This is a genomic window from Hydrogenophaga sp. 2FB (assembly GCF_005503365.1).
Taxonomy (GTDB): Bacteria; Pseudomonadota; Gammaproteobacteria; order Burkholderiales; family Burkholderiaceae_C; genus Hydrogenophaga.
The window spans coordinates 1-43,110 of the sequence record NZ_SCML01000053.1; the positions used below are offsets into that span (position 1 = coordinate 1).

47 protein-coding genes and 1 riboswitch are annotated in these 43,110 nt (G+C 64.7%); of the genes, 34 read left to right on the forward strand and 13 right to left on the reverse strand.

Annotated features, from left to right (window positions below; genetic code table 11):
* The first annotated feature begins 150 nt into the window (after window positions 1-150).
* The 3 genes from FFS09_RS24170 (at window position 151) to FFS09_RS24180 (ending at window position 2,389) form a co-directional block, all read left to right on the forward strand.
* Window positions 151-1,059 (forward strand): RNA polymerase sigma-70 factor, encoded by a 909-nt coding sequence (locus FFS09_RS24170; protein WP_137921494.1) that lies wholly within the window; start codon window positions 151-153, stop codon window positions 1,057-1,059.
* A gap of 83 nt (window positions 1,060-1,142) precedes the next feature.
* Complete coding sequence (locus FFS09_RS24175; protein ID WP_137921495.1) at window positions 1,143-1,604, forward strand: carboxymuconolactone decarboxylase family protein; 462 nt, start codon at window positions 1,143-1,145, stop codon at window positions 1,602-1,604.
* 32 nt (window positions 1,605-1,636) lie between these two features.
* Window positions 1,637-2,389 carry an SDR family oxidoreductase gene (locus FFS09_RS24180; RefSeq protein WP_137921496.1) on the forward strand — a complete coding sequence of 251 codons (753 nt, stop codon included), beginning with the start codon at window positions 1,637-1,639 and terminating at the stop codon, window positions 2,387-2,389.
* A gap of 16 nt (window positions 2,390-2,405) precedes the next feature.
* On the opposite strand, the gene FFS09_RS24185 is transcribed toward FFS09_RS24180, so the two are convergent.
* Entirely contained in the window at window positions 2,406-3,419 is a 1,014-nt protein-coding gene (locus FFS09_RS24185; RefSeq protein WP_137921497.1) for a bestrophin family protein, read from the reverse strand.
* A 99-nt stretch (window positions 3,420-3,518) separates the two neighbouring features.
* On the opposite strand from FFS09_RS24185, the gene FFS09_RS24190 reads away from it, so the two are divergent.
* The gene (locus FFS09_RS24190; RefSeq protein ID WP_137921498.1) at window positions 3,519-4,211 is read left to right on the forward strand and encodes an enoyl-CoA hydratase/isomerase family protein; all 693 of its coding nucleotides are present in this window, start codon (window positions 3,519-3,521) and stop codon (window positions 4,209-4,211) included.
* Here the strand turns inward: FFS09_RS24190 and FFS09_RS24195 are convergent.
* Window positions 4,205-4,441 (reverse strand): SlyX family protein, encoded by a 237-nt coding sequence (locus FFS09_RS24195; protein WP_137921499.1) that lies wholly within the window; start codon window positions 4,439-4,441, stop codon window positions 4,205-4,207. The two genes, FFS09_RS24190 and FFS09_RS24195, sit on opposite strands and share 7 nt — an antisense overlap.
* Before the next feature lie 167 nt (window positions 4,442-4,608).
* Between FFS09_RS24195 and FFS09_RS24200 the strand changes: the two genes are divergently transcribed.
* Window positions 4,609-5,088 carry a hypothetical protein gene (locus FFS09_RS24200; protein WP_137921500.1) on the forward strand — a complete coding sequence of 160 codons (480 nt, stop codon included), beginning with the start codon at window positions 4,609-4,611 and terminating at the stop codon, window positions 5,086-5,088.
* 6 nt (window positions 5,089-5,094) lie between these two features.
* Here FFS09_RS24200 and FFS09_RS24205 read toward each other — a convergent pair whose 3' ends face one another.
* Window positions 5,095-5,679: a glycine zipper 2TM domain-containing protein gene (locus tag FFS09_RS24205; RefSeq protein WP_252374501.1), complete on the reverse strand. Its 585-nt coding sequence runs from the start codon at window positions 5,677-5,679 to the stop codon at window positions 5,095-5,097.
* A 153-nt stretch (window positions 5,680-5,832) separates the two neighbouring features.
* On the opposite strand from FFS09_RS24205, the gene FFS09_RS24210 reads away from it, so the two are divergent.
* Window positions 5,833-7,911, forward strand: coding sequence for a catalase (locus FFS09_RS24210; protein WP_137921501.1), 2,079 nt, complete (start codon window positions 5,833-5,835; stop codon window positions 7,909-7,911).
* A gap of 3 nt (window positions 7,912-7,914) precedes the next feature.
* Here FFS09_RS24210 and FFS09_RS24215 read toward each other — a convergent pair whose 3' ends face one another.
* The 4 genes from FFS09_RS24215 to FFS09_RS24230 are packed head-to-tail and all read right to left on the reverse strand — an operon-like array spanning window position 7,915 to window position 10,946.
* A complete protein-coding gene (locus tag FFS09_RS24215) occupies window positions 7,915-8,832 on the reverse strand; it encodes a thiamine phosphate synthase (RefSeq protein WP_137921502.1) in 918 nt (305 codons plus the stop codon).
* Window positions 8,829-9,638 carry a thiazole synthase gene (locus tag FFS09_RS24220; RefSeq protein ID WP_137921537.1) on the reverse strand — a complete coding sequence of 270 codons (810 nt, stop codon included), beginning with the start codon at window positions 9,636-9,638 and terminating at the stop codon, window positions 8,829-8,831. Before FFS09_RS24220 ends, FFS09_RS24215 begins: the two co-directional genes overlap by 4 nt.
* A 13-nt stretch (window positions 9,639-9,651) precedes the next feature.
* Window positions 9,652-9,849, reverse strand: a complete 198-nt coding sequence (gene thiS / locus FFS09_RS24225) for a sulfur carrier protein ThiS (RefSeq protein WP_137921503.1) — start codon at window positions 9,847-9,849, stop codon at window positions 9,652-9,654.
* Window positions 9,850-9,866: 17 nt separating this feature from the next.
* The gene (locus FFS09_RS24230; protein ID WP_137921504.1) at window positions 9,867-10,946 is read right to left on the reverse strand and encodes an FAD-dependent oxidoreductase; all 1,080 of its coding nucleotides are present in this window, start codon (window positions 10,944-10,946) and stop codon (window positions 9,867-9,869) included.
* A 35-nt stretch (window positions 10,947-10,981) separates the two neighbouring features.
* On the opposite strand from FFS09_RS24230, the gene thiD reads away from it, so the two are divergent.
* Window positions 10,982-11,821, forward strand: coding sequence for a bifunctional hydroxymethylpyrimidine kinase/phosphomethylpyrimidine kinase (gene thiD, locus FFS09_RS24235; protein ID WP_137921538.1), 840 nt, complete (start codon window positions 10,982-10,984; stop codon window positions 11,819-11,821).
* 110 nt (window positions 11,822-11,931) lie between these two features.
* Here thiD and FFS09_RS24240 read toward each other — a convergent pair whose 3' ends face one another.
* The 3 genes from FFS09_RS24240 to FFS09_RS24250 all read right to left on the reverse strand — a co-directional run bounded on the left by FFS09_RS24240 (window position 11,932) and on the right by FFS09_RS24250 (window position 15,123).
* A complete protein-coding gene (locus tag FFS09_RS24240) occupies window positions 11,932-13,248 on the reverse strand; it encodes a purine-cytosine permease family protein (RefSeq protein WP_137921505.1) in 1,317 nt (438 codons plus the stop codon).
* 72 nt (window positions 13,249-13,320) lie between these two features.
* A riboswitch (TPP riboswitch) is annotated at window positions 13,321-13,421 on the reverse strand.
* 104 nt (window positions 13,422-13,525) lie between these two features.
* Window positions 13,526-14,806 (reverse strand): NAD(P)/FAD-dependent oxidoreductase, encoded by a 1,281-nt coding sequence (locus FFS09_RS24245; protein ID WP_137921506.1) that lies wholly within the window; start codon window positions 14,804-14,806, stop codon window positions 13,526-13,528.
* A 14-nt stretch (window positions 14,807-14,820) separates the two neighbouring features.
* A complete protein-coding gene (locus FFS09_RS24250; protein WP_137921507.1) occupies window positions 14,821-15,123 on the reverse strand; it encodes a c-type cytochrome in 303 nt (100 codons plus the stop codon).
* Window positions 15,124-15,289: 166 nt separating this feature from the next.
* Here FFS09_RS24250 and FFS09_RS24255 point away from each other — a divergent pair, with 166 nt between their 5' ends.
* Window positions 15,290-16,618, forward strand: coding sequence for an MFS transporter (locus tag FFS09_RS24255; RefSeq protein WP_137921508.1), 1,329 nt, complete (start codon window positions 15,290-15,292; stop codon window positions 16,616-16,618).
* Here the strand turns inward: FFS09_RS24255 and hmpA are convergent.
* Window positions 16,573-17,766 carry an NO-inducible flavohemoprotein gene (gene hmpA, locus FFS09_RS24260; RefSeq protein WP_137921509.1) on the reverse strand — a complete coding sequence of 398 codons (1,194 nt, stop codon included), beginning with the start codon at window positions 17,764-17,766 and terminating at the stop codon, window positions 16,573-16,575. The two genes, FFS09_RS24255 and hmpA, sit on opposite strands and share 46 nt — an antisense overlap.
* Before the next feature lie 154 nt (window positions 17,767-17,920).
* Between hmpA and norR the strand changes: the two genes are divergently transcribed.
* The 9 genes from norR (at window position 17,921) to soxB (ending at window position 26,735) form a co-directional block, all read left to right on the forward strand.
* Window positions 17,921-19,426 (forward strand): nitric oxide reductase transcriptional regulator NorR, encoded by a 1,506-nt coding sequence (norR, locus tag FFS09_RS24265; RefSeq protein WP_137921510.1) that lies wholly within the window; start codon window positions 17,921-17,923, stop codon window positions 19,424-19,426.
* Window positions 19,427-19,547: 121 nt separating this feature from the next.
* Window positions 19,548-20,891: a sulfite dehydrogenase gene (gene soxC, locus FFS09_RS24270; RefSeq protein WP_502703759.1), complete on the forward strand. Its 1,344-nt coding sequence runs from the start codon at window positions 19,548-19,550 to the stop codon at window positions 20,889-20,891.
* Window positions 20,891-21,967 (forward strand): c-type cytochrome, encoded by a 1,077-nt coding sequence (locus FFS09_RS24275; protein ID WP_137921511.1) that lies wholly within the window; start codon window positions 20,891-20,893, stop codon window positions 21,965-21,967. The genes soxC and FFS09_RS24275 overlap by 1 nt, the downstream gene beginning before the upstream one ends.
* A gap of 130 nt (window positions 21,968-22,097) precedes the next feature.
* Window positions 22,098-22,430, forward strand: coding sequence for a c-type cytochrome (locus FFS09_RS24280; protein ID WP_137921512.1), 333 nt, complete (start codon window positions 22,098-22,100; stop codon window positions 22,428-22,430).
* 42 nt (window positions 22,431-22,472) lie between these two features.
* Window positions 22,473-22,928 (forward strand): thiosulfate oxidation carrier protein SoxY, encoded by a 456-nt coding sequence (soxY, locus tag FFS09_RS24285; RefSeq protein WP_137921513.1) that lies wholly within the window; start codon window positions 22,473-22,475, stop codon window positions 22,926-22,928.
* A gap of 60 nt (window positions 22,929-22,988) precedes the next feature.
* Entirely contained in the window at window positions 22,989-23,300 is a 312-nt protein-coding gene (gene soxZ, locus FFS09_RS24290; protein ID WP_171020162.1) for a thiosulfate oxidation carrier complex protein SoxZ, read from the forward strand.
* 141 nt (window positions 23,301-23,441) lie between these two features.
* Entirely contained in the window at window positions 23,442-24,245 is an 804-nt protein-coding gene (gene soxA, locus FFS09_RS24295) for a sulfur oxidation c-type cytochrome SoxA (RefSeq protein ID WP_137921514.1), read from the forward strand.
* Between the two features lie 16 nt (window positions 24,246-24,261).
* Entirely contained in the window at window positions 24,262-24,912 is a 651-nt protein-coding gene (gene soxX / locus FFS09_RS24300; RefSeq protein ID WP_137921515.1) for a sulfur oxidation c-type cytochrome SoxX, read from the forward strand.
* 101 nt (window positions 24,913-25,013) lie between these two features.
* On the forward strand, window positions 25,014-26,735 hold the full coding sequence (soxB, locus tag FFS09_RS24305; RefSeq protein ID WP_137921516.1) for a thiosulfohydrolase SoxB: 1,722 nt from the start codon (window positions 25,014-25,016) through the stop codon (window positions 26,733-26,735).
* Window positions 26,736-26,982: 247 nt separating this feature from the next.
* Here the strand turns inward: soxB and FFS09_RS24310 are convergent, their stop codons facing one another.
* A complete protein-coding gene (locus tag FFS09_RS24310; protein ID WP_137921517.1) occupies window positions 26,983-27,969 on the reverse strand; it encodes a porin in 987 nt (328 codons plus the stop codon).
* 243 nt (window positions 27,970-28,212) lie between these two features.
* On the opposite strand from FFS09_RS24310, the gene FFS09_RS24315 reads away from it, so the two are divergent.
* On the forward strand, window positions 28,213-29,460 hold the full coding sequence (locus FFS09_RS24315; RefSeq protein WP_137921518.1) for an NAD(P)/FAD-dependent oxidoreductase: 1,248 nt from the start codon (window positions 28,213-28,215) through the stop codon (window positions 29,458-29,460).
* 15 nt (window positions 29,461-29,475) lie between these two features.
* On the opposite strand, the gene FFS09_RS24320 is transcribed toward FFS09_RS24315, so the two are convergent.
* Entirely contained in the window at window positions 29,476-30,453 is a 978-nt protein-coding gene (locus tag FFS09_RS24320; protein WP_137921519.1) for a LysR substrate-binding domain-containing protein, read from the reverse strand.
* Between the two features lie 139 nt (window positions 30,454-30,592).
* Here FFS09_RS24320 and FFS09_RS24325 point away from each other — a divergent pair, with 139 nt between their 5' ends.
* The 16 genes from FFS09_RS24325 to FFS09_RS24400 all read left to right on the forward strand — a co-directional run bounded on the left by FFS09_RS24325 (window position 30,593) and on the right by FFS09_RS24400 (window position 43,090).
* The gene (locus FFS09_RS24325) at window positions 30,593-31,462 is read left to right on the forward strand and encodes an amidohydrolase family protein (protein ID WP_137921520.1); all 870 of its coding nucleotides are present in this window, start codon (window positions 30,593-30,595) and stop codon (window positions 31,460-31,462) included.
* A 19-nt stretch (window positions 31,463-31,481) separates the two neighbouring features.
* Window positions 31,482-32,405 (forward strand): substrate-binding domain-containing protein, encoded by a 924-nt coding sequence (locus tag FFS09_RS24330; protein ID WP_137921521.1) that lies wholly within the window; start codon window positions 31,482-31,484, stop codon window positions 32,403-32,405.
* Complete coding sequence (locus FFS09_RS24335; RefSeq protein ID WP_137921522.1) at window positions 32,402-33,364, forward strand: tripartite tricarboxylate transporter substrate-binding protein; 963 nt, start codon at window positions 32,402-32,404, stop codon at window positions 33,362-33,364. The genes FFS09_RS24330 and FFS09_RS24335 overlap by 4 nt, the downstream gene beginning before the upstream one ends.
* A 48-nt stretch (window positions 33,365-33,412) precedes the next feature.
* Window positions 33,413-33,775 carry a hypothetical protein gene (locus tag FFS09_RS24340; RefSeq protein WP_137921523.1) on the forward strand — a complete coding sequence of 121 codons (363 nt, stop codon included), beginning with the start codon at window positions 33,413-33,415 and terminating at the stop codon, window positions 33,773-33,775.
* Window positions 33,776-34,008: 233 nt separating this feature from the next.
* On the forward strand, window positions 34,009-34,296 hold the full coding sequence (locus FFS09_RS24345; protein WP_171020163.1) for a hypothetical protein: 288 nt from the start codon (window positions 34,009-34,011) through the stop codon (window positions 34,294-34,296).
* 31 nt (window positions 34,297-34,327) lie between these two features.
* Window positions 34,328-34,666 carry an H-NS histone family protein gene (locus FFS09_RS24350; protein ID WP_137921525.1) on the forward strand — a complete coding sequence of 113 codons (339 nt, stop codon included), beginning with the start codon at window positions 34,328-34,330 and terminating at the stop codon, window positions 34,664-34,666.
* A gap of 77 nt (window positions 34,667-34,743) precedes the next feature.
* Window positions 34,744-35,694: a hypothetical protein gene (locus FFS09_RS24355; protein WP_137921526.1), complete on the forward strand. Its 951-nt coding sequence runs from the start codon at window positions 34,744-34,746 to the stop codon at window positions 35,692-35,694.
* 12 nt (window positions 35,695-35,706) lie between these two features.
* Window positions 35,707-36,399: a hypothetical protein gene (locus tag FFS09_RS24360; protein ID WP_137921527.1), complete on the forward strand. Its 693-nt coding sequence runs from the start codon at window positions 35,707-35,709 to the stop codon at window positions 36,397-36,399.
* Between the two features lie 16 nt (window positions 36,400-36,415).
* Window positions 36,416-36,760, forward strand: a complete 345-nt coding sequence (locus FFS09_RS24365) for a hypothetical protein (RefSeq protein WP_137921528.1) — start codon at window positions 36,416-36,418, stop codon at window positions 36,758-36,760.
* A 288-nt stretch (window positions 36,761-37,048) separates the two neighbouring features.
* On the forward strand, window positions 37,049-37,798 hold the full coding sequence (locus FFS09_RS24370) for a hypothetical protein (RefSeq protein ID WP_137921529.1): 750 nt from the start codon (window positions 37,049-37,051) through the stop codon (window positions 37,796-37,798).
* 732 nt (window positions 37,799-38,530) lie between these two features.
* Window positions 38,531-39,157, forward strand: a complete 627-nt coding sequence (locus FFS09_RS24375; protein WP_137921530.1) for a hypothetical protein — start codon at window positions 38,531-38,533, stop codon at window positions 39,155-39,157.
* Between the two features lie 49 nt (window positions 39,158-39,206).
* The gene (locus FFS09_RS24380; RefSeq protein WP_171020164.1) at window positions 39,207-39,998 is read left to right on the forward strand and encodes a trypsin-like serine peptidase; all 792 of its coding nucleotides are present in this window, start codon (window positions 39,207-39,209) and stop codon (window positions 39,996-39,998) included.
* A 35-nt stretch (window positions 39,999-40,033) separates the two neighbouring features.
* Window positions 40,034-41,074: a hypothetical protein gene (locus tag FFS09_RS24385; RefSeq protein ID WP_137921532.1), complete on the forward strand. Its 1,041-nt coding sequence runs from the start codon at window positions 40,034-40,036 to the stop codon at window positions 41,072-41,074.
* 306 nt (window positions 41,075-41,380) lie between these two features.
* Window positions 41,381-41,992, forward strand: a complete 612-nt coding sequence (locus FFS09_RS24390; protein ID WP_137921533.1) for a recombinase family protein — start codon at window positions 41,381-41,383, stop codon at window positions 41,990-41,992.
* Window positions 41,993-42,596: 604 nt separating this feature from the next.
* Entirely contained in the window at window positions 42,597-42,902 is a 306-nt protein-coding gene (locus FFS09_RS24395) for a hypothetical protein (protein ID WP_137921534.1), read from the forward strand.
* Window positions 42,899-43,090, forward strand: coding sequence for a hypothetical protein (locus FFS09_RS24400; protein ID WP_137921535.1), 192 nt, complete (start codon window positions 42,899-42,901; stop codon window positions 43,088-43,090). The genes FFS09_RS24395 and FFS09_RS24400 overlap by 4 nt, the downstream gene beginning before the upstream one ends.
* Window positions 43,091-43,110: the final 20 nt, after the last annotated feature.

A 43,110-nucleotide genomic window follows, 5' to 3' on the forward strand; every position in this document is an offset into this window, starting at 1 on the left:
CGCGGTGTTGAGGGGACGGGGAGTTTTATAGGAGGACCGGGGCGGGACAGTGGCGAAGCATTTCAGTGTAGGGCCTCGGTCCCGATGGCAGTAGAGTGGACGGTTGCCACCCCGGTGTCACAACGCCGATGCGCTATCCGTCTAACCGCCATGAACGACACCACCCTCGACACCTTTCGCCGCCTGCGCCCGCGTCTGCACGGCATCGCCTACCGCATGCTCGGCTCGTCCGCCGAAGCCGAAGAGGTGGTGCAGGACGCCTGGCTGCGCTGGCACGAGAGCGCCCACGACGGGCTGGACAGCGCCGAGGCCTGGCTGGTCACCATCACCACGCGGCTGGCCATCGATCGGCTGCGCAGCGCCAAGGTGCAGCGCGAGCACTACGTGGGCACCTGGTTGCCCGAGCCGCTGATGTCCGAGGCCATGTCGCCCTCGCCCGAAGACATGCTGGAGCGCGCGGACGACGTGTCGGTGGCCTTTCTCACGTTGCTGGAACGCCTGTCGCCCGAGGCGCGCGCAGCGTTCCTGATGCGCGAGGTGTTCGACGCCGACTACGGCGAGGTGGCCGAAGCGCTGGGCAAGAGCGAAAGCGCGTGCCGTCAGATCGTGCACCGTGCCAAGGCGCAATTGCAGGACGAGCGGCCACGCCACGTGGTGCCGCGCGAGGCGCAGCTGCGTTTGCTGCGTGGCTTTGCCGATGCGGCCGCGCGCGGCCAGTTCACCGTCCTCAAGAACTTGCTGGCAGAAGATGCCCAGCTGATCGGTGACGGCGGCGGCATCGTGCCCAGCTTCGGCGTGCCACTCGTGGGCGACCGGCGCATCGCACAGCTCTTCTACGCCACGCACCGGCGCTTTGGCGATGCGGTGCGTTACGAGGTGGTGGTGCTCAATGGCCGGTGGGGTTTGCTGCGTTTCATCGGCAACACGCTGGAAGCGGCACAGTCGTTCGAAACCGATGGGGAGCGCATTCTCACGCTGCATGTGCAGCGCAACCCCGACAAGCTCGCCCGCATCGCCGCCGCGCTCGGTCGCGACACGGGACCTGTGCCGAAGCCCTGAAAAAAAATACGGGGCGCTGTCACAAACCGGAGAGCTGTGCCGTCTTGAGTGTGTATCCCAACCACTCTCATCAAGACAACACCATGCACAACGCTCCCCGACTCCCCTGGATCCAGATTTCCCCCAAGGCCTACCAGGCCATGGCCGCCGTCGGCGCCACCACCGCCACCTCCTCGCTCGGCCCCATCTTGATGGAGCTCGTGAAAACGCGCGTGTCGCAGCTCAACGGCTGTGCCTTCTGCGTCGACATGCACGTGCGCGACCTGCGCAAGCACGGCGAAACCTGGCAGCGCATCAACAGCCTGTGCACCTGGCGCGAAGTGGGCCTGTACAGCGCACGCGAACGCGCCGCCTTCGACTGGGCCGAGAGCATGACGCGGCTGGTGGAACACCACGGTGCGCGCGACGCCGAGTTCGACGCGCTCAAGGGCCAGTTCAGCGATCAGGAGATCGTCGAACTGAACTGGGTGATCGCCCAGATCAACGCCTGGAACCGCATGGCCATCGGCATGTGCGCGCCCGTGGTGGAAAAAGACATCGCCTGAAAGAACCCACATCCCGTCAAGGAGCACACACCATGCACATCGTCATCCTCGGAGGCAGTGGCCTCATCGGCAAACAAGTCGCCGCGCAATTGCGGCAGGCGGGCCACCGCGTCACGCCCGCATCACCGTCCACCGGCGTCAACGCCGTCACCGGCGAGGGCCTGAGCCAGGTTCTCGGTGACGCGGACGTGGTCGTGGACGTGACCAACTCGCCTTCGTTCGAGGACGAGGCCGTGATGCACTTCTTCCGCGCCTCGACGCAGAACCTGCTGGCGGCCGGCGCCCGCGCGGGCGTGCGCCACCTGGTGGCACTGTCGGTGGTGGGGTCGGAGCGCGTGCCCGACAGCGGCTACTTCCGTGCCAAGATCGCGCAGGAGGCGCTGATCAAGGCCGGGCCGGTGCCCTACACCATCGTGCGCGCCACGCAGTTCTTCGAGTTTCTGATGTCGGTGGCGCACGTCAACACCGAAGGCCAGACGGTGCGCCTGCCGTCTGCACTGCTGCAGCCCATCGCCTCGGCCGACGTGGCCGCCGCGCTCGCCGACGTGGTGACGCAACCGCCGCTCAACGGCACCCGCGAAGTGGCGGGTCCCGAGGCCATCCCGCTCGACGAGCTGGTGCGCCGCGTGCTGGTGGCGCAGCACGACGAGCGGGTGGTGGTGACCGATCCCGACGCGCGCTATTTCGGCAGCCGCCTGGACGACCGCTCGCTGGTGCCTCAGCAAGCGGCCACGTTGGGTGCCACCTCGCTCGCCCAATGGCTGGCGAGAACCGCCGTCGCGTGAGCGCGGCGGTTCAGGTTCAGAGCAGGATCTGCTGCTGAGGGGCAGGCGCGGGCACCTGGCCGGCGTCCTCGCCCAGCATCTCCCTGAACTCGTGTTCGATGACGCGGCACAGGTGGGTGATGGGCACGTCGTTGGCGCCGCCTTCGAATGGGTTCTCGGTGCTTTCGCCCACCTGGTCCAGCGACATGTACATCCACGACACCAGCACGCTGAACGGCACCGAGAGCCACACCATGTGGCCCGCCAGCAGGCCCGTCACGCTCTCGTTGAGGCGGTCGAATTCGCGCACCAGGCAAAACGGCAGCAGCAAGGCAAAGCACCAGACGAACAGCGTGTTGATGGTGGCGTACTGGCGCGGATAGGGAAAGTTCTTGATGCGCTCCACGCGGCTGTGGTGGTCCAGAAGCTCCTTGATGGTTTTCTGCAGCTCGGCGTGGTACAGCGCCGCGATTTCCTGTCGGGCAGACAAAGCCCGCAAGTCCTCGCTTTGCAACGCGAGCAACAAGCCGCCCTTGTTCGCGGCGCCCAGGACCTGTTGCAAGTCCGCTTCGCTCAGCAGACCTTGCAATTCGGCGTCGAGCGAGACGCTGTGCTCGTGCACGGTGAAGTACTTCTGGCGGTACTCCGCGTTGGCGCGGCTGTTCGCGGATTCCCACACGCGCGGCAGGCGCAACTGGTGGCGCAACACCGCCAGCCAGGCCAGGTGGCGGTGGAGGAGCACGGGAAACATGGCGGCGTTGGTGGGAAGCATGCGGCAGGTGAGACCCCAGTACCGGCTCGCGCCCACGATCGATGACCACACCTGCTGGGCCTCGACGGTGCGCTGGTAGGTCTGTGCGTTCTTGAAGCCCACGATGAACGAGGTGGCCGTGCCCAGCAACACCGCCACCGACCAGGGCGCGGCGATCCAGGTGAGGCCGAACACCTGGTACAGCGTGGCCGGGATGGCGGCCAGCACCAGGAGGATGTAGGTCTTGCGCCGTGTCCAGTCGAGAAACTCGGCGAGGGTGTAGGACTTGGTGATTTTCATGGGGATGTTGGGACGTGGCGTGGCAGGGGTTGACGCCCACAAGACGGTTGAGCGCTGCGTTTTGTGACAGCGCCGGGCGCGGGCGTGTACGCTCCCGGCATGCACCTGATCCAGACCTTTGATGCCGGCGTGCTCGAACTCTGCCTGAACCGGCCCGAACGCCTCAATGCGCTCACGCTCGCCCTCGCGCGCGACCTGCTCCTGGCGGTGCAGGCCGGCGTGGCCGATCCGGCGGTGCGCGTGATCCTGATCCGCGGCGAAGGCCGTGCGTTCTGCGCCGGCAAGGACCGCGACGACCCGCCCACGCCCGCCTTCGTTGACACCCTGCAGGCGCTCGCCGCGGCACTGGTGCACGCGCCGCAGCCGGTGGTAACGGCGGTGCACGGCTGGGTCGTGGGCGCGGGCCTGGAGCTCATGCTCAACGGCGACCTGGCGGTGGCCGCGCGCGGCACGCGCTGCGTGTTGCCCGAGGTGAACGTGGGCCTGTTCGGCACCGGCGGCGTGGCCGCGTTGCTGCCGCGCCTGGTGGGTTTGCAGAAAGCCAAGGGCCTGCTGATGCTGGGACAGGAGATCGGCGCGGCCGACGCCGAGCGCTGGGGCCTGGTGTGGCAGGTGGTGGACGACGAGGCGCTGGCGTCGCACGCGCGGGGCCTGGCGCAGCAGCTCGCGCGCAGCAGCCCGCGTTTGCTGGCCGAGGTGAAGCAGCTCGTGCACCGCGAACAGCTCGGTGATTTCGATGCCACGCTCGCGCGCGAAACGCAGGTGCATGCGCGCCTGACGCCTGCTCAGTAGTGCGGCGGTAGCTCGTCGCGCGGGTCGCGCACCCCACCGGCCGCGGGCTCGGGCTCGCCGCGTTGGCGCAGGCGGCTCACTTCGCGCAGCAACAGGTCGATCTGCTCCTGTTGGCGCGCCACCAACTGGTTGAGGCTGTCCAGCAAGTCTTCGGCGTAGCTGGCCTTGATTTCGACGTCCATGAGGCGCTGCTCGGTGTGTTCACCGTGGGAATGGGGAGTGGCTGTCATGCCCCTATTGGACGACATCCGGGGACATCCCCGGGATGTGTGATGCAGCGCACAGACAGGGCCATGAACTTGGACCATTCTGCGCCTCGATCCGCACATGGTGTGCGGGCTATGCCTTGCAGGGGAAACGCATGCCTCATGTTGAAACGGTCATTGAATCAACGCCCGTGTCCTGGTTTCCTGAAACGGTGCTCGAACCGCGCCCTTTGCCGGGGTACCCGAGCGATGCCGTGTCGCCGTGTCAATGGTTGTCGACCGAAGCGGCCTTTGCCGACACGGGTGGGCTGGTCAGCGGCAACGAATTGGCCGAACTCATCCGCAGTCGATGTCGGCTCAGGCAGGCGTCTGAACCCGTAGCGTTGGTGGCGCGCTGGATTTCCTTCAAGAATGTGGTGTCGCTCGACAGTCCCTGGGGGCTCATGCTGCCTGTGTTTCAGTTCGATCTGCCGCGCGCAGCGATCCACCCCGGTGTGCTATTGGTGTTGTCCGAATTGAAGGGCGTGCTCGACGACGCCGAACTCGCGCTCTGGTTCGTCACACCCAACGAATGGCTCCAGGAGGCAAGGCCGGTCGAGGGCTTGAACAGCCACCTCTCGGCCGTACGGCAAGCCGCCCGCACCGACCGTTTCGTGGCGCTGGGCGGCTGAGCGCGCTCAGATGCGCGGCTCGCCGTTGCCGTTGACGAGGATGGTGCGTCCCGGCGGCGAGGTCATCTGCACCGAGTGCTGCACGCCCCGGAAGGTGTAGGTCACGTCCCAGTACTCCGGCGCGTTGCTGCCCACGTTCGTGCAGCGCTGCACCTCGCGCGTCTGCGGGCTGCCGCGGCCCACGTTGGAGCCCACCGCCGCGCCCGCCACCGCTCCGCCTACCGTGGCAATGTCGCGACCGGTGCCACCACCGATCTGGTGGCCGAGGATGCCGCCCACGACGCCGCCGATGATCGCGCCCGGCACACTGCGCCGCCGCTCCACTTCTTCGCGCTCCATCCAGCACTGTTGTCCGCCGCTGGGGCCGACCACGGCGCGGGCCGACGTCACCGGGGCTTCGTACAGGGTTTCGTTGTCGCGACGGCGGTAGTCGCCCATCGGGGCCTGTTGGACCGGGCCTTGGTACACGGTGGATGGGGGGTACCGGTGCGGCGGCTCGGACGTGCCGCAGCCCGCCAGGCCTGCGGCGGCGAATACCGCCAGCAGGGCATAACGGTGGCGGGCGATGAACGGGGTCTGTCGGGTTTTCATGGTGGCTCCTTGAATGTGTGTGACAACGGATTCGTGCATGCCAATCTGCGCCTCGCCGCGTCGCCGGTCTGTGCGTTGCAGCACCGACGTGTGGCGCGCCGGGTTCAATACTTTGTTTTTGTGCCCATCCACGATCGCCCGAGGAGCAACCCCATGAAAAAGCGGAAACAAGATGACACCGGTCCTGACGCCCACCTGGGCACGGGCGGTGAATTGCACCAGCACGCCCATGCCGAGCACCCGCCGCTGACCACGCAGCAAGGCATACCGATCTCGGACAACCAGAACTCGCTGCGCGCCCACCCGCGTGGCCCCACGCTGCTGGAAGACTTCGTGCTGCGCGAGAAGATCACGCACTTCGACCACGAACGCATTCCCGAGCGCATCGTGCATGCGCGCGGTTCGGCTGCGCACGGCTTCTTCGAACTCACCGATTCGTTGAGCGATGTCACCACCGCCAAGGTGTTGACCGAAGTGGGCGTGCAGACGCCGGTGTTCACCCGCTTCTCCACCGTGGCCGGTGGCGCGGGCTCCGTCGACACGCCACGCGACGTGCGCGGCTTCGCGGTCAAGCTTTACACGAAGGAAGGCAACTGGGATCTCGTGGGCAACAACGTGCCGGTGTTCTTCATCCAGGACGCGATGAAATTTCCCGACGTCGTCCACTCGGTGAAGATGGAGCCGGACCGCGGGTTTCCGCAATCGGCTTCCGCGCACGACACGTTCTGGGACTTCATCTCGCTCACACCGGAGTCGATGCACACGGTGATGTGGATCATGTCCGACCGCACCATCCCGCGCTCCCTGCGCATGATCGAAGGCTTCGGCGTGCACAGCTTTCGCCTGCTCAACGCGGCGGGCGAGTCGACCTTCGTGAAATTCCACTGGCGGCCCAGGCTGGGCATGCAGTCCACGGTGTGGGACGAAGCGGTGAAGCTGGCCGGCGCCGACCCCGACTTCCACCGGCGCGATCTGTTCGACACGCTGGACGCGGGCGGCGTGGCCGAATGGGACTTCGCGGTGCAGCTGTTCACGCAGGAAGAAGCCGATGGATTTCCCTTCGACCACCTGGACCCCACCAAGCTCATTCCCGAGGAGCTGGTGCCGCTGCGCGTGATCGGCCGCATGGTGCTGGACCGTTGGCCCGACAACTTCTTTGCCGAGACCGAGCAGGTTGCCTTCTGCCCCGCCAACCTCGTGCCCGGCATCGACTTCTCCAACGACCCGCTGCTGCAAGGGCGGCTCTTTTCTTACCTCGACACGCAGCTCTCGCGCCTCGGTTCGCCCAACTTCACGCAGATTCCCGTCAACGCGCCCAAGTGCCCGTTCGCCCACCACCAGCGCGATGGCCACATGCAGACCGAGCAGCCCAAAGGCCGCGTCAACTACGAACCCAGTTCGCTCGCACCCGACTCGCCGCGCGCCGACCCGAACGCCGGCTTCAAGAGCGCGGCGGTGGACGAAGGTGGTGTGCGCGGCCGCGTACGCGCCGAGAGCTTTGCCGACCACTACAGCCAGGCGCGCCAGTTCTTCATCAGCCAGACCGAGATCGAGCAGTCGCACATCGCGTCCGCCCTGGTGTTCGAACTCTCCAAAGTCGAACACGTGCACGTGCAGCAGACCATCGTGGGCCACTTGCGCGTGATCGATGAAAGGCTGGGCCAACGCGTGGCCGATGGCCTAGGGATGGACAAGCTGCCACCGGCCGCCCATCCCGCGAAACCGGTGCAGAAGCTGCCGCCGTCGGCCGCGCTGAGCCTCATCGGCAACGCCAAGGACACGCTCGAAGGCCGCTGTATCGGCATTCTGATGGCCGACGGTTCGGACGGCGCGGTCATCTCGGCGCTGAAGAAGGCCGCGCAGGCCCAAGGCGCGCGCGTGAAGCTGGTGGCGCCCCGCGTCGGCGGTGTCACGCTGGCCGACGGCAAGCACCAGGCGGCCGACGGGCAACTGGCCGGCACACCGTCGGTGGTGTTCGATGCGGTGGCGCTGGTGCTCTCCGAAGACGCGGGCCGCAAGCTGTGCCGCGAAGCCGCGGCGGTGGACTTCGTGCGCGATGCCTTCGGTCACCTGAAAGCCATCGCTACCGATGCGGGCGCGCAGGCGCTGCTGCAAGCCGCAGGCATTGAACCCGATGCGGGCGTCGTCCGCGCGGACGACGTGAAGGCCTTTTTGAAGGCGGCCACCACGCGCCAGTGGGTGCGCGAGCCGAAGGTGCGCACCTTGGCGTGACGCTCAGGCGCCGAGCGCCGCCTTCCACTCGGCCACGGCCGCGTCCAGATCGTCCGCCGCCATCAGCGCGCGCACGACACCCATGTTGCGCACGCCAGTGGCCACCACCGACGCCACGTTGTTCAGGTCGATGCCGCCAATCGCCATGTGTTCCACGTCGCGCAGCAGCGGGGCGTACATGCGCAGCCGTCCCGTGCCCTGTGGCGCGGTGGCCATCTGCTTGAGCGTGGTGGGGAACACCGCGCCCATGGCGATGTAGCTCGGGCTGTGGCGCTCGGCGATGAGCATCTCGGCGTAGCCGTGCGTGCTCAGGCCCAGGCGCAGGCCGGCTTTGCGGATGGCGTCCAGGCTTTCGGTGCTCATGGCCTCCAGGTCTTCCTGGCCCAGGTGCACGCCATGCGCGCCGGCATCAATGGCTTCCCGCCAGTGGTCGTTGATGTACAGGCAGGCGTCCGTGCCCTTCACGCCCTCGACGGCGGCGCGCACCTCCTGGCGAATGGCCTGCGCGTCGCCCGACTTGAAGCGCAATTGCACCGTGGGCACACCCGCGCGCGCCATGCGGATGGTCCATGCCGCGTCGGGCATGACCGCATAGAGCCCGATGGGGCGGGGGACGCGCGCGTAGGCGTTGTCGCGCGGGTAGGGCGCGATGTCGAAATCGGCGGGCTCGTCGGGCCAGTGCGCGGGGTCGAACTGGCCGGTGCGCCGCGAGCGCTTGGACCAGGCGCGCGCCACGCTCAGCGCGTCGGCATCAATGAAGCCGAGTTCGTGGCAGGCCTGCAGCGCGGCGGTGAACACCGGGTCGTCGGACGCGGACGCTGGGGCCACCGCGTTGGCGGGCACAGGCAAGGCCAGCGTGGCGCGGTGGGCATCCACGATGGCCTGCGCCATCGCCTCGGTCGATGTGATGGTGGTGGTCATTCGTGGTGCCAGAAAGGGGTGCCCATCACGGGCGTGCTGGGCTGTGCGCTGTCTTGCGGTTGCATCGCTCCCGAGCGGAAGGCGGCGCGGCCGGCGCGCACCGCATCGGCGAACGCGCCGGCCATGTCCACGGGCGATTGCGCGAGCGCCACCGCGGTGTTGAGCAGCACGGCGTCGAAGCCCCATTCCATCACGGTGCAAGCGTGCGAGGGCAGGCCCAGGCCAGCGTCGACGATCAGCGGCACGTTCAGGCGTTCGCGCAGCAGGCGCATGGCGTACGGGTTCACGGGGCCACGGCCGGTGCCGATGGGCGCGGCCCAGGGCATCACCGCCTGGCAACCCACGTCCACCAGGCGCTGGCATAGCACCAGGTCTTCGGTGCAATACGGCAGCACCTTGAAACCGTCGTTGATGAGCTGGCGCGCGCAGTCCACGAGGTTGAGCGTGTCGGGCTGCAGGCTGTAGTCGTCGCCGATGAGTTCGAGCTTGATCCACGGCGTGTTGAACACCTCACGCGCCATCTGCGCGGTGGTGATCACCTCTTGTGCGGTGTGGCAGCCAGCGGTATTGGGCAGCACCGGCACGGCCAGCTCCTGCAGCAGCTTCCAGAACGCCGCGCCGGCCTCGGGCTGCGCCGCACCCTGGCGCCGCAGCGAGGCGGTGAGCATCGCGGGCTGCGAGCGTTTCACGGCGGCTTCCAGCGTGGCGGGCGAGGGGTAGCGCGAGGTGCCCAGCAGCAGGCGGCTGGCGAAGGTTTCGCCGTAGAGCAGCAACGGGTCTTCGTGCGCGAGCGGGGTGGTGTTCATGTCCATGGCAGTCTCAACCTCCTGTGATGGGGGCAATGATTTCGATGCGGTCGCCGTCGTTCAGCTGGTGCTGCGCGTACGCGGTGCGCGGCACGAACTGCAGGTTGACGGCGGCGGCGAACACGGCCGGCGGCTCCCACACGCGCAGTGCGTCGGCCAGCGTGGCGTTGTCGGGGAGTTCGCGCGGCTCCTGGTTGATGAGCACGTTCATGTGAGAGTTCCGTTCCTTCATCGGATGATGGCCAGACCGAGCGTCTGCGCCAAGGGCGAGTGGCCTTGGTCCATGAGTTCGAGCGCGGCGTCCAGGACGGCGGGCGCGATCATGAAGCCGTGGCGGTACAGGCCGTTGATGGACATTCTGCGCGGTGCGGTCATGCGCAGCGCGGGCAGGTTGTCGGGCAGGGTGGGGCGCAGCTGCACGCCCAGTTCGACGATGCGCGCTTCGCCAAAGCCCGGGTGCACGGTGTAGGCCGCGCTGAGCAACTCCAGCGTGGAGCGCACGCTGACGGGGGAGAGGTCGTCGGACTCGATCTCGGTGGCGCCGATGACGAACAGGCCGTTCTGCTTCGGCGCGATGTAGAGCGGGTAGCGCGGGTGCACGAGGCGCGTGGGGCGCGAGAGGCTCACGCCCGGTGCGAGCACACGCGCCACTTCGCCGCGCACGCCGCGCAGCGCGCTCCATTGCGGCTGCGCGCCCAGGCCGCGGCAATCGAACAACCAGGCGTCGGGGCCGGGGTCGACCTCGTCGGGGGTGCGCGCCGTGTGCCAGCGCACGTCCACGCCCAGCACCTGCATCTGGTGCGCAAGCGCGGCGAGCAATTCGCGGTTGTCGAGCTGGCCTTCATCGGGCAGGTACAGGCCTTGTGCGAAGCGGTGGGCCAGTGCGGGTTCGAGCGCGGTGAGCGCGTTGGCTTCCAGGCGTTGCGCTTTCGGCAGTGAAGGCAGGGCGGCGCTGGTGCGCGCGAGCTGGCCGGCGAAGCGCTCGGCCTCGGCCGCGTCCTGGCGGTGCCAGAGCACCAGCGTGCCTTGTTGCTGGAAGAACACGGGGCGTTCGAGCGTGGCCAGCAGTTGGGGCCAGCGCGTGAGTGCGTGCTGGCCCATGCGCACCACGTTGAGTTCGGTCACGGCCGATTCGGCCAGGGGCGCGAGCATGGCCGCGGCGACGTGGGCGGCTGCGTGGTGGGCTTCGGGGCCACCAGCGTCGTAGACCTCGACCTTGTGGCCGCGTTGCGCCAGCGCGCAGGCGAGCAAACGGCCCATGAGGCCGGCGCCCAGGACGATCGCATCGGGTTGGCTGGAAAGATTCATGCGAGGCCTTCGGCGCTGCCACAATGCGCGCCATGATGAGCAAAGAACCGCAACGCTACACCCGTGTCCTGTCCATCGCCGGTTCCGACAGCGGCGGCGGTGCGGGCATCCAGGCCGACCTGAAAACCTTCGCGGCGCTGGGCTGCTACGGCATGACCGCCATCACCGCGCTCACCGCGCAGAACACGTTGGGCGTGAGCGGTATCCACGGCGTGCCACCCGAGATGCTCAAGGCACAGCTGAGCGCGGTGCTTGACGACATCGGCGTGGACGCGGTGAAGATCGGCATGTTGCACGCCCCCGAGATCGTGCACACGGTGGCCTGGGCGCTGAAGCACTACGCGGTCAAGCAGGTGGTGCTCGACCCGGTGATGGTGGCCACCAGCGGTGACCGCCTGATCGCGTCCGAGACGGTGCAGGTGCTGGTGGACGAGTTGTTCCCGCTGGCCACGGTGGTCACGCCCAACCTGGACGAGGCCGCGCTGTTGTTGGGCCGGCCCATCACCGGTGCGCACGAACTCGACGCCGCCGCGCGCGACCTGCTGGCCATGGGCACGCAGGCCGTGTTGCTCAAGGGCGGTCATTTGCCCGGCGACGAGGTGACCGATCTGCTGGTGACCAGCGCGGGCGTGTCGCAACGCCTGAGTTCGCCGCGCATCGCGAGCCGCAACACGCATGGCACGGGCTGCACCTTGTCTTCCGCGATCGCGGCCTACCTGGCGCTCGGCGAACCGCTCGATCAGGCCGTGGCGAAGGCGCGCAGCTACATCCTGCAGGCCATCGCGCAAGGGGCCGACGTGTACACCGGCGCTGGCCACGGTCCCCTCAACCATGGGCACGCGCCTGTGGCACAGCACAAGCGCAAACGGAACTGACACCCCCCGCGTCGCCTTCGGCGCTACCCCGCTGGAAGGGGGGCGACACCTGAGGCCCGGCAAAGCCGGTGCCTCGGTGTCTCTGGGCTGTGCTGTCTCGTTCATGCGGGTCAGGCGTTGGCCGGGGTGAACCCGGTGGCATTGCGCGGCCGCGACAGCGCGGCCAGCACGAAGGTCAGTGCCAGCGTGGGCAGCGCCGAACCCCACTCGGGCGCATAGACCCGCAGCACGTGGTACGTGGCGATGCCCAGCACCCACAGTGCGGCCGCACTCCAGTCCACCGAACGCTGCGCGCTCGTCGCCTGCGCCCCCGTGCCCAAGCGGCCGAGGATCACGCCGTACAGCGGCACGAACACGGAGCTGAGCAACAGCAGGAAGGGTTCGAGCGTGTGGATCGGCAGCACCAGCGCGAGCGCGGTGCAGACCGCGGCAAAGCCCAGGCCTGCGGCGCGGATGCTCCAGCGCGGGCGCAGGCTGTGCAACGAGACCGCACCGGAGTGCGCGTCGCCGTACGCGTTGTCCATTTCGTCGAGCAGGATCAGGCCCAGCGCGATCAGGCCACCCTGTGCGAGCAACAACGCGCCCACGAGGTTCGTGCCCGGCTCGACGGTGCTGACCACCATCACGCCCAGCGCGTAGCACCAGATGTTGGCCAGCGCATAGCCCAGCCAGGTGCCACCCAAGGTGGTGGCGGCGCGCTTGCCGTGGCGCGCGTAGTCGGCCACCAGCGGCAGCCAGGACACGGGCATGGCGATCACCAGGTCCATGGCCGAGAACAGGCCCATGCCGCCCGCGCCGGGGCGGTTCCAGAAGGCGTCGAAGCCTTGTGCCTGCAGGCGCATGCCGAACTGCCAGGTGAGCCAGACCAGCGAGGCGATCACCAGGGGCAGCGCGAAGCGGCTCACGAAACGGCGCACCAGCGTGAGCATGGAGCCGGCCATGAGCGCGGTGAGCACACCGCCCCACAACAGCGTGGCCAGCAGCTTGCCGCTGGTGCCGTCGAGCAGGCCACCGGGTTCAGCGCCCAGCGCCTGCCGGAGGATGGCGACCGTGCCCTCCTGCATGATCACGAGTTCGAAGGTGGTCCATCCCAGCAGCTGCGCGATGTTGAGCAGCACCGGCAGGCGCGCGAAGGCGCTGCCGTAGGTGGTGTGCATCAGGCCCGCGCTGGACAGGCCGGTCTGGCAACCCAGGCGCGCGGTCCAGGCCAGCAGGCCCGCGCCGATCAGCGAGCCCAGCACGATGGCGATGAGCGCGTCGCGCGTGCCCACGGCCGGCACCAGGTAGGCGCCGATCTGCATGACCAGCAGGCCCGTGCCCAGGCTGAACCAGAGCGCGGCGTGTTCATGGAAGTGGAAAACCCGGTTGCCTTGTGGCACGGGGGTGAGGGCCTGGTTGGCCGGGGCGGTGGAATGGTCGGATGCCATCAATTTGCTCCATGCAAAGTTGAGGCAGGTGGGCTGGGCCAAAACCCCCTGCTACGCGCGTCGGCGATGAGGGAAGGAATCGGCCTGCTTCCCTGCGCGAGGATTACCTCAGTCAGGTTCAAAGGGACTTTCTCAGTCGCGGCTTGTCAGTCGCAACACCCCTAGCGGATATGCCTTGCGGCACGGTGGGAAGTATACGTTTGCGCGTGTGCGGCCGCACCCGGAAACGACAACGCCCCGGGATCACCGGGGCGTTGGGCCGTGAGCGCGAGGCCGATCAGGCCAGCGAATCGGCCCAGATGTTGCGCGCCCAGGCCATCGCGTACTCGCCTTCGAGCGCGCTGGCCGCGGTGGACAGGCCACCCGAGCCCGGCACCGCCAGCATGGTCTTCTGTGCCGCGTCGTACTTGTGCACGCTGGCCACGTGCACCACGTCGGATGCGGTGACGAAGCTGTAGCAGGTGTTGGCGTAGATCGGCAACGCAGGCGCTTCCTTGCCCTGCAGCAGCGACACCACGGCGGCCGCGCAGGTCTTGCCGTGCTGGTTGGCCATGTGGCCCGACTTGGGCATGCCTGGCGCGATCTGGATCGCGTCGCCGAGCACGTGGATGTTCTTCGCGGCCTTCGATTCGAAGGTCAGAAAGTCCACCTCGCACCAGCGCGCATTGGCCGTGGCCAGGCCGGTCTTCACGGCGATTTCACCCGCGCGCTGCGTCGGGATCACGTTGAGCACGCCGGCCTTGAAGTCGTCGTTGAACTCGAACTTCAGCGTGTTGGTGGCGGCGTCCACGTCCACCACCTTGTGCTTGGGGCGGTACTCGATGAGGCCCTTGTAGTGCTCGTCCCAGGCCTTCATGAACAGGCCCTTCTTGGACGTGATGTCGTCGTTGGCGTCGAAGACGATGACCTTGCTTTTCGGCTTGGCCTTCTTGAAGTAGCTCGCCACCATGCAGGCGCGCTCGTAGGGGCCGGGCGGGCAGCGGTAGGGCGCGAGCGGAATCGACATCGCGTACACGCCGCCGTCGGGCAGGGCTTCGAGCTGCTGGCGCAGCGCCAGCGTCTGCGGGCCGGCCTTCCAGGCGTGCAGCACCTTGTCGGTCGCGCCGGGCTTGGCCATGCCGGGCAGCGTGTCCCACATGAAGTCGATGCCGGGCGAGAGGATCAGGCGGTCGTACGGCAGTTCGCCGCCGCTGGCGAGCTTCACGGTGCGCTTGTTCGGGTCGATGCTGGCGACCATGTCGCGCACCACCTTCACGCCGTGGCGCTTGCTCAGGTTGTCGTACGGCGTGGTGATGTCGGCCATGGTCTTGTGGCCACCGAGCACGAGGTTGGAAATCGGGCAGGAGACGAAGGCCGCGTTGGGTTCGACCAGGGTGACCTCGATGTTGTGGTCGGAGAACAGGCGCACGTACTTGGCCGCCGTGGCGCCACCGTAGCCGCCACCGACGACCACGACCTTCGCACCGCGACCGGCCGAGGTGGCGCAGCCGCTCATGAGACCCAGGCCCGCGACGGCCGAGCCAGCGCCCAGCGTTTGAACGAATTGACGACGTTGCATGGTGTGGGCTCCTCTTATTTCTTCTGGGCGGCGAAATAGCCGGCGATGTCGGCCAGCTGCTCGTCGGTGTAGCCCTTGGCGAGCTGGTGCATGATGGTCGCGGGCCGCTTGCCGGCCTTGAAGTCCATCAGCTTTTGCAGCAGGTCGTTCTTGCTCTGGCCGGCCAGGGCGATGGCACCCGGTTCGGCACGGCCGTCGGTGCCGTGGCAGTTGGCGCAGGCGGCGGCCCATACCTTGATCTGGTTGACCTGAGCCTGCGCCCCGGCAGCGGCGGCGCAGAGCACACCTGCGGCCAGCCATTTGTTCGTGTTCACCATCGTGGTCTCTCCAGTGGGTTTTGTTGGACAAGCTCTGCAAAAACTGTAGCAGATGAGCCTTGACGGCCTTGATCATGGCCGGTGCGAATGCCGGCGGCGTCCATCCTAGCAACCGGGTTGGGGCACCTCGTGCGTGAAAACCCTAGGCCGGGCACAATCCCCGGCGATGACTTCTACTGGCCCAACGGCGGCACACGCGCCGTCCGATCTTTCCGCGCTTTTCCGCACCGTCCCCTTCCGCCAGCTCCTGAGCGCGCGCGTGGCCTGGACGCTGGGCATCCAGATGGTGCTGGTGGCCATTGGCTGGCAGATGTACGAGATCACGCGCGACCCCTGGGCGCTGGCGCTCGTGGGCCTCTACCAGTTCGTCCCGGTGCTGATCCTGACCCTGCCGGCCGGCCATGCCGCCGACCACTGGAGCCGCACGCGCATCATGGTGGTGTGCCTGGTGCTGCAAGCGACGGTGGCCGCGATCCTGGCCTGGGATTCCTGGCACGGCTCGGTGACCCGCGAACACCTGTTGATCGCCTCGGTGGTGTTGGGCGCCGCGCGCGCCTTCCAGATGCCGGCGGTGCAGGCCACCACGCCGAACACCGTGCCGCCGCAGATGCTGAGCCGGGCCATGGCGGCCTCGTCCACGGCCACGCAAGGCAGTGTGATAGCGGGCCCCGCCGCGGGCGGGATGCTGCTGGTGCTGGGCAACGACGTGCTCTACGCGGTGGCGACCGTGCTGCTCATCGTCGCCATGGTCCTGGCGGGCCGGCTGCGCATCGCGCGGCACAACACCACCGGGCGCGGAACGTCGGCCGAAGACGTGTTCGCGGGCCTGCGCTACGTGGCGCGCCGCCCCGTCATTCTGGGCGCCGTGCTGCTCGATCTGTTTGCCGTGCTGTTCGGCGGCGCGATCGCGCTGCTGCCGATCTTCGCCAGCGAAATACTGACCGGTGGCCCGAGCATGCTGGGCTGGCTGCGCGCCGCGCCCGCCATGGGCGCGCTGGTGATGTCGCTCTACCTGATGCGCCACCCGCCGTCCACGCGCGTGGGCTTCAAGCTGTTGCTGTCGGTTGCGGTGTTCGGGCTGGCCACGATCACCTTTGGTCTGTCCACAAGCTTCTGGCTCTCCATGCTGGCGTTGTTCGTCAACGGCGCGGCCGACATGGTCAGCGTCGTGATCCGGCAGACGCTGGTGCAACTGGAAACGCCCGACGAGATGCGAGGGCGGGTGAGCGCGGTGAACTCGGTGTTCATCGGCGCGAGCAACCAGCTCGGTGAGTTCCAGTCGGGCTCGGTGGCGTCGCTGATCGGGCCAGTGGCCGCCGTGGTGGTGGGGGGCTCCGCCACCTGCCTGATCGCCGCGGTCTGGCCCAGGCTTTTCCCGGACCTGGCCAAGCGGCGCAGCCTGTATTCGGACCAGACCAGCGACGTGACGCGCGGCCACAGGCTTGGGGATCAGCCCGCCACGCTCAGCGACTCCAGCGGACCGAAGAACTCGTAGCGCAACTGCGCTTCGGGAATCCCCAGTGCGCGGCCGCTGGCGTAGACCGATTTCATGAAGGGCTTGGGGCCGAGAAAGTACAGGTCCACATCGCGGTCGGCCGGCAGCTGTTCGGCCAGCAGTTCTTCGGTCACGAAGCCCTGTGCATGCGGCGCGTCGGCCTCGCGCGGTGCGTCGTACACATAGAACGGTTGAACGTTGCTGTGCGCCGCCGCGAGCCGCTCGACACGTTCGCGGAAGGCGTGAACGCCACCGTGCCGTGCCGCGTGAATGAACTGGATGGGGCGCCCGCTCGCGGCGCTTGCTTCCAGCATGCTCATGGCCGGCGTGATGCCCACGCCCCCCGTCACCAGCACCAGCGGCCGACGCGCTTGCGTGTCCAGCAGGAAGTCGCCGCACGGTGCCTGGGCCTGCAATTCCATGCCCACCTGCAGATGGTCGTGCAGCCAGCTGGAGGCGTGGCCGCCCGCCTCGCGCTTGACGCTGATGCGGTACCAGGGCTTGCCCGGCGCATCCGACAGCGAGTAGTTGCGCCGCACGGTCTGGCCGTCGATCTCGAGCACGAGCGTGAGGTACTGCCCTGGCGTGAACGCGAGCAGGGCCTGGCCGTCCACGGGCTCCAGGTAGAACGAGGTGATCAGCTCACTCTCCACCACCTTGCGCGCCAGGCGCAGCGTGCGCGTGCCGCGCCACCCGCCTTCGCGCGCCGCGTTGGTGGCGTACACCTGTTCCTCGGCGTCGATCAGCAACTGCGCCAGCGCGCCGTAGGCTTCGCCCCAGGCGGCGAGGATCTCGTCGCTGGCCACCTCGCCCAGCACCTCGCGGATCGCCTTCAGCAGGCAGGCGCCCACGATGGGGTAGTGCTCGGGCAGCACGCCCAGGGCGGCGTGCTTCTGCACGATGCGCGGCAGGGCTGGCGCGATCGCCTCGAGGTTGTCGATGTGCGTGGCGTAGGCCAGCACCGCACCCGCGAGTGCGCGCGCCTGGCTGCCTTGGGCCTGATGGGCTTCGTTGAAGAAGGCCTTGACCTCGGGGTGGTCGCGAAACATCAGCGCATAGAAGTGCTTTGTGATGGCCTCGCCCTGCTGTTGGAGCAGCGGCACGGTGGCTTTGACGAGGGCAATGGTCTGGGCGGAGAACTGGGGCATGAAGGCGCAAGGGTTGAATGAAGAGGCCTATGGCTATTCAACAAACGTGCCATCGTTGCGCCGCCCGCAAGTACTTGATTCACAAGGCGGTTTTTCAGAAGGTGGTTAAATTGACCACTGTTCAAAGTTGTCTTTATGACCAATCGTTGTCTGTATGACCACATCAGCCGCCGCCGACGACAGACACTTCAAATCGCTGCTGGCCGCGGTGCGCGGCCTGGTGGCGTGCGACGCGGCGGTGCTGCTGCGCCTGCATGACGACGCCTTGATGCCGGTCGCGGTGGACGGCCTCACCGACGAGGCCATGGGCCGCCGCTTCCCCGTCGCGGCCCATCCGCGCCTCGCGCAGTTGCTGGGCAGCTCGCAGAGCCTGCGCTTCGCCGCGGACTGCGGCTTGCCCGATCCCTACGACGGCCTGGTGGCCGGCCAGCGCGAACTGCTGGCCGTGCACGACTGCATGGGCGCACCGCTGCGCCACGCCGGCAAGCGGTGGGGCCTGGTGACGCTGGATGCGCTGAATGCACACGCCTTCGACGCGGTGGGCCCGCCGCACATGCAGGCGGTGGTGGCGCTGCTGGAAGCCGGCATCGAAGCCAGCGAGGCCTTGCACGCGGCCCACGCGCGCGCCGCGCACGAGCAGGCGCTGGCACGCGAGCGCCGCGCTGGCGTGGCCGCGCCGCGCGAACTCCTGGGCAAGAGCGCCGCGATGCAGCAGCTCAAGCGCGAGATCGACACCGTGGCCGCATCCGACCTCACGGTGCTGATCCTCGGCGAGACCGGCGTGGGCAAGGAACTGGTGGCGCAGCGGCTGCACCTGCGTTCCGCGCGCGCCGAGCAGGCGCTGGTGCAGATCAATTGCGCCGCGCTGCCCGAGGGCCTGGCCGACAGCGAACTGTTCGGCCACAAGAAAGGCGCGTTCACCAGCGCGGTGCAGGACCGCGTGGGCAAGTTCGAACTGGCCGATGGCGGCACGCTGTTCCTGGACGAGGTGGGTGAACTCTCGCTCCCGGTGCAGGCCAAGCTGCTGCGCGTGCTGCAAAGCGGCGAGCTGCAGCGCCCGGGCAGCGACAAGCAGTTGCGCGTGGACGTGCGCGTGCTGGCGGCCACCAACCGCGACCTGCGCGGTGAAGTGGCGGCCGGGCGCTTTCGCGCCGACTTGTACCACCGCCTCTCGGTCTATCCGCTGCAGGTGCCGCCGCTGCGCGAGCGGGGCCGCGATGTGTTGACCCTGGCGGGCGGGTTCCTGGAAGAGAACCAGCACCGCCTGGGCGCGCGCAACCTGCGCCTGACACCCGAAGCCAACGCGGCGCTGCTCGCGCACGGCTGGCCGGGCAACGTGCGCGAGCTGGAGCACCTGCTCAGCCGCGCGGCGCTGCGGGCCTTGTCGGAGCAGGGGCGTGCCGGGCGCTGGATCGGAATCGAGCCGCGGCATCTGGCGTTGCAGGCGGTGGGGACATCGGCCGAGCCCGCAGGGCTGGCGGACGGTTTGATCGGCGCCCCTGGCGGCCTGCGCGCGGCCACCGAGGCGTTTCAGCGCCGCTGGGTGGAGGCCGCGATCGCGCGCCACGAAGGCTCCCTGGCGCGCGCGGCCGAGGAGGCCGGCATGGACCGCAGCAACTTCCACCGCCTGGCGCGGCGCATGGGGCTGATCTCGCGATAGGGAAGGGCGTCCGAGGGGGGCTGCGGTACGGGTTTATACTAATCCGAATATCAGCAATAACTAATATATTGCCGAGAAACAACGCCAAAAGCGTTCCGTCCCCCTCGAAGGAAGCCTCCCTGTGTCCAAAGAATTGAGCGACGTCATCGGGCGCGTTCTGCCCGCCCCCGAAAACCATTTGAGCGCCGAGAAACTGGAGCAGGCCCGCAAGGCGCGGCGCAGCTTCATGGGCAAGGCCCTGGCCATGGGCGCTGGCGCCGTGACCAGCGCCGCCGCCACCACGCGCGCGCTCGCGGCCGATGGCGAAGACGCCATTCTCAAACTGCCCGCGCACACCACCGGCCTGGGCCAGGCCGTGGCCACGCTCGGCTACGGCATGCCCAGCCAATGGGAAGCCAACCTGCAGCGCCGCCAGAGCCCGGGGCTCACGCGCGTGCCGCAGGCTTCGGTGAGCTTCACGCCGCTGCAGGGCCTGTTCGGCATCATCACGCCCAACGGCCTGCACTTCGAGCGGCACCACCAGGGCTGGTGGGACATCGATCCGTCGAAACACCGCCTGATGGTCAATGGCCTCGTGAAGCGCGAACGCGTCTTCACCATGGACGACCTGATGCGCCTGCCCAGCGTCTCGCGCATCCATTTCATCGAATGCGGCGCCAACTCCGCGCCCGAGTGGGGCAACGTGGCCCTGCCGTCGGTGCAGTACACGCACGGCATGGTGAGCTGCTGCGAGTACACCGGCGTGCTGCTCTCCACGCTGCTGGAGATGTGCGGCTATGACAAGAAGAACGGCAAGTACGTGCTGGCCGAAGGCGCCGATGGTTCGTCGATGACGCGCACCATCGACATCGATCGCGCCATGGACGACTGCCTCGTCGCCTGGGCCATGAACGGTGAAATGCTGCGCCCGGAAAACGGCTACCCGCTGCGCCTGGTGGTGCCGGGCGTGCAGGGCGTGAGCTGGGTGAAGTACCTGCGCCGCCTGGAAGTGGGCGACCAGAAGTGGGCCACCAAGGACGAGTCGATCCACTACATCGACCACATGCCCGATGGCACGCACCGCCAGTACACCGGCATCCAGGAATGCAAGAGTGTGATCACCACGCCCTCGGGCAGCCAGACCTTGCTGGACAAGGGCTACTACAACATCACCGGCCTGGCCTGGTCGGGCCGTGGCGCGATCAAGCGCGTGGACGTGAGCGTGGATGGTGGGCGCAACTGGCGCACCGCGCGGCTCGAAGGCCCGGTGCTGCCCAAGGCGCTCACGCGCTTCAACATCGACTGGGTGTGGGACGGCAAGCCCGCCGTGCTGCAAAGCCGTGCGATCGACAGCACCGGCTACGTGCAGCCCAAGATCAACCAGCTGCGTGCCGTGCGCGGCACGCGCTCGATCTACCACCAGAACGCCATCCAGTCGTGGCGGGTTGCTGAAAACGGCGAAGTCTCCAACGTGCAGGTGTTCTGATGAAGCCGTTCCTGAAAACCAGTCTCTTTCTGGCCGCCGCGTTCAGCGTCGGCGCCGTTTTTGCCCAGGCCAAGCCCTGGAACGACCTCGGCCGCGACGCCACCAAAGCCGAGGTGAAAGCCTGGGACATCGACGTGCGCCCCGACTTCAAGGGCCTGCCCAAGGGCTCGGGCACGGTGTCGCAGGGCGAGCAGGTGTGGGAGGCGCAGTGTGCGTCCTGCCACGGCAGCTTCGGTGAATCGAACGAGGTGTTCACGCCCATCGTCGGCGGCACCACCAAGGCCGACATCGAGCGCGGCCGGGTGAAGAACCTCGAGCCGGGCAGCATCTTCCCGCAGAAGACCACCATGATGAAAGTGGCCACGCTCTCGACGCTGTGGGACTACATCAACCGCGCCATGCCGTGGAACGCGCCCAAGTCGCTGACGGCCGACGAGGTCTACAGCGTGACGGCGTACATCCTGAGCCTGGCCGAGGTGGTGCCGGCCGACTTCACGCTGAGCGACAAGAACATCGCCGAGGTGCAAAAGCGCATGCCCAACCGCAACGGCATGGTGTTCCACGAGCCGCTGTGGAAGCTCGACGGCAAGGGCGACGTGAAGAACGTGGCCTGCATGAAGGACTGCCCGGTGGAGCCCACCATCCGCTCCTCGCTGCCCGATTTCGCGCGCGATGCGCACGGCAACATCCAGACGCAGAACCGCGTGATCGGCCCGGTGCGCGGTGCCGACACCACCAAGCCGCCACCCACCGCGCCGGTGGGCAGCGCGCCGCCACCCGCGCCCGTGGTGGTCGCCGCGGCCAAGCCGTCGGCCGCCGTGAAGGACACCAAAGCCCTGCTGGCCGCCAACAGCTGCACCGCCTGCCACGGCATGACGAACAAGATCGTCGGCCCCGGCTTCAACGAGATCGCGGCCAAGCACAAGGGCAAGGCCGACCTGCAGGCCTATCTGGTCGGCCGCATCCGCGAAGGCGGGTCGGGCGTGTACGGCGCGGTGCCGATGCCGCCCCAGCCGCAGCTCAGCGAAGCCGATGCGGGTTCGATCGCCCAGTGGATCGCCAGCGGCGCGAAGTGACCTTTCGATGCGTGACGCGAGCCGCCTTCCCGGGCGGCGTTCGCGTCATGCTCTTTGGCATACTTCTAAATATTCGCATTTACTCGTAAACCCCATTTCCCCCACGACAAGGAGCCCGTACGCTATGTCCATGAAACCGATCCTGCTGAGCCTGGCCGCTGCTGGCGCGCTGTTGAGCGCGGGTGCCCATGCCCAGGACGCCGCCGCCGCCAAGGCCCTGGCCTCCAAGAGCGCTTGCCTGGCCTGCCACGCCGTGGACAAGAAGCTGGTGGGCCCGTCCTTCAAGGACGTGGCGGCCAAGCACAAAGGCCAGGCCGGCGCGCAAGCCGCCGTGGCCGCGCGCATCAAGTCCGGTGGTTCGGGAACGTACGGCCCGGTGCCCATGCCCCCACAGGCTCAGCTGAAAGACGATGAGCTCACACTGTTGGCCGGCTGGATCCTTGCCGGTGCACCCGACAAGTAAACGTAAACTTCGCCCATTTTTATTCCCTCCAGGAGCACCCCCATGAACAACTCACGCCGAGTCGCCCTCAAGACCACCGGAGCGTTCGCCACGCTGGTGTCGCTGGGCCTCATCACCCAAAGCCAGGCGCAGGCCGCCGTGGACCGCGCCGGCTTCGAAGTGAAGACGCTGGCCGAAGCGCTCAAGGCCGTGGGCGGCACGCCCGCCAACAGCGACCAGGTGACCGTGGTCGCGCCCGACATCGCCGAGAACGGCGCCGTCGTGCCCGTGGGCGCTTCCAGCAAGCTGCCCAACACGACCGAGATCTACCTGATCGTCGAGAAGAACCCGATGCCGCTGTCGGCCGGTTTCGTCATCCCCGCCGGCACCGCCGCCGACGTGCAGACGCGCCTGAAGATGGGCCAGAGCAGCAACGTGATGGCCGTGGTCAAGGCCGACGGCAAGCTGTATTCGGCCACCAAGGAAACCAAGGTCACGCTGGGTGGTTGCGGCGGCTGATCGCCCCCGAGCCCGACGTCTTCCCTCGCCCCCTCATTCACAGAAATTCAGGAGTCCATCATGGCCGATCCGATGCGCATCCGCGCCGCTCTCGCCGGTGACGAAACCACCGTCCGCATTCTCATGTCCCACGTCATGGAACCCGGCACGCGCCGCGACGCCGCTGGCGCGCTCATTCCCGCGCACTTCATCAAGGAAGTGCAAGCCACGCACAACGGCAAGGTCGTGCTGCAGTCGCTGTTCACCGGCTCGGTGGCGCAGAACCCCTTCCTGTCGTTCAAGTTCAAGGGCGGCGCCAAGGGCGACAAGATCGTCGTGAAGTGGGTCGACACCAAGGACGACTCGCGCACCGACGAAGCCGTGATCGCCTGAGGCTTGACCCACCCCCGCCGCGCTGCGCGCGACCCCCTCAAGGGGGCGTCGCTGGCGGCCCGGCAAAGCCGGTTCCGCGGCGACTCTGGATCGAGACACGTCGCGCCGGCAGAATGATTGATAACAACGAGGAGATCCCCCATGAAGCTTCCCCTTTCCCTGGCTGCGTTTGCGTTGGCCGCCATGTCGCTGGGTTCGGCCCACGCCCAGGACGCGACCGCCGAAGGCATCGCGAAGTACCGCGAGATGCTGCAGGACGGCAACCCTGCCGAACTGTTCGAGATGAAGGGGGAAGAACTCTGGAAACAGAAACGGGGTCCGAAGAACGCGTCGCTGGAGCAGTGCGACCTGGGCAAGGGCCCGGGCGTCATCAAGGGCGCGTTTGTTGAAATGCCGCGCTTCTTCAAGGACACCGGCCGCGTGCAGGACCTGGAGACGCGCCTCATCACCTGCATGGAAACCTTGCAGGGCTTCAACGCCGCCGAGATCGCCAAGACGCCTTTTGGCCGTGGCGAAATGGCCAATGTGACGGCGCTGGCCACCTACGTGGCCACGGCCTCCAAGGGCATGCGCTTCAACCTGCCGCAATCGAACGCGCAGGAAAAAATGATGTACGAAGCCGGCAAGCGCATTTTCTTCACGCGCGGCGGCACGCACGACTTCTCGTGCGCCTCGTGCCACGGCGAGAGCGACAAGCGCATCCGCCTGCAAGACCTGCCCAACCTCACGAAGAACCCGGGCGACGGCATTGGCTTTGCCGCCTGGCCCGCGTACCGCGTGTCCAACGCGCAGATGTGGGGCATGCAACTGCGCCTGAACGACTGTTTCCGACAGCAGCGCTTTCCCGAGCCCAAGTTCGGCAGCGAAGCGACCATTGCACTCGGTGTCTACATGGGCGTGAACGCCAAGACCGCCGAGTCCATCGTGCCCGCCATCAAGCGCTGAACCGGAGACACCGAACATGAACAAGAAAATCGCTTTCGTCCTGCTGCCCCTGGCTGCGCTCGCGCTCTCCGCGTGCACCGTGTCGCCCTCGGCCGCCGACGCCGACAAGGCCACCGCGGACATTCTCAAGAACTCCTTCCAGGACCGCGGCATCGCCACGGTGGACCGCTTGGTGCAGGACGACGCCAACCGCGAATGCGCGGCCGCCGACGTCGCGGCCAAGCCGATCGATCCCACCGTGGCCAAGGCCATCGAAGCGGCCAACATGAAGACCGTGAAGTGGCCGAGCGACGGCAAGTTCATCGGCGACTGGAAAGCCGGCGAGGCGATCGCGCAAAGCGGCCGCGGCATGACCTGGACCGACAAGGCCGGCGACGCCAACGGCGGCAACTGCTACAACTGCCACCAGATCAGCAAGGAAGAAATCTCCTTCGGCACGCTCGGCCCCAGCCTCTACAACTACGGCAAGCTGCGCGGCGTGACCGACCCGAACAGCGCCGGTGGCAAGGCCATCGTCGAATACACCTGGGGCAAGCTGTGGAACTCGCGCGCCTACAACGCGTGCTCGCAAATGCCGCGCGTGGGCCACAAGGGCATCCTCAACGAGAAGCAGCTCAAGGACGTGATGGCCCTGCTGCTCGACCCGGCTTCACCGGTCAACAAGTAAAGTTGCGGGCCCCGGTCGCCGTCAGCGGCGGCCGGGGCTTTTTTGTCAAAAAAATTTCGCGTAAATATCAGCGATCAGTTATTGAAGGACAGGGACACACAATGAGCTTCAGCCGCCGTGAATTCATGCAGGTGCTCGCCGTGGCGAGCGCCACCGGCATGGCCCTGAACCACCGCGACCTGTTGGCCGCCACACCCGGCGCGGGCGAGCGGCTGTACGAAGTGCCGACCTTCGGCAACGTCAGCTTCCTGCACTTCACCGACAGCCACGCGCAGCTGCAGCCGATCTACTTCCGCGAGCCCAACGTGAACCTGGGCGTGGCCGATGCCGTGGGCCGCCCGCCGCACATCGTGGGCGAGACCCTGCTCAAGCACTTCGGCATCAAGCCCGGCACCGCGCAGGCGCACGCCTTCTCGTACCTCAACTTCAGCCAGGCCGCGAAGACCTACGGCAAGGTGGGCGGCTTCGCGCACATGGCCACGCTGGTCAAGCAACTCAAGGCCAGCCGCCCGCACGCGCTGCTGCTCGACGGTGGCGACACCTGGCAGGGTTCGGCCACCTCGTTGTGGACCAACGGCCAGGACATGGTCGACGCCTGCAAGCTGCTGGGCGTGAACATGATGACCTCGCACTGGGAGCACACCTTCGGCGCCAAGCGCGTGCAGGAGATCGTGGAAAAAGATCTCAAGGGGAACATGGAATTCCTCGCGCAGAACATCAAGACCACCGACTTCGAGGACATGGTCTTCAAGCCGTACGCGATGCGCGAAATGAACGGCGTGCAGGTCGCGGTGATCGGGCAGGCTTTCCCCTACACCCCCATCGCCAACCCGCGCTACATGGTGCCCGACTGGACCTTCGGCATCCAGGACGAGCACATGCAGAAGATGGTCGACGAGGCGCGCGGCAAGGGCGCGCAGGTCGTCGTCGTGCTCTCGCACAACGGCATGGACGTGGACATCAAGATGGCCTCGCGCGTGCGCGGCATCGACGCCATCCTCGGCGGCCACACGCACGACGGCATGCCCGCGCCCACCATCGTGAAGAACGGTGGTGGCCAGACGCTGGTGACCAACGCCGGCTCCAACAGCAAGTTCCTCGGCGTGCTCGACTTCGACGTGCACGGCGGCAAGGTGCAGGACTTCCGCTACAAGCTGCTGCCCATCTTCTCCAACCTGCTGCCGGCCGACGCGGCGATGCAGGCGCACATCGACAAAGTGCGCGCGCCGTACAAGGACAAGCTGGACGAAAAGCTCGCGGTCACCGAAGACCTGCTGTACCGCCGTGGCAACTTCAATGGCTCGTGGGACCAGGTCATCTGCGACGCGCTGATGCAGAACAAGGGCGCCGACATGGCGTTTTCGCCGGGCGTGCGCTGGGGCACCTCGCTGCTGCCGGGCGACACCATCACCTACGAACGCATGATGGACCAGATGGCCATGACCTACCCGGCCAGCACGCTCAACACGTTCACCGGCGAACAGATCAAGACCATCCTCGAAGACGTGGCCGACAACATCTTCAACCCCGACCCGTACTACCAGCAGGGCGGCGACATGGTGCGCGTGGGCGGCATGCAGTACACCGTCTCGCCCAAGGCCGCGATGGGCCAGCGCATCAACAACATGACGCTCAAAGGCAAGCCCATCGAAGCCAGCAAGACCTACAAGGTCGCGGGCTGGGCGTCGGTGCAGGAAGGCGCGCAGGGCGAGCCGATCTGGGACGTGGTGGCGGGCTACCTGCGCGAGAAGAAGGTGATCAAGGGCGTGAAGATCAACACGCCACGCATCATCGGCATGGGTGGAAATCCGGGCATCGCTTGATGGCTTGACGATCCCCGCGTCACTCCCTCCCCGCTGGGGGAGGGCAGGGGTGGGGGGTCGTTTGAGGTGATGTGGTCGGCGCGCGTGCCCCCATCCCGGCTTTCCCCCAGAGGGGGAAGGGGCGAATCACATCCGCTCACGAAAAAAGCCCTCCACCCGCAACCGGGTGGAGGGCATCAAACCCTTGAAGAGCAGGAAGTAACGCGAGACGGCGATCGCGTGTCAGGACGATCGCCGGATCCGAAGATCAGAAGTCGTGGCGCACGCCGAAGGAGTACATGCGGCGATCGGTGACCGTCACGCCAGCGCCGTTCTCCACGTCGCCGTCCAGATACGCGCCGTACAGGCGGGTGCGCTTGGACAGGGCGTAGGTCGCGCCCAGACCGAAGGCCGAGCCCTTGGCCGTGGTCACGCCCGCGGCTTCGGACTTGCTGCGCGCATAACCGACCGAGACTTCAAACGCGCCCAGCGGCACGTTCACGCCCACGGACAGCTCGTTGTCGCGCAGGTTGGCGCCGTTCTCGGCACGGTTGAAGCCGGCGGAGAGGCGGGCCACGCCGAAGTTGTAGGCGCCGGAGATCGCGGTGTACTCGCGGTCTGTGCCCGGCACGGATTCGTGCTTCTGTTCCTGGCGGCCAACGCCCACGTCCAGGTTGCCGGCGCGGTAGCGCAGGTTGTAGGAGAGCACGTCGCGCTTGACCGGATCGGCCGCCTCGTCCAGGCCATAGCCCACGCCGAAGGTGAAGCCGCCGAAGGAGGGCGATTCGTAGCGGATCTGGTTGCTGGCGCGGCTGGAGTAGTCGGCCACACCGGCGGTGTACGCGATCTTGGTGGGCGTGAATTCCGAGTCCCACAGGTTGCTGCTGACCGCGATGTCGCGGATGTCATCGAACGAGGTGTCGTGGCGGCCGAGCTTGACCGTGCCGAAGCCGCCGCTCAGGCCGACGATGGACTGGCGGTCGAACGCGCTGCCGGCGGCTTGCGTGCCGTCGCTGCTGTCAAAGCCTTGCTCCAGACCGAAGATGGCCTTGAGACCGCCGCCCAGGTCTTCGCTGCCGCGCAGGCCCCAGCGGGTGGAGGACAGGTTGCCGCTGAACATCTGCGTGCTGCTCACGCCGTTGACCTTGTTGCTGCCGATCGAGCTGTCGATGCGGCCATACAGCGTGACGTTGGATTGGGCCATCGCGGCGCCGGTGGATGCCAGAACGGCGAGAGCGATAAGGCTCTTCTTCATGTGAATGCTCCGTAAGAAAAGGACGCAGGGCTGGTGAGAGCCCCTGCTTCTTGCACCATGCAAGAAGTCCAGTCGATTTCAACGGACGGTGACGAAATGTCTGTGACACACGGCCGTCGCAATGGGGTTATTACCGAGATACAACAGATGCCCCGCCGCGGCGCAAGGTCTGTCATCACCGTGCCACGGAGTGCTCTGTCAGATACAGTGCCTGCATCTGAAAAAACACAAAACCAGCATTCCATGAAGCGTGATGTGATCGTTCTCGGCGCCGGCATGGTCGGTGTGGGCTGCGCGCTGCACCTGCAGGCCAGGGGCCTGTCGGTGGCGCTGCTGGACCGCCGCGCGCCGGGGCTTGAAACCTCGTACGGCAATGCCGGCATCATCCAGCGCGAAGCCATCGCGCCGTATGCCTTGCCACGCGGCCTGGGCTTCCTGCTCTCGGGCATGAGCAACCGGCGCGTCGACGTGCGCTACCACGCGAGCGGCGTCGCGCGGCTGCTGGGTTCGCTGTGGTCCTACTACCGCCACTCGGCTCCGGGCGCCTACCAGCGGATTTCCCGCGAGTACGAAACCCTCATCGCGCACTCGCTCGAAACGCACGAGCGGCTCATGCACGATGCCCACGTCGAGCACCTGGTGGCGGGGCGGGGCTACCTCATGCTCTACCGCAGCGAGCGCGAGCTGCACGAGTTCTTCAAGATCGCGGACGAGCGCGCGCGCATGGGCGTGCACCACGTCAAGCTCAATGGCGCCGAGGTGGCGCAGGCCGAGCCCGCGCTCATCGGCGATTTCGCGGGCGCGGTGCGCTGGACCGATCCGATCGCCATCAGCAGCCCGGGCGATCTGGTGCAGGCCTACGCGCGCCTGTTCGCGCAACGGCACGGCACCCTGCACCTGGGCGACGCGATGACGCTGCGCCGGACCGACGCTGGCCATTGGCAGGTGGACGCGGCGGACGGCGTGCTGGAGGCGCCGCAAGTGGTGGTGGCGCTCGGCCCATGGACCACCGAGCTCACCTCGCGCTACGGCTACACCGCGCCGGTGATCCCCAAGCGCGGGTACCACATGCACTACACGCGCCTGCCGGGCAAGCCACTCCACAGCACCGTCATCGATGCCGAATACGGCTTCGTGGTCGCGCCCATGAAAGACGGCCTGCGGCTGACCACCGGCGCCGAACTCGCGATGCCCGACGCACCCCGCACGCCCACGCAGATCGACGCGGCCGAGAAGATCGCCCGGGCCGTCTTTCCGCTCGGGGAACGTGTGGAGGACGAACCGTGGATGGGCACGCGCCCCTGCATGCCCGACATGAAGCCGGTGTTTGGCGCGGTGCCCTCGGTGCCCGGCATGTGGTGCGCCTTCGGGCATGGGCACCAGGGGTTCACGCTCGGCCCCATCACCGGCGAACTGCTCGCGGCCATGGTGACGGGCGCACAGCCGCGTGTGGACGTGCGGCCGTTTTCGCCGGAGCGGTTCGCGCGGTAGCGCCGGGCACGCGGCTCAGCGCTTCAACCGTGGTTTCCCGCGCTGGGTGCGGGGTTGCGCCAGTCGTTCGCTGGTCTCCTCGATGGCGCGCATGAACTGCTGCGCCGCGGGTGACAAGGCCGTCCCACGCCGCCAGGTCAGGCCAATCGGGCGCAGGAGGTGCGGCAAGTCGAGCGGCAGCATCGCCAGCATCCCTTGCTCGCTGTAGTGCAGAGCGGCAATGCGCGAGAGCAGCCCGACGGCGTCGGTCGATTGCAGGTAGGCCAGGATCACGTGCGTCGACAGCGTCTCCACCGTGTTGCTCGGCATGCCCACCCCGTGTTCGCGGAAAGCAACCTCCAGCGGCTCGCGGGGCAGTGAGCCCACCGGGGGCAGGATCCACGCAAATTCCGCCAACGTCGCCCAATCGACGCGCCGCTTGCGTGCCAGCGGATGGCCCGGGCGCACCACCAGCGCGCTGGCGCCATCGAACAGCGGCTTCTCCGCCAGCCCGTCGTCGACCAGCGCTTCGCTGCGCAGGCGGCCGACGATGAAGTCGAGCCCGCCGCGGCGCAGCGCGGGCAGCAGCACGTCCATCGGTCCCTCGTGCAAGGCCACCGTGGTCGTGGGCGCGCTCTGCTTGAGCAACTGCAGCGCCTGGGGCACCAGCGCCGGTGTCATGGCGGGCAAGGCGCCCACGCTGCAGCGTCCCGAGGCGCCCGACATGAGGGCGCGCAGTTCGTCGCGCGTTTGCGCCAGGCCGCTGAGCATGCTGCGCGCCTGGCGGATCATGCATTCGCCAAAGATCGTGGGGTTGACGCCTCGCGCCGTGCGCTCGAACAGGCGCACGCCCAGGCCGCGCTCCAGCTCGCCCAGCGTGAGCGACACCGCGGGCTGCGACACATGCAGGCTCAGCGCCACCTTGCCGAGGTTGCGCATGTCGTCCAGCGCCACCAGCAGCTGCAGGTGGCGCGGCTTGAGTTGCGCGCGAAAGAAGCGGTCGATCTCGGACATGGGCAGCTCCTTTTGTCATAAGGGTTTACTGATGGTAACTGCGATATTTCTGTCTTGTTTGCTTATATCGTCCGTCGCATGATGGCGGTGCCGATCGAGACCGATCCACTCCCATTCACCGAGACAAGGAGCCGCCCCTATGAAACTGGACATCACCGACATCCATCCGCACGTGATCAGCGACGATCCCGTGCGCCACCCGCTCGCGCCGCTCACGGGCGAGCAATCGGGCTGGTCGCGCGAGCGCCCCGTCACCTATGCGCAATTGCTGCGCGCGATGGACGACGCCGGCATCGCACGCGCCGTGCTCGTGCAGGCCTCCACGTGCTACGGCCACGACAACCGCTATGTGGCAGAGGCCGTGGCCGCTCATCCCGACCGCTTCAGCGGCGTGTTCTCCGTGGACATGCTGGCCGTCGACGCATCGCAAAGCATCGCGCGCTGGATCGATGCCGGCCTCGAAGGCTTGCGCGTCTTCATCGCTGGCCACACCACCAGCCACGATGGCGCGCGCCTGGACGACCCCCGCGCCTTTCCCGCCTGGGAATACGCCGTCTCGCGCGGCCTGACGGTGGCGGTGCAGTTGCGTGCGCACGGTCTGCCGCAGCTGGTGGCCCTGCTGGAGCGCTTCCCCCAGGCCCGCGTGGTGCTGGACCATTTCGCGCGTCCCGAGCTGGACGACGGGGCCCCCTACGCCAAGGCCCAGGCGCTGTTCGATCTGGCACGTTTTCCGAACCTGTTCCTCAAGTACACGACGCACAACGTGCGCGAGTCGGCGGCCGGTGCTTCCACGCCGCAGGCCTTCATCCGCCGCGCGGTCGACGTGTTCGGCGCCGACCGGATCGCCTGGGGTTCCAACTTCCCGGCTTCGGCGGGCTCTCTGTCGTCCCTGTTGAACGACGCGCGCCAGGCCGCTGGAGAGCTCAGCGCCGCGGAGCAAGCCGCGGTGTTCGGCGGCACGTCCAGGCGCCTGTACCCCTCGCTTGCTCGCGCGATGGCCGCCGTCTGAGCCACGGAGCACCTCCACTATGCTTCACCTCTCGACCCTTCTTGGGAACTACCCGGGCACGCGCGCCGTGCGCAGCAAGCTGCTCACGTCGCCGCTGTTCGAACTCGACATTTGCGACGCCAAGGTCTCCAACCGCGTGTTCCCGCGCGTGGTCAACACGCGCGAGTTCGCGGTGGCCGAATTGGCGTTGATCACGTTCTTCCAGGCGCGCGCGGCCGGTCGGCCGCTGGTGCTCATGCCGGCGGTCATCGGCGCGGGCCGCCACCAGCACCAGTGCCTGGTCTACAACGCCGAGCGCAGCGGGCCGATCACGCCCGACACGCTCGCCGGCAAGCGCGTCGGCATCCGCTCCGTTGGGCAGACCACGGTGACCTGGGTGCGCGGCATCCTGCAGAACGACCATGGCGTGGACCTGGACAGCGTGCGCTGGGTGACGTTCGAGAACGCGCATCTGGACGGCTTTGCCGACCCAGCGGGCGTGGAGCGTGCGCAAGGCGACAAGCCCTTGCTCGAACGCCTGTACGACGGCGAGCTGGACGCGGCCGTCATCGGCACCGGCCTGCCGGACGACCCGCGTCTCAAACCCGTGATCGCCCACCCGCTGCAGGCCGCGCGCGACTGGTCGCGCCGCCACGGCGCGGTGTCGATCAACCACATGGTCGCGCTCGACGCGGACCTGGCGCGCGAGCGGCCCGACGTGGTGCGCGAAGTCTGGCGCCTGCTGTGCGAAGGCAAGCGCATGGCCGCTGAACCCCGCGTCGACGGATTCGATCTCACGCCTTTCGGACTCGAAGCCAACCGCGCTTCGCTCGATGTGCTGCTGCGGTATGCGCTGCAGCAGAACCTGCTCGCCCGACCGCTGTCGGTCGACGACCTTTTTGACGACACCACCCGGGCACTGGAAGCCGCATTCCAACCCGACCACACGGAGACAACAGCATGAACAAGCGCACCCTCATCACCCTCTCGCTGGCCGCCCTGGCCAGCGTCATGTCGGGCGTGGTCTCGGCACAGGCCCACGTCACACGCATCGTCGTGCCCTTTGCCGCGGGCGGCGCGCGCGAGACCTTGGCGCGCACGTTCTACACCGAGCTGGGCACCGAACTCGGGCGCACCCTCATCGTGGAAAGCAAGGGCGGCGCGGGGGGGGCCATCGGCACCACCTACGTCGCGCGCGCCGAGCCCGATGGCCGCACCTTGCTCATGGCCGCGTCCAGCCACTTCGTCACCGCGCAACTGGCGGCCAAGCCGGCTTACGAACCGGTGAAAGACTTCGTGCCGGTGGCCAACATCGGTACGCAGAGCTACGTGCTCATGATCAGCTCGGCGCTGCCGGCGAAAAACCTCAAGGAGTTCGTGGCGCTCGCCAAGTCCAAGCCCGGCGAGTTCAACTACGGATCCGCCGGCATCGGCAGCTCCACCCACCTCGCGATGGCCTATCTGCTCAACGTGGCCGACGTGGACGCCGTGCACGTGCCCTTCAAATCGACGCAAGAGGCGGCCAACGAGGTGAGCGCCGGCCGGGTGCAGGCCGTGATCGTGCCCAACGCCGGCATCGGCCCCTATGTGCAGGAGCCGAAGCTGCGCATCATCGGTGTCACGTCGTCCAAACGATCGGCCTTGCTGCCCAACGTGCCCACCATTGCCGAAGCCGGCTTGTCTTCCTACGTTTTCGAGTCCTGGTTCGGGCTGCTGGCCCCCGCCAAGACACCCAAGGCCGAGGTGGAGAAGATCAACGCGGCCGTCAACAAGGTGTTGGCGCTGGACGTGGTCAAGCAGCGCCTGGCCACCCAGGGCGTGCAGAGCGAGGTGATGTCCACGGCCGAGTTCAACAAACTCTTTCTCGCCGACCGCGAGCTGATGGCCAAGGTGGTGAAGAGCTCGGGCATGAAGGCCGAGTGAGGGGCTGCTGCGCTACCATTCCGATGCACATCAAACATCGGAGTCACGTTGGCCTTTCAGATCCGGATTCAACAGTGGGTACGACCCAACCTGCCCAACACCGAGAAGTACAAGCTGGCCCGGCAGGTGGAGCAGGCGGGGGCGGAGGCGGTCGCGCGCGACATGCGGCCGTGGGATGTCAGCGTCCTGATCGCGGGCGTGGTGATCTTTCTGGTGGGCCTGGCCTTGGTGGCGGTCTTCAGCGCCAAGCCGTCGATTGCCTTGCTCCTGAGCGCGGTCCTCGCCCTCTGCGGCTTTTTCCTGGTGCCCATCGCGATCTACACCGAAGTGCGCAACCGCGCGAACTGTGTCGCCTGGTTGTCGGAGATCCAGCAGTACTACGGGCGCGATCGCGCGCAGTTCGGTAACTGACGCCAAAGAAAAAGCCCCTGACCAGATTGGTCAGGGGCTTTTTGGATGTTGGTGCCGGAGAGATGCAGTTATGCATCGAACACGAACGTCCAATGTGTTGATTTTTAAGGGGTTTCAGACGGGGTATGGTTTACGGATACCACAGAATCTACCACGCACAGGGTAGCATCAGGCGTGGCTCTGCATACCCCTAACCTATTGCCTTCTGAATATTGATCATGAACACTCGACCAATGAACACACAAGCACCGATGAAACTTCTTGCTCTTTCCATTCCATTCTTTCTCGCCGCGTGTGCCAGCAGCGGTGTGCACTCGATTGGAACCGACAGGCTGATGATCTCCAAGAACACTGCGAAGGTGGGCGGTGGCATTTCTGCTTCCGCTGCAGCTGAGGTGAATCAAGAGGCGGATGCGTACTGCGCTGAGCGGAAAAAGAAGGTGGAAGTCACTGATCTTCAGTTGACACCCGGCCGCTTTGGGTCGCTCGGTAACGTCACCCTGCAGTTCAAATGCATTTGAATCGCACTTTCACGCTCTGAGGAATTAACCAATGGCAACACAAGACCTTTCAAAACTTTCGTACACCGAACTGCGCAAACTTGCTGAGGAAGCGTTTGCGCTCGCTGATTCCAAGCGCGGTGAGGAAATCAAAGTCCTGGCAGACGCGTACGCAAAGAAGGTGGCAGCAGCTGGCTTCTCTATCGAGGAAGCGATTGATGCCCTGAAGCCTTACATGTCGAAGAAGGGCAAGGGAGGTGGTGCATCAGCTGTTGTGAAGTACCGTGACCCTGCGAACACGGGCAATACGTACGGCGGCAGGGGTAAGCATCCAGCGTGGGTGCGTGACTACCTCACTGAGGGTCGCAAGCTGGAAGAGTTCGCCGTCTGATTCTCACGGCGCATAAGTCAGAGGTCGATGCTTTGAATGGAAAGAAGACATCTTCCGGCCAACATCGGCAGAAGATCATGAAGAAGGGTCCGTTTGATCTTTCGTTGATAACGCCTGAGTACCCATACCTAGCACAGCTGCTTGCGAATGCCATCGGGCAGATCAAGGAGCTGCCTGACTTTTCCGACGATGACAAAATTACGGTGGTATCAGACTTCGGTGGTGAGCACAGCGGTGCTTCGTTCAACACTTACTCTTTCCTATTCTTGGCGTACAACAAAGTCGGCCCCTTCATCGAGAAGGTGGAAGAGCTAAGGCGAAAGCACGGAATACTTCAGCCCTACAGCGAGTTTCGGTACAAGGCCTTGAAGTCAGGCCCGAGAAGCAGGGCGTTGCCGGAATTTCTTGAGCTAGTCGATAACTTCATCCATGGCGCGGTTATCACGGTCGCAATTGCAAAGGATGTTGACACTGTCTTCGGAAGCTCTAAAGCAGACGTTCGTACTCTGATGGGCGAAAAGTTGTCTGCGATGGGGTTCGGCACTTGGGATGGAAAAGCTGCAGAAAAGGTCCTTCGCGTGTGTCATACGCTCGCGTTGTTTACCTCGTTGATGACGAAGGAAAATCAGCGACTACTTTGGTATTCCGACGACGACACGATACTGGCGAATGCTAAAGGGAGAACGTATTCAGACGTTCAGCAGATGTTCGCCGCAGCATTGGGTATGTACTCGCGCCACAAGTTCGATCTGGTTGGCTTTGGTAAACAGTTCGATGCCAAAAGCCACCTCGACGACCTACTGAGTGTTGCAGATTTTTCGGCGGGTGTAGTTCAAGATCTTCTTCAGGGTTACAAGACCAAGAAAGACATCCCTGGCGGCGACGAGAAGATTGCATTGTTCAAGTGGATGGCCGTCCAGGGCAAGTTTCTCGCAAAAATCACAGTTCAAATCAGCCTTCTTCCCGACGGTGAAGTTGGGTCCGGAGTGGTTGGCTTCAGTCCCGCTGCCGATGATGTGAGCCACTGAAGAAGCAAAACCATGTCACGTTGCTACATGTGCGAGAAGCAAGCTACCTCAGTTGATCATGCCCCACCGAGGTGCATTTTTCCTGATGCCAAGGACACCGGTGGTATCGACTATCGAAAGAATCTGATCACCGTTCCGTCTTGCGATGAGCACAACCTGAGTCGGTCGAAAGACGATGAATTCCTGCTGCTCGTCCTATCAAGTTCAATTACTTCTGGCGACGTTGGCCTTCAGCAGTTCCTCACAAAGGTGCAGCGTGCGCTCACCCGGAGGCCGTTGCTGGGGAAGACGCTCACGATCAGCGACACCCCTGAGATGCGATTTGTTTACAGTACTGGACAGACTGTCGAAGCGTTTGAAATGCGCGCTGACGTGGCCCGTCTGGATCGCGTCTTTGATAGCTGCGCTCGCGGAATCTACTTTCATCATACGAAGAAGCCGTTCGTTGGGATGACGCGTTCGTTTACTCCGTTCATGTCGTATCCCGAACCCAATGTGAACGAGGTCATTCGAGAGTCAATGGAGAAGGCTAGATCACTTATTGACGGGTTGCCAACGCTCGGAGCGAACCCAGACGTATTCCGCTATAAGTTTGCTGAAGCTGACGGGAACGCGATGCTCGTCTTGACCTTCTACGGTGGGTCTGATGTTGTGGTGAATCTAAGAAGCGGCGTAAAGAAGATCCTCCCACCCGACGCATATTGATACTGAAGGACACTCCATGCAAACCAAAGAGGAACTTGAGGCGGAATCTCTCAAGAAGCTGAGGGAAAGAATTGCACAGCGTCCGTCGCGAAAGGGCAATGGTTCAAACGTCCTCACAGCGTTTGTCGTGTTGGGATTGCTCGCACTCTTCCTGTACTACAACGCCCAGAATAGTCCGCCGTCTGACCCCACTGACATGACACCCCGAACTCCCCAAGCTCGTGAAGAGGCCAAAAAATGGGAGACCGTCAAGAAGGTCCAACAAGAGTGGAGGGCTGAGGAAGCAAAAGTCGAGGAAGAACGTGCGAGGAGGCTTCAGATGCAGCGCAACGCTGAAGCTGCAGGTGCGGCTGCAAACTGATGTGCGCCAAAGAAAATGCCCGTGAAAAAAATGACACAAAGAAAAAAAGCCATCACTAGGCATCACCCAGACCTCCATAGGTGGTTGATTCGTAAAGAGAGTTTCGCGTGGATGGGTTAACGAATTCCACACCCACTACCACAGGTGGGGCCTGTCACTCGCGACGTACCGGAGCACTGCCTCGTTGCCGTTACTGCCAGTGCTACTGGTAGCCTGGGGTGGGTGGGTGATCCGTTTTGATGGACGAAGATCGCTCCCTATACTCAAGAGCAACAACTGTACTAACTCATGCCGAATCAGCTCGCAGTGCAACGCAATCTTCTAAGGCAGGTAACACTTTCTTTGCTGCTTGCTGTAGCCGTTCCCATCGCCTTCGCCCAATCATTTGGTGCCTCCATTTCCTACAAGATTGGCTCCGAAACCATAATCGTCCCGACACCGGCAGGCTTTTCGGAAACCTCTAGGAGAGCACCTGAAGTGTGGGAGCGGGCGCGCACATTCAGCACTGCCTCAACCCGCTTGGTCGGTCACTACGCTTCGGAAGCCGACTTGAAGGCATTCAAGGGAGGCGGAGAGGTGCAGCTTAGCCCGTACATGTATTTGCAGACGCCCTCCCGGGCGGAGAATTTGGTTGCCACGCAGGCACAGTTTGACAAGCTGCGTGCGGGCGTAGTTGGAATGCAGCGCGATCTCTCCGCGAAGCTGGGGCCAAGACTGTCCGCAGAAATAGCAAGGGCGGCGAAGGAGTTTGGTGATCTGCAAAATGAGCAGATCAACTTGACTGTCGGCGAAATTGTTCCATTGTCTGTGGACAGGAATGATGCTCGGGCTCTCATCTACACCACGCTGATGAACGTTGCACCAACTTCAAACGGTTCTTCCGCTGGCACGAACATCCTTACTTCTGGCGCGATGATCTTGGTCAGGGGAAAGATAGTGATGCTCTCGGTCAATAGGATCATGAAGACCCCGCAGGACATCAAGATAGTTCGACGCTTTACCAGCGACTGGGTGTCTGCAATCACGACTGCAAACTGAACCTGTCCTCACCACTCTCTATTTGATTTTGCAAGGACTGCCCCCGGGAGCCCCGCGCTGTGTCTATTCCTTGTCTTGTGGGGGAGTCCCCTGCTTGTTGGCAACGAGGATGAAGTGTGAGACGGCAGGCATTTGATGGAGCGCAATGATGGCATCGTAGCTGACCATTGCCGTCATTGGTATGCGTTGGCCTGCCGGCACCGAACGCTGTTCGAGCCGCACTCAGATGGAGCCTTGCGCGGTGGTGATGCATTTCACAGACGGCGCAATTCTTGGTCGGCATACTCAGCAGATACAACTCGGAGGCCCCGCATGATCAGATCGATATTCCTCACTTTGGCTTGCTGTGCACCGTTGCTGAGCTATCCGCAAACGAATTGCTCTCCTGACGGCTTTGGTGGGTACCGTTGCTCGGCACCTTCCGGAATGACAACAATCACGCCAGATGGCTTTGGCGGATCTCGCATTTCCGGACCGAACGGGAATTCGACGGTCTCGCCCGATGGCTTTGGTGGGTCTCGAATCTCAGGGCCAAACGGGATTTCGACGGTCACTCCTGATGGCTTTGGTGGATCGAGAATTTCCGGGCCGAACGGCATGACCACGGTGACCCCGGACGGATTTGGTGGATCTAGGATTTCAGGGCCAAGTGGTATGTCACGCTGCTCTCCGGACGGCTTCGGTGGCACTCGTTGCTATTGATGTGCGTTGAAAACCTTCATAGGAGGCGATATGGATGGAGTACGTGAGTTGTTGCAGCGTGCTGCCGAAAGCGGGGAGTTGGTTACCATCGTCTACAACGGTGGGAGCAAGCCGGGGCACCCAAGGCCCGTCCTTCCCTTGTCTATTCAGGGGGGAGTGCTCTCGGCCAGGGAGCCAAAAACTCGGGTAGCCAAGTCTTTCAAGCTCCAGAAGATCGCCTCGGTAACCATTGGCGAGACGCTGACTGCAAGCAACGCAAGCGCGATCCCTATTACAACTCCCGCGGTTCCCGTGCTCGGAACCTTGATGGACTACGCCGCACTTTTCGGCCCCGACTTCCGAGCGGCGGGCTGGAACATCATCGAGGGAGAGAACATGCTCGCTGTGGGCACGTACCTCAAGAATGGGGCCCCCAAGAAGACACCCAGCGTCTCGTTGGAGTTCGTTGACCGCAGCATTGAAGAAGTCTTCGATTGGGAAACCGGCGAAATTGGAACTCAAAAGAGGGAGTTAACAGGGCGAGAACGCCCGTGGCGTGTGGACAGCTGGATGCAGCCACAAGCAAAGTCCTTCTCAGAGCTTCCCAAAGCCATGGAAATGTTTGTCCAGGAAGTGAAGTCGAGCAACCCCCAGACGGCCAAGACCACGCGGCGCTGACACGCTGGTACAAACCTATGTTGTCCTTCTTCAACCAATGCACGAAATCATGATCAGTCAAGGAGTGGTCTCGGCACTTCATCATTCTGTTTGCGCGCTCGGTGTTCGCCTTGTGGATCAATTCCAGCATGAAAAAGAGCCCACAGCCGCCCATTTTGAAATTATCGGCACCGGCTTCGCGGTGAGCGATTGTTTGGTATTGACCAATCGACATGTCCTTGAGGCGATGCGAGCGTACGCCGATACGAATGGCTATACCCGTGAAGACTTTTATGCTCAGTTCGTCACACCAAAAGCGGATGGCTGGTCACTCCATTTTTGCCGCATTGGTGCTGTTGGCGTCTGCTCGTATCAGGATGAAGATATAGGCCTAGTTCACATGGCGGGACTGCCAACCCTGGGACATCGTGCTGTCTCGTTTAGGAGCCCTGCCACGTTGCATCCGGGCTGCGAGCTTGCGTTGCTCGGATACGCAGATGGCGTAAAGCTGCAGCAATCCAATCACGGCGCGGTGTTTCAAGAGGATTTGTATCGCTTCGGACCCATCCTCCAGCAAGGATACTTATCCGCAATTGCTCCCATGCACGGATGCGGTCAAGCCACACGTCTGCTGCTCGACATACGGACCACAGGTGGTTTAAGTGGCTCACCTGTGTTCTTGCCGAATACCGGCGAAGTGGTCGGCGTTCATTTTGCGAGCAACAAAACCACGACAGCGTTCGCCGTTCCCCTTGATGAAGGAAGGGTGCGGACATATGTGGAAAACTTTCAACTTGAGGTAGCGAAGTGGATCGAATCCGGTCACCCCGCCGATAGTGATACTTCCCACGTTACAAATTAAAGCTCGCACCTCGCGGTGCATAACAAGGAGCGGCTGTGGACGAGACTTTGACTGGCGAGTTCTCGCAGGAGGGGCAGCTTCTTGTCCATTTTCATCTCGATGATGGATCTCATCAAATGGATGCGCTCGTGCTCCATGCGTGCGAGGGTTACGTTCTCAGTCTTCTTCGGGAGGTCGGGAAGCAGCTTGAGGTCGAGTTTCGCATTGAAGCGCGGGCACATCCCGAGGGTGGTGTTGAGGTCTGGCTGACCACTGTTGGCAAACATGCCGCGGCGTTGACGGTGGTCATGGCGGTTGTCGCAGGCGTTTTCACGGCTGGAAAATGGGTTATCTACGACAGACCACTCACAAATCAGCATCGCGAACAAAATGAATTGACGCTCAAGAAGATGCGTCTCGAACTTAAAAGGCTGGAGGCGGAGGCCGCCGCCGATGCCGAGAAAGCGCCCGCCACCAACGCGACGAAGCCCCTCAACCTTGAACCGCCGCCAAGCGTCGAGGACGTTTTACCTTCGCTTGAGGACAAAAGACGGGTGGTTCGGTATCGCTCGAACTTCTATCAAGCTTTGATGCGAGACCAACGCGTAAATGCAGTGGGCTTCGCGCCTGAGCACCGTCCCTCTGCGAAGAGGGAGCAGGTCGTTCATCGCGCTGATTTCGGTGCATACGTTCTCGGCAACTACGATCTCGCCCCCCAACGGTTCCTGAAGGTTGAAGTCGAAGTGGTAGCCCCTGTGCTTACACGGAAGGCATTGAAATGGCGCGGCGTCTTTGAGAAGCACGGCATCAGCTTTGAGATCGCCGACCAAGCATTTCTTGACCGAGTAACCAACAAGCGAGTGACCTTCCAAAACGGAACTACGCTGGTTTGTGATCTGGTGGTTCACTGGCGCGAAAATGAAACTGGTGATCTAGAGCCCTACGCGTATGTGGTCGAGAAGATTCACAAGCACTACACCAAGGCTGTAAAGCGCCGAGGAAATGGCTCCTCTGATAGCGAACTCGGCCTCAGCCCATTTCCGGAATTCGATGGCGACGAACAGATGACGTTGCCATTGCCGCGTCATCAATATTGACATCGAACGCCCCGAACATGTTTTGCCGCAAAAATTTGGGACGGTCATCGACCAAGATCTCGCGGCGAATCCCCCCCGTGCCCCCTCGGGTTCGCCACTCGCCCTCCAGCCGTGAATCTTTTCAACGCGGTGTCCAAGGAAGTCGGCTATAGCCCTGAGTTCGCCAAGACTTTTTCTTGAAGGCTCATAAGTTGTAAGTTTTGAGCCATAGTCGCCGCGCACCGCTTGGGTGGATCACATGTCCTGTTGACGGCAGTTTTGATCTGGATCAAAATACATCAGGACAAATGATCCATCAAGGAATCCATGAACACCGTTTACTACCTCCGCGTCAGCACCAAGGACCAGACCATCGCCTCCCAGCGCACCGCCTTGGGAATCACCGATGACACCCCTCAGGACACCGTGTTCATGGATGAGGGGGTGAGCGGGGCGGTGGACGCCCTGGACCGCCCTGGGTTCGCCGCGTGCGCCCGTTACTGTCGTAAGGGGGACATCCTCAGGGTCACCGCGCTGGACCGCTTGGGGCGCAATGCCATCGACGTACAACGCACCTTCGCGGCCCTGGTTTCTAAGGGCGTGGTGGTGGACGTGATGGGCATGGGCGTGATCGCGGGTGAAGTTGGGTCGCTGCTGGTGACCATCCTCTCCGGTGTCGCCCAGATGGAACGTGCACGCATCGCCCAGCGAACCGAGGCAGGGCGCGAGACTGCTCGGCATCTTCTCGCTCAGGGCAAGCGCACGCAGAACGGCAAGGCCAGCTTGGGTCGACCTGTGGGGCGTGTGGCGGGGGGCGTTCAGGTGACACCGCAGGAGGTGGCTGAGTGGCGTAGGAAGAACGACGCAACCATCCAAGCCACCGCCGACCACTGGAAACTGTCTACGGCGACAGTGAAGCGCTACAGCCGCGACGGATAGCCAGGCGCGACCCACGAAAATCGGCGCTGCGACGCTGTAACGGCACAGGGTTCCCTGTCGCTACGGCGGCAGTCTTCGCACAGCGTCGTTGCCCAAATCGGCAAGTAGGCCTGCCTTCGTTGTGACAACTTTTGGCGCCAGGTGGATCGCGACCGCGTGCGAATGACGCATCGAATCCCCTCTCAAGAGCCCATTTTTGGCGGGCGCTTTAAACGACCTATGCGGCGTTTCGAGCACGAGCACATAGGGTGGCAACAAAACCCCGCAAAAAGCGGTTTACGGGCGTTCTACGATTTCCGGCCACATTAGGAAGAGCAGCCTGGTCCAAAGTGATTCTGGGGAGTCTCCGCGTCCGATTTTCACCTTCTGATTTTCGGCCCAAAAAAGCACCCTAAACAGGCGATTTCCGCCGCGCTTCACAGCGGATTTTTCACCTCCCACTGGCCGATTCAGCGCCAATTTTTCAGCACGACATCCGATCCAAGGACTGACATGACCTAGACCCGCACATTCCCGCACCGCACCCATCAGGCCCCGCTTTGTTGTCCACACCGGACGCAGGCGGGGTTTTCTTTTTTCTGCATCTCACTCAAAGGTGAAAACCATGTTCCAAAAAACCAAATCCTCCAACCACGCCGAAGACAACTTGTACAAAGAGCTGTGGCAGCACGCGAGTCGTCAAGTCATTGATCTCGATCACAAGGCATCAGATGCACTTGAAATTATGCTGAGGATGTACCTGCACCCGGACGCCTTCGCACTGCTCAAGCGATTCCATTGCGAATTTGATCAGCAATGTGGCTGCATCGGGCTCACCTTCCAGGATGCTCTCAATGAGCTGGGCGGGTCCGCCGGAATCGCCGGCCTCCAACGTACCTTGCGCCGCGCCAAAAAAGAAGAGGCCGCATGAGCAACCTCGCAAGCCCCGCGTATGCCGCCCCGCCAGTGATCCGCAGCTACGCCTTGAGCGTGAATGCCTTCGACCACCTCAAGGCGATGCAGCGGGAATACGAGCGCCGGGAAGGTGTCCGCATGACCAACAGCGCAGCCCTGGAGCGAATCCTGAAAGACCACGAGCGGGCCACGTTCGGGCACTGAAGGTTCCCACCCCCACCCCT

What these genes read in the sequence shown, in the direction of transcription:
- FFS09_RS24370 (WP_137921529.1), top strand. Translation starts at nt 37,049, where the DNA reads ATGCCGAATCAGCTCGCAGTGCAACGCAATCTTCTAAGGCAGGTAACA.
- FFS09_RS24310 (WP_137921517.1), bottom strand. Translation starts at nt 27,969, where the DNA reads ATGAAGAAGAGCCTTATCGCTCTCGCCGTTCTGGCATCCACCGGCGCC.
- FFS09_RS24230 (WP_137921504.1), bottom strand. Translation starts at nt 10,946, where the DNA reads ATGAATCTTTCCAGCCAACCCGATGCGATCGTCCTGGGCGCCGGCCTC.
- FFS09_RS24215 (WP_137921502.1), bottom strand. Translation starts at nt 8,832, where the DNA reads ATGACCACCACCATCACATCGACCGAGGCGATGGCGCAGGCCATCGTG.
- FFS09_RS24280 (WP_137921512.1), top strand. Translation starts at nt 22,098, where the DNA reads ATGAAACCGATCCTGCTGAGCCTGGCCGCTGCTGGCGCGCTGTTGAGC.
- FFS09_RS24195 (WP_137921499.1), bottom strand. Translation starts at nt 4,441, where the DNA reads ATGACAGCCACTCCCCATTCCCACGGTGAACACACCGAGCAGCGCCTC.
- FFS09_RS24350 (WP_137921525.1), top strand. Translation starts at nt 34,328, where the DNA reads ATGGCAACACAAGACCTTTCAAAACTTTCGTACACCGAACTGCGCAAA.
- FFS09_RS24180 (WP_137921496.1), top strand. Translation starts at nt 1,637, where the DNA reads ATGCACATCGTCATCCTCGGAGGCAGTGGCCTCATCGGCAAACAAGTC.
- soxB (WP_137921516.1), top strand. Translation starts at nt 25,014, where the DNA reads ATGAGCTTCAGCCGCCGTGAATTCATGCAGGTGCTCGCCGTGGCGAGC.
- FFS09_RS24205 (WP_252374501.1), bottom strand. Translation starts at nt 5,679, where the DNA reads ATGAAAACCCGACAGACCCCGTTCATCGCCCGCCACCGTTATGCCCTG.
- thiS (WP_137921503.1), bottom strand. Translation starts at nt 9,849, where the DNA reads ATGAACGTGCTCATCAACCAGGAGCCGCGCGAACTCCCCGACAACGCC.
- FFS09_RS24375 (WP_137921530.1), top strand. Translation starts at nt 38,531, where the DNA reads ATGGATGGAGTACGTGAGTTGTTGCAGCGTGCTGCCGAAAGCGGGGAG.
- FFS09_RS24390 (WP_137921533.1), top strand. Translation starts at nt 41,381, where the DNA reads ATGAACACCGTTTACTACCTCCGCGTCAGCACCAAGGACCAGACCATC.
- soxX (WP_137921515.1), top strand. Translation starts at nt 24,262, where the DNA reads ATGAACAAGAAAATCGCTTTCGTCCTGCTGCCCCTGGCTGCGCTCGCG.
- hmpA (WP_137921509.1), bottom strand. Translation starts at nt 17,766, where the DNA reads ATGCCCCAGTTCTCCGCCCAGACCATTGCCCTCGTCAAAGCCACCGTG.
- FFS09_RS24240 (WP_137921505.1), bottom strand. Translation starts at nt 13,248, where the DNA reads ATGGCATCCGACCATTCCACCGCCCCGGCCAACCAGGCCCTCACCCCC.
- FFS09_RS24320 (WP_137921519.1), bottom strand. Translation starts at nt 30,453, where the DNA reads ATGTCCGAGATCGACCGCTTCTTTCGCGCGCAACTCAAGCCGCGCCAC.
- FFS09_RS24175 (WP_137921495.1), top strand. Translation starts at nt 1,143, where the DNA reads ATGCACAACGCTCCCCGACTCCCCTGGATCCAGATTTCCCCCAAGGCC.
- FFS09_RS24210 (WP_137921501.1), top strand. Translation starts at nt 5,833, where the DNA reads ATGAAAAAGCGGAAACAAGATGACACCGGTCCTGACGCCCACCTGGGC.
- FFS09_RS24315 (WP_137921518.1), top strand. Translation starts at nt 28,213, where the DNA reads ATGAAGCGTGATGTGATCGTTCTCGGCGCCGGCATGGTCGGTGTGGGC.
- FFS09_RS24325 (WP_137921520.1), top strand. Translation starts at nt 30,593, where the DNA reads ATGAAACTGGACATCACCGACATCCATCCGCACGTGATCAGCGACGAT.
- FFS09_RS24330 (WP_137921521.1), top strand. Translation starts at nt 31,482, where the DNA reads ATGCTTCACCTCTCGACCCTTCTTGGGAACTACCCGGGCACGCGCGCC.
- thiD (WP_137921538.1), top strand. Translation starts at nt 10,982, where the DNA reads ATGAGCAAAGAACCGCAACGCTACACCCGTGTCCTGTCCATCGCCGGT.
- FFS09_RS24335 (WP_137921522.1), top strand. Translation starts at nt 32,402, where the DNA reads ATGAACAAGCGCACCCTCATCACCCTCTCGCTGGCCGCCCTGGCCAGC.
- FFS09_RS24185 (WP_137921497.1), bottom strand. Translation starts at nt 3,419, where the DNA reads ATGAAAATCACCAAGTCCTACACCCTCGCCGAGTTTCTCGACTGGACA.
- soxY (WP_137921513.1), top strand. Translation starts at nt 22,473, where the DNA reads ATGAACAACTCACGCCGAGTCGCCCTCAAGACCACCGGAGCGTTCGCC.
- FFS09_RS24170 (WP_137921494.1), top strand. Translation starts at nt 151, where the DNA reads ATGAACGACACCACCCTCGACACCTTTCGCCGCCTGCGCCCGCGTCTG.
- FFS09_RS24220 (WP_137921537.1), bottom strand. Translation starts at nt 9,638, where the DNA reads ATGAACACCACCCCGCTCGCGCACGAAGACCCGTTGCTGCTCTACGGC.
- soxZ (WP_171020162.1), top strand. Translation starts at nt 22,989, where the DNA reads ATGGCCGATCCGATGCGCATCCGCGCCGCTCTCGCCGGTGACGAAACC.
- FFS09_RS24255 (WP_137921508.1), top strand. Translation starts at nt 15,290, where the DNA reads ATGACTTCTACTGGCCCAACGGCGGCACACGCGCCGTCCGATCTTTCC.
- FFS09_RS24245 (WP_137921506.1), bottom strand. Translation starts at nt 14,806, where the DNA reads ATGCAACGTCGTCAATTCGTTCAAACGCTGGGCGCTGGCTCGGCCGTC.
- soxA (WP_137921514.1), top strand. Translation starts at nt 23,442, where the DNA reads ATGAAGCTTCCCCTTTCCCTGGCTGCGTTTGCGTTGGCCGCCATGTCG.
- norR (WP_137921510.1), top strand. Translation starts at nt 17,921, where the DNA reads ATGACCACATCAGCCGCCGCCGACGACAGACACTTCAAATCGCTGCTG.
- FFS09_RS24275 (WP_137921511.1), top strand. Translation starts at nt 20,891, where the DNA reads ATGAAGCCGTTCCTGAAAACCAGTCTCTTTCTGGCCGCCGCGTTCAGC.
- FFS09_RS24380 (WP_171020164.1), top strand. Translation starts at nt 39,207, where the DNA reads ATGATCAGTCAAGGAGTGGTCTCGGCACTTCATCATTCTGTTTGCGCG.
- FFS09_RS24190 (WP_137921498.1), top strand. Translation starts at nt 3,519, where the DNA reads ATGCACCTGATCCAGACCTTTGATGCCGGCGTGCTCGAACTCTGCCTG.
- FFS09_RS24365 (WP_137921528.1), top strand. Translation starts at nt 36,416, where the DNA reads ATGCAAACCAAAGAGGAACTTGAGGCGGAATCTCTCAAGAAGCTGAGG.
- FFS09_RS24355 (WP_137921526.1), top strand. Translation starts at nt 34,744, where the DNA reads ATGAAGAAGGGTCCGTTTGATCTTTCGTTGATAACGCCTGAGTACCCA.
- FFS09_RS24400 (WP_137921535.1), top strand. Translation starts at nt 42,899, where the DNA reads ATGAGCAACCTCGCAAGCCCCGCGTATGCCGCCCCGCCAGTGATCCGC.
- FFS09_RS24360 (WP_137921527.1), top strand. Translation starts at nt 35,707, where the DNA reads ATGTCACGTTGCTACATGTGCGAGAAGCAAGCTACCTCAGTTGATCAT.
- FFS09_RS24345 (WP_171020163.1), top strand. Translation starts at nt 34,009, where the DNA reads ATGAACACACAAGCACCGATGAAACTTCTTGCTCTTTCCATTCCATTC.
- FFS09_RS24250 (WP_137921507.1), bottom strand. Translation starts at nt 15,123, where the DNA reads ATGGTGAACACGAACAAATGGCTGGCCGCAGGTGTGCTCTGCGCCGCC.
- FFS09_RS24395 (WP_137921534.1), top strand. Translation starts at nt 42,597, where the DNA reads ATGTTCCAAAAAACCAAATCCTCCAACCACGCCGAAGACAACTTGTAC.